Below are 53,966 nucleotides of genomic sequence, written 5' to 3' on the forward strand. Positions count from 1 at the left end.
GTGTGGACCGTGGACACGGACCAGGACGTGGCGTTGTGCCAGGGCCTTGGCATCCACGAGATCACCACCAACGTGCCCGCCCGCGTGTTGGGGCAGTTGCACATGCCCTCGCCGCAAGGAAGGTAGGAGGGCACGGTGCAGCCTGGCAGTGACCTTCCCCCACTGTTCCGTGACCTGGTGCCGGTGTTCGCGGACGCCGGGCTGGAGTTGGGAAAGGCGGACTGGTCCTGGTCCGGCCCGCGCCGGTGGTGGGGCGGCGCGCTGGACGTGGAAGGCCTGGCCCTGGCGTCCGTAGGAGCTGCCGCTGCAGCATTGAACCTCCTGGCAGGAACTCCGGGCCGGTTCGGCACTACGGCTGCCCTGACTGCGGCTGCGTTCGATTCGTACGGCTATCTGCGGATTGACGGGCGGGGCATCCAGGGCTTTGCCCCGCTGTCCGGTTTCCGGCGCACCCGCGACGGCTGGATCCGGCTCCACGCCAATTACCCGCACCATGAACAGCGGCTGATGCAGGCGCTGGACGTCAGCACGGCAGACGGGGTGGCGGCGGCACTTGCCGGCATGACCTCGCTCGAAGCAGAAGCGGCGATTCAAGCCAGGGGAGGAGTTGCCGCTGCCGTCCGAAGCCGCAATGAGTGGCTCAATTCCCGGATGGGCAGCGCGGACGGCAGTGGTCCCTGGATCGAAGTGAATTTTGCTTCCGGAGAACCTTTGACAGCCCGGAATCGCCGCCTGTCCGGCGACGACCCAGGCCGCCCCTTGGCTGGCGTGCGCGTCCTGGACCTGACCCGGGTTATTGCCGGGCCGGTTGCCACCCGCCTGCTGGGAGCGCTCGGCGCCGACGTCCTGCGGATTGATCCGCCAGGCCTTCCTGAAATCATGGACCAGTTCGTGGACACCGGGTTTGGCAAGCGGAGCGCGGAGGCGGACCTTGCAGCCCCTGGGAACCGGCACCAGTTGCAGGAGTTGCTGGCTTCTGCCGACGTGGTCATCAGTGGATACCGGCGGGGCTCGCTGGAGCGCTTTGGGCTGGAACCGGACGTTCTGCTGGCGGCCCGGCCCGGGTTGGCGGTGGTCACGCTGGACGCCTGGGGCAGCACCGGCCCGTGGAGCGGGCTGCGCGGCTTCGACAGCATTGTCCAGGCGGCCACCGGAATCGCGTCCCTTTACGGGACGGAACATCACGACGACGGGTGGCGGCCTGGTGCGCTCCCTGTCCAGGCCCTGGACCACGCCACTGGCTACGGCGTGGCGGCGGCTGCCATCGCCCTGCTCGCCCGGCGCCAGGAGTTGGGGCTGGGCGGATCGGCCCGGTTGTCCCTTGTCCGCACCGCCGAGGAGCTGTTCAGCCTCCAGCCCACGCGGCCGGATCTTCCATTACGGCAGTTGCCCGCACCCGGATTGCGGAACATGGCCAGCAGCTTCGGGGACCTGCGCTACGTCGGCCCGCCCCTCGTGGTGGATGGGCAACCGCTCGACTATCCCGGCCCGCCGGCGCCCTATGGAAGTTCTGCGCTCGCCTGGGCATAACGGGTCCAGTGGACCGGGCTGGTTTTCGGGCCCTGCCGCGCTTGTGATTGAGTGGAGGCATGCCTTTTCCCCGGTCCGGCCGGGCCCTCCAAAGCCTTTCCGCTGCAGCCATGAGCGCCCTCCTTCTGGCCAGCGCCATGAAGCACTTCCGCGACCCCCTGTTCTTCCGCCAAGTGGTTCCCGACTACCTCTGCCTGGAGGGCAGGGACGACGGCAGCGAGCCGGACCGCCGTCGGCCGTTTGCGGTGATGACCAGGGAGGAATGGATCGCGCTGAGCGGCCTGCTGGAGCTGGCGGCCGCCGCTGGCATCCTTGTTCCGCCGGCGCGCAAGGCCACCGCAACTGCCCTCGCCGCCATGTTCACCGTCTTCCTGGCCGGGCACGTCGACGCCCTGCGCCGCGCCTACACCCCGGTTGGAACTCCTGGCCAGCGCACAGTGCATACGCTGCGGCTCCCGCTTCAAGCGCCTCTCATCCTGTGGGCCTGGAGCCTCCGGAAGCCTGCATCGTCGCCTGTCGGGCGTGAGCCGGGAGCCTGGGCGTGAAGCTCTTGTCATCCCCTGCCGTTCGGGTGGGACTGTCCATCAGTGTTGCCACGGGCTTGTACGGAGTGTCCTTCGGCGCTTTGTCCGTCACGTCGGGGCTGGACTTCTGGCAAACCATGGCGCTGAGCCTGCTGCTGTTCAGCGGCGGCTCGCAATTCGCCTTCATCGGTGTTGTGGGCGGGGGAGGATCGGGCATCGCAGCCATGAGCGCCGCCACACTGCTGGGCATGCGCAACGGAATCTACGGCATGCAGCTCAACGCGCTGCTGCACCCCACCGGCTGGCGGAAATACGTCGCGGCGCAGGTGACTATCGACGAATCCACCGCCACGAGCACAGGCCAGACCGATCCCGCAGAGCAGCGCCGGGGTTTCTGGGCAGCCGGCATCGGCATCTATGTGCTCTGGAACCTGTTCACAGCGGTGGGGGCACTCGCCGGCAGCGGGTTGGGCGACCCGAAGCAGTGGGGACTCGACGGGGCGGCGGTGGCTGCTTTCCTGGCTCTGCTCTGGCCCCGGTTGAAGGGCCGCGAACCGATCGCCATCGCAGTGGCCTGCGCTGTTGCCACGGTGGCGGCGGTGCCGTTCGTTCCGGCGGGGGTGCCGATCCTCGTCGCGGCCGTCGTGGCGGCCGTGATCGGCTGGTACAGCCATGGCCGGAGCGACGAGGGCCTGGAACCGGATGTCGAGCCCTACCGCGGGCATCACCACCGGGGCGCCGAACACCGCGGCGGTGAGGGCCGGCAGCACGGCAAGGGCGTTTCCGGGGCAGACGCATGAGTCTGTGGATCTGGCTGCTCATCGCTTGTGCCCTGGCCTACGCGTGGAAGCTCATGGGTTACTTTGTCCCGGCCAGGCTCCTCAAGGACCCCCGGATGTCGAGGGTGGCGGGAACCATGACCATCGGTCTGCTGGCGTCACTCACTGTTGTGAACACCGTGGCTTCCGGACAGTCACTGGCCGCGGACGCACGCCTGGGCGCGCTCGCGGCCGCGGCGATCGCACTCGCGCTGCGGGCGCCCTTCCTGGTGGTGGTGGTGTTGGGCGCCGGAACTGCGGCCGTGTTGAGGATGCTGGGCTGGAACTGAGCAACGACCCGGCGGCGTGACGCCAATCACTGCCGCGGGGAGCGGCGGGTTGTAGTATGAAAACGGCTATGCAGTTGGCCACGAACGGTTCGTATGAACGGCGACGATGGAAAATCAACTGCACGCGACCGGGGACAAGGCCGGACGCCCCCTCTTCCACAAGAATTCACGACGCCAGGCGGGGCTCCCGGCCAAACGCTTCTTCAGGCGATTCGCCGGCTTGTCCGATATCCCCGACGAAGACTTGGAAGCCCTGTCAGAGAGCCTGGCAAGTGGGATGGATTGTCATCCGGCGTCCCAGGTCCTGGCGCTGCAGGCCATGGTGGGCGAGGAACTCCGGGCGAGGGCAGCGGCGAACGGCGGCTAGATTGGCAGAACAGGCGGTGGGCCGGCAGGCGGCCATCCCGGACAAAGCCCCCGAATAAAGCCGGCCGGACAACCGCCGCGGGCAGCAGCCAGTTATGCCACTCCGTGCGTGGCGCTTTCGCTTGCAGCAGCGCTTTCCCTTGCACGTGAACCGGCCGACGTGGACCGTCGCAAGCTTTCTTCGACTGCCATCTCATACCAGGCCTGCGCGCCGAACTCGGGTTCGGGAGTGTCAAGGTTTTGGAAAAGGGCATCCAACAGTTTCGCGAGTTCCTCACCCGACAAGGTGGGCAGAACTTCCTCTGGACCCCGCGGATCGTTGATGTAGTGCAGAAGCCTGGAGGTGTTCATCACGATGCGGCCGTGGGCTGGAAGTGCAGGAACAGGGGCATGGAGGGCTCCATCCGGAAAGTTCAGAGAGGCTGGCTGCGTAACCCACTTGAAGTGTATTGCACCTGCTGAACGCCCACAATGGGGAGGCCCGCCGGGCCGTTCCCCCGCGTCCGGGGCCATATCCGGGCTGCTTTGCAGAAGGCAGCGTCCCGTTTTTGGCCTGTCAGGGGAGAGGCGTCAGGGGTGCGGCCGGCACCGGCACATGGACAGGAAGCGGGCGGCTGGGCCGCACTGTCCTGATGGCGTCCTCCACCAGGGCCAGGGGCCTGCGCCACGCATCTGATCCCGGTTCCATGGTGTCCACCACCCCAATGAGCATGGCCAGCAGCCGGAACATGTCCGTCATGGAGATGTCCTCGCGCAGGCTTCCCTGGCCCTGCCCGCGGACCAGCAGGATGCTGATCGATTCCATCAATGAGCCCGTGATGCCGGTGAGCAGTTCCCGGCGGCCGGCAACCGCCCCGAGAAGGTTGGCGTCGTCGCTGGCGGCGGCCATCAGGGCCTCCATGACCCGCAGCAGTCCCGCAGCGGCATCGATATCGGCCAGGGCGCCGTCCACCACCGGATCAACGGTGAGCCGGAGCTGCCGGTTAAGCGCTGCAAGGACCAGTTCCTCTTTGTCCGAGAAGTTCCGGAACAAGGTAGCCGGCCCCACGCCCGCCGTCGCTGCAATGGTCTGCAGCGGAACTTCCGGGCCGAATTCGCGGAAGCATTGGCGCGCCGCCGTAATGATCTTGTCCACATTCCGCGCTGCGTCGGCGCGGAGTGGCTTGCGGGCGACTGCGAGGCTCATGCCAAAAGGTTAGCAATGGTGGTCCTGCCGATCACCGTTACCGGGGGGTAGGGGGTTTTGTGACGGCCGCAGCGGCGTGCTCCGCCTGCGCCCTGCCTCCTCACCATGGCACACTGGCCCTATGCTGCTTGCCTTTTCTGTTGCCCCCTCCGGTACCCCCGCTGAAGGCTCCCGGCCCGCGGACGCCTCCGTTCACGACGCCGTCGCCGCCGCTGTGAAAATCGTCAGGGAGTCAGGGCTGCCCAATACAACGGATTCAATGTTCACCACCATCGAGGGTGAATGGGACGAAGTCTTTGATGTCGTAAAGCGTGCAACGGAGGCCGTGGGCCGCTACGGCAGCCGCGTTTCCCTGGTCATCAAGGCGGACATCAGGCCGGGATACTCCGGCGAGTTGACGGCCAAGGTGGACCGGCTCGAAGCAGCATTGGCTGACGGCCCCTCCTGAGGCGGCGGACCCCTAAGCGCCGGGTGCCGGCCCGGCCAGCCGGGTTCGGGAAGCGCAAATTGTCTGGACCCGCGCCGGAGCCCGTGCCAGACTGTGCCCATGTTTGAGCACAAGCCGCGCCCGGAGTGGACCGCCACCGAAAAGTTCCTGTCCGACGTGGTGGTACATCCCGATCCCGCCCTGCTCCGGGCAGTGCAATCCGCAGCTGATGCCGGTATGCCGCCCATCGAGGTGGCGCCCAACGCAGGCAAGCTGCTCAAGCTTTTGGTCCAGCTGTCCGGCGCCCGGCGGGTCCTGGAGATCGGCACGCTGGCGGGCTTCAGTACGATTTGGATGGGGCAGGGCCTGCCCGACGACGGGACGCTGGTCACGTGCGAATTCCTCCCCAAGCATGCGGAAGTCGCGTGGGCGAATATTGACTTCGCCGGACTGGGACAGAAGGTGGAGATCCGGCTGGGACCGGCACTGGATACGCTCGCGGCCTTGGCGGAGGAGGACCGCGAACCCTTCGACTTCATCTTTATCGACGCCGACAAGGAGAACAACAGCCGCTACCTGGACTGGGCGGTCCGGCTGGGCCGTCCCGGGACAACTGTGGTCCTGGACAACACCATTTGGGAAGGTGCCGTTCTGGACCCGGACATGGATCCTGTTAACGCGCCGGGAATCGTTGACGCACTGAAGCTGCTGGGCGAGCATCCCCGGCTTGATGCCACCGTCATTCAAACGGTGGGCTCCAAAGGCTGGGACGGATTCGCACTGGCCCGGATCAAGTAGCGCTGGCCTGCGCCCCGGTGTCCCTGCCTGCATCAAACTGGTAAGTATGCTTATAGTAATTGTCCGGTTGATCCCAGCCGGATACGCAGCCGCAGCGGAGGTAAATGATGAAAGCGTCGCCCACCCTTGCCAGTAACCTGCAGATGGTGCTCACTGACCTCATTGAGTTGCACCTGCAGGGAAAACAGGCCCACTGGAACCTGGTGGGCACCAATTTCCGGGACCTGCACCTGCAGCTGGACGAGATCATTGCCGCAGCCAGGCTCTTCGCCGACCAGGCAGCGGAGAGGATGCGGGCACTGCACGCCCTGCCTGACGGCCGCAGCAGCACCGTCTCCTCCGGCAGCCGCCTGGAGGAGTTTCCACAAGGGCTGGTCAGCACCAAGGACACCGTCAAACTTGTGACCGCCCGGCTTGAACGGACCGTGCAGACCATGAGGGACGTCCACGACGAGGTGGATGAGGAAGATCCCACCAGCGCTGATCTGCTCCATGCCGTCATCGAGCGCCTGGAGCAGCTGGCCTGGATGGTCAATGCCGAAACCATGGCGGCCACGGCACCCGTCACCGAACCTGCCTAGCCGGGTTCCCGGGAAGCTGGCCGGGAACCCGAAGCCGGAGGAACGAAAAAGGGCTGCTGCGGAATCGCAGCAGCCCTTTCAGCCGGTTATGGTGTCCCGGACCTAATCCTTCTTGAAAGCATCCTTGATTTTTTCGCCGGCCTGCTTCAGGTCGGCCTTGGACTGGTCCATCTTGCCTTCGGCGCGGAGGCTTTCGTCGTCCGTGGCCGCGCCTGCACCCTCTTTGGCTTTGCCGCCCATCTTTTCCGCGGCATTGTCAATCTTGTCATCCAAACCCATGGTGATTCTCCCTTCGGCTGGTGGCCGGCAGACGGTAATTCACCGGCCATGATCTCCATGCTAACCAGCCAAGAGCAGCTTCAACAGGCCTTGGACAAGAACTCAGACCAAGTCCGGGGCGCTGGCCACGATGTAGTCTGCGGCGGCGGGGCCTGTCATGGAGAGGTTGTTGCTGTCCGGGTTAATTCCGTGGACCTGCAGCGCTTCCCACAGGGCCTCCGGTGCCTGAAGCTGCTCTTTCTGGAGCAGGCACCAGCTGGTGTAGAGCCCGTACAGTTCATCGCGGCGAAGGCCCAGTCCGGGCTCCCTGTCCGCGACAACTGCTTCAGCAATAAATTGTTCAAAATGGGTGGCAGGCATGTTCGCTCATTCGGGGTCGACCGTGATGCCGCCGTATCTGCTTCAGCGGCCCTGCACGGCTCCAGTGAGTCCGCCCAGGGTAAACATGAAACTATTCCAGGGCGGTTCACTTTGTCCAGTCGCGCCGTCGCGTGCCGGGATCGAGGGGGCCGACGGCGACTGGGGGGACTGGCCTCGGTCTCAGAAGAGGCCATCTCACCGCCGGCCCCGCCTTGTCCCGGGCCACCTTGCTGACCCGGGAAACCTGAACAGGACCTTCACAACAATTTTCCCCCAACTTTCAGGTCCTGCCTAGCCCCCGGAGGCGGCGCTGGCCGTGCCTGCCTTTTCCGCCGCCCCGGGGCCTCGCAGCCCGCTAATCCCTGCCGGTACCACGCTCACGAAGCTTGTCCCGGACCCTGTCCCTGTGGCGTTCCGCGGACTCGCCGGAACGTTGGCTTCCGTTACCGTTACGGCCTGGATTCCCGTTGGAATCCCCATCTTCTCCATTTGCGGCACTGTACTTCTCGCGAAGCTCCCGTCCGAGGCGGATATCCTCGTCCGCCTGCTTCTGCAGCTTCTCGCTCTTCTTGGTGTCCCGCGGCGGAAGCTGGATGGTTTCCTCGGCTTCGATGCCTGCCTGGAGCTGGCGGCCACGTTCCACCTCTGCATCAAACTCAGCACCGAAAAGCAGGGACATATTGAGTATCCAGAGCCACAGCAGCATCACGATCACGCCGCCCAGGGCGCCGTAGGTCTTGTTGTAGTTGCCGAAGTTGCCCACGTAGAACCCAAAGCCGAGTGACGCGAGCAGGAATACGAACAGGGCAATTCCTGAACCCATGCTCATCCACTTGAACCTGGGCTGCTTGACGTTGGGCGTGGCGTAGTAGAGGACGGCGATAATCCCGATAATGAGCACCACCATGACTGGCCATTTGGCAATGTTCCAGATGGCGAGGAAAACACCGCTTAGCCCGATCAGCCCGCCCACGGCCTCAGCCACCGGGCCGCTCAGCACCAACATGCCGGCCAGGACAGCGACGATGACAATGGCCAGGAGTGTGACCGCCAGCATGGTGCCGCGCAGCTTGACGAACGGACGCCCTTCGTCCACTTCGTACACCCGGTTCATGGCCCGGCCAAAGGCCCCGACGTAGCCCGAGGCGGACCAGAGGGCGGTGGCGAGGCCGATCACCAGGGTGAACCCTGCTGCCGGCGCGTTGGCGAGATCCGAGACAACGCCCCCGACGGTATTGGCTGTCTCGGCCGGGACAAATCCCCGCACGATCTGGAGCAGGGCGTCTGTCGTTTTCTGTGGGTCCCCAAAAAGCCCGATCAGTGAAACCAGTGCCAGTATGGCGGGGAACAGGGACAACACTCCGTAGTAGGTCAGGGCGGCGGCCAGGTCCGGGCAATCGTCCTTGGTGAACTCACGCAGGGTCTTCTTGAAAATGTATTTCCAGGACGGTTTGTCCAACTCCCGGATGCCATCCGGCTTTCTGCTGTCGTTCGGGTCCGGAGCCTGGCCTGCTTTGGCTGTGCTGGTTTCGGAAGAATCCTGAGTGGCCATGGGGTTGTCCTCTCGCTCGGGGCGCAAAAGCCGAGAGGCCGGCACACCGCGGGAGTGCGGGGCCGGCCTGTCAGGTGATGCTCATGCCTTGGGTGCCGCGTTGGTGCTTAGGTGTTTTGGACGTTGGTTTTGGCGTCGGTGGCGCGGTCTTTGACGTCGGTGACGGCGCCTTGGCCTTCGGCTTTGACGTTCTGGACGCCCTCGGTGGCGGTGGTTTTGACGTTTTCCATCGCTTCCTGGGCTGGTTCCTTGAGGTCCTGGACCATGTCCTTGGCGGCGTCGGTGACCTGGGTGGCCAGGGGTTCGGCGGCGGTTTTGAGTTGCTGGGCCGCTTCGCGTTCTTTCTGGCTGGGCGGGATCAGGGACGAGACCAGCATCCCGGCGCCGAACGCGATCAGGCCCGCGGCCAGGGGGTTGCCCTGGGTTTTGGTTTTGACCTGGTCCGGTGCGTGCGAGATCGCGGTGCCGGCGTCGCTGAGTTTGGCCGCGGCGGTGTCCTTGGCCCCGTGCAGGGTGTCCCCGGTGCTGTGCAGGGCATCGGTGGTGTGCCCGGTGCCGCTGTGGACCCGGTCCTGGACCGATGATGTTGCTGAGTCTGCTGCTCCCATGATTCGCTCCTTGACTCCGGTGACGGCGTCTTTGACCTTGTCGGTCTGGCGGTGGACGATGTTGGACGGGGTGACTTTGTCTGCGACCGCGTCCACGTTGGTGCCGAGGCGGGCGCGGGTGGCTTCTATGTCTGAACGGATTGCGTCCGGGTTATCGCTCATCGGTTTACCTCACCTGGTTTTAGGGTTGGGGGAATTTCGGAGAGTGTTTCGCCTGTCTGGGGCAGGCCCTTGATCTGCTTGAGTTCCTTGCGCCCGATCGAGGCCAGGACCGCGGCGATGATGGCCCAGATCACGGCGACGATCACGGCGGCCCAGCCCAGCGGCATCAGGGCGCCCAGGGCGAACATCAGGGCCAGGGACAGGAAGATCAGGACGAAGTGTCCGGCCACGCCGGCCCCGCCGAGCATCCCGGCGCCCTTCCCGGCCTTCGTGGCGGACTGCTTGGCCTCGGCCTTGGCCAGTTCCACTTCCTGCCGCATCAGCGTGGACAGGTCCCTGGTCACCTCACCGAGCAACTCACCCAACGACGCGTTATCCGCTTTCTGATGCGCCTCACTCGGCGGCATCTCCGGAATCTGGCTACTCATCACAGTCCACCAGACTGGCCGTCCCTGGAGCGGTCCCGGGTCAGGGGGTCGCCGGCCATGGGGTCATCGGCAAGGGTACGGTCGCCCAACGGGTCCTCGGCCGTCCGGTTGCCGGACCAGGGTTCTTCTTCCACCAGGTCAGGGCTGCCCAGAGGGCTGGCGGTGGACGCAGCTGTTGGATACATGGTGCCGGCAGCGACGTCGTCGTAACCTGCAGTCGTGGTGGCCGGGCCCGGCTGCTGGACCGGGGGAGGCGGTACTGTTCCGCCGGTCGGGACGTAACCCTCGCTGTACTGGTCGCTGTAAGTGCTGCTGTACTGGTCGCCGTAAGGGCTGGAGTACTGGCCCGAAAGTCCCCTGCTGCTGGTGCCGCTCTGGCTTCCGGTGGCACCGGCGGTGAGGCCGCGGGTGAGCCGGCCTGCCAGGACACCGGCGCCTGCTGCCAGCAGGAGGAAGGTGCCGGGGCGGTTGCGGGCGAATTTCTGGACTTCGCCGAGCAGGTCGCCCGGCTGCCTGTTCTCAAGCCAGGACGCCACCGATTCACTGCGCTGGGCAGCCTGCCGGATCAAATCACTGGCCATGCCCTGCTGATCGGGAGCGCTTGCCATGCTGTGCAACTGGCTGGAAATGGTCCGGATACCTTCTGCCGCCTTCTGCTGCTGCGTCCCGGCCTGGCTGGTCAGTCCGGACTTTGCCTGTGACAGCAGGTCCTGTGCGCTGTACTTCACCTCGGCGGCGACGTTGGCAGCTTCATCTTTGGCAGTGTGGGCGACATTTTGTGCTGAGCCCTTCGCCGTGCGGGCTACATCTGCCGCTTCTTCTTTCGCCGCTTCCTTGCGGGACGTCCCAGCGGTGTCACCCGAGGGTACCTCGCCATATTGGGGCGTGGCGGCGGGCGGGAAAGTGGTGGCGCTTCGCTCGCCCGGGATTCCTGTGGAGGCCGGCGGAGCCGTGTAAGCGGGATCCTCGGGCCATTGGTTCTCTGTCATCTTCGCTCTCTCTTTCCAAGAAGGCCGGTTGTTGATCAAGAACCAGCGATACTGGCCCTAAAATAATAAGCATGATTACTAATAAAAGGTAAGTACGCTTGCTAAGCGAGTTATAAACGGTTCCAAAAAAATCAACCGGAATGGCCTCCGCCGGCCCGGTCACATCTAGGTGGAAGTGGTGGGTATTTTGGACATAGCTCCGTGGGTTTGGGTAGTAATTGCCATAGTTGTGGTGGTGCTGATTGTGCTGCTGCTGCTCGCAACAGGACGACGCCGGAAGGCGATCCAGCAAAAGCGGGACGACGCGCACCGCGAGAAGGCTGCGGAAATCCGACGCGAGGCCCAGGACAGGGAACTGGATGCCCGTGAGCGCGAGGCCAAGGCAACACGTGCCAGGGCGGATGCAGAACAGGCGCAGGTCGAAGCCGCACGCTTGCGCCAACAGGCGGACCAACAGGCCACCGAGGCCAGGACGCTCCGTGACGACGTGGGCGAAAGGACCCGGAAAGCGGATGAGATTGACCCCGATGTCAAGGGAGACCGGGACCGTGATGGCGCCAACCGCGGTGCCGGCAACCGCACTCACGTGGCCCGCGACGCCGCTGATACTGCCCGTGAAGCGGGAGCCGGGAATGGGGCACGCGATGACCGCCGGCAAGGTGATGCCGGTCCGGGCCAGGGCGGCTCGCATGTAGACCGCGAAAATCCGCGTTCAGGCATTTAGGCCGCAAACGGGGCGGAATCCCATCCGGGTGCGGGACGCTGCCTGGCTCCTCGGTGGGACGCCTTGATTGAGTCAGATGCCATGACGGGGTGAGATGCCTTGACGAGGCGTCAGGACGGGGGAGGGAGCCACTCCTTCCCCCGTCCCGATGCCCTCCAGTACGTCCAGCACGGCCTCTATTGACGATTTTTTCGCTTCCCACCCCAGGGTCCGGCGGGCACGGCTTGTGTCCATAACGGGGGCGCCTGCCGCCATCTCAACCCATCCGGAGTCCGTAGGCACGAGGTGGAGCCGCCAGGCGAGGCCCACGAGTTTATGGAGCAGTCCCATGGGAATGGGAAGAATTCTCCGCGCCTGGACGATCCGGGCAAGTTCCTCCGGCGTGAGCACTGGCTCCGCTGCGATGTTGAAAGCTCCAGATGCCCGCTGGTCGATAACCCGCCAGTAGGCCTCGGCGACGTCGTCTGCGTGGACAGCCTGGAAAATGAGGTCGTCCGGGGCGGGCAGCAGGGGAATCCAGGGCCTCCCCGGCAGGAACCGGGGGATGATCGGCCCCAGGAAGTACCTGCCGATCTCGCTCCCTGCGCCACGCTGGAAAATCAGTGCCGGCCTGAGCCTTGCCACGGCGATGCCCGGCTCCGCTGCCGCAAACCTGTCGAGGAGCTCTTCCTGGGCAGCCTTGTGCCGGCTGTAGTGCGAACCCGCCATGCCGGTCGCAGGCCACGATTCATCGGACCGGCGGTCCTTTGGCGCCTTGCTGTACGCGCCCACCGAGGACGCGCAGACCACCTGCTTGACTCCGCCCTTCCGCGCGGCTTCCAGGACGTTTGCCGTTCCGGTGACATTGGTCCGGTACAGCTGGTCCAGGTCCCTGTTCGGCTGGATTTGCCACGCCAGATGCACCACGCAATCAATGCCCGTCAGCGCGGATTCCAACCGGGCCCGGTCGCTTTCCAGGCCAATATCGAGCGTGTGCCAGGCAACCGCAGCGTACGGGGCGCGGGATGTGTCCGGCAGGCGCCTGCTGATGCCTGTCAGCTCCAGGCTTCCCGGCCTGCCGGCGAGTTTCCCGTGCAGGTTGCGCAGCAGCGCGGTTCCTGCATTTCCGCTGGCTCCGGTGATGGCGATGCGCATGGCAAGGCTCCTTGGCAGAAGTGGGCAGTTTTGTCTTACATGCCGAGCCTAATGCTGCGAAGGATTGTTTTATAAGCAGCCTTATGATTTCCTACTGCTAAGTCTTGCCGCAGGCTTTCGGAACCAGACCGAGGGAACCAACGACAATGCCCGAATCTTTCGCCGCGCTTGCCGTGGATAATACGCCCGTCCAGGAGCCGTGCCTGGAACCACCAAGGGAAATCCGGCCCGCCACCAATCAGGGGCGGCTGCGGGAGACCTTCGAAAATGACCTGGTCCTGAGCTATCTGGACCTTGCCGAGGCCTTGGCCGCCCGTTTTGAAGCCCGGGGCCGGGAACGCGCCGACCTGAACCAGGTGGCCTACCTTGGACTGGTAAAGGCCGCTCGCGGCTTCGACCAGTCCAAGGGGGAAAGCTTCCCCGCCTATGCGGCACCCACTATCGCGGGGGAGTTGAAGAGATACCTGCGTGACCGTACGTGGGTGGTCCGGCCTCCGAGGCACATCCAGGACCTCCGCACCAGGATGTTCCGCGTGGAACCGGAGCTGGTCCAGGCGCTGGGCAGGAATCCCAGTGTGGAGGAGCTGGCAGCGGAGCTGGGGGCTGACGCCACCGAAGTCCGGGAAGCCATCTCGGCGTCGAGCAGCATGCACCCGGACTCACTGGACGCAGCCAACCCGCACAGCGACGCCCCGTCCATCGGCGACTTGCTCGCCTGCCCGGAAACGCCATTGGAACGGCTCGAAGACCTGGCCTGCCTTCGCGAGGCGATGCAGGACCTGGATGCCGCGGACCGGGAACTGCTGTACCGCCGCTATTTCTGTGAGGAAACCCAGGTCCAGTTGGGGAAGCGGCTGGGGATGTCGCAGATGCAGGTTTCCCGCCGGCTGGCCCGGGTGCTCGTGGAGCTCCAGCGCCGCCTGTTAAATAGCGGTCACGTGGCCGGCGTCCGGACGGAACCGAGTCGCTCCACTGGCTCTGCCGGCTCCTTCCGGTCCTCGGAGGGAACGACGGGCTCCGCAGCTCCAAGCTCGGTTTCCGGCAAAATTCCATCCCGCCGGACTGCCTCCAGGGCATCATTCGGGGCTGGAAGCTGTTAGTTCCCAAGGCGCGCCGAAGGCGGCCCCGGCACCGGGGGAGCCCGGCGGTGTCCTATCTTGCCTGCTCAAAGGCGAGAAAAGCAGCAGCCCCTGTTTAGGAGCAGCAGCAGTGGGGAACGGAGTGTGTATGGGAAGCTCCGTAACCTCGAAGTTCCGTGCTGTCCTGTTCGACCGGGACGGGACCCTGGTAGTTGATGTGCCCTACAACGGGGATCCCGGCAGGGTGACGCCGATGCCGGGCGCGAAGGCCGTCCTGGACGCCCTTCGGGCCGACGGGGTCGCGATCGGGGTCGTCAGTAACCAGTCTGGAATCGCGCGCGGCCTGATTACCGCCGCCGACGTGGCTGGCGTCAATGCCAGGGTGGAGGAGCTGCTGGGGCCCTTTGATGTGTGGGAAATCTGCCCCCATGCGCAGCAGGACCTCTGCTCCTGCCGCAAGCCCGCACCGGGAATGGTGCACAGTGCCTGCCGCAAGCTTGGCATCCAGGAATCGGAGGCCGCGCTCATCGGCGATATCGGTGCCGACGTGCGCGCCGCCGAAGCCGCCGGAGCAACGGGCGTACTCGTGCCCACCCCCGTGACCCGGCTCGAGGAGGTGGCCGAGGCCCAGCTGGTGGCCCGGAACCTGGCCGAGGCCGTCTCACTGCTCGTAGGGCAGCCCTGATGGGCCGCGTCCTGGTGGCACGCCTGGACAGCATGGGTGATGTCCTGCTGGCCGGGCCCGCTGTACGGGCAGTCGCCAACGGCCGGTTCCGGGACGGCAGCCGCCCGAACCAGGTGGTGATGCTGTGCGGACGGCAGGGCGAGGCGGCGGCGGCAATGCTGCCGGGCGTGGCCGAGGTCTACAGCTGGGACAGCCCGTGGATCATGAATCCCGCTCCCCGGATGACCGGCCCGCACGCAGACAGGCTTATCGAGTATGTCCGTAACTCCCGGATTACCGAGGCCGTCATCCTCACCTCCTTCCACCAGTCACCCCTGCCGCTGGCCCTGCTGCTTCGGCTGGCAGGCGTGGAACGGATCACCGGGGCGTCCACCGATTACGCCGGCTCCCTGCTGGATGTACGGCTCAAGCCCGGCGAGGACTTTCCCGAAGACCAGCCCGAGGCCGAGCGCGCGCTGGGCATCGCCGAAGCGGGCGGGTTCAGGCTGCCTGCCGGGGACGATGGCAAACTCCGCCTCGCATCGGTACCCGGCGTCCGGGACCTCGTGGGTGACGAACCCTACATCGTGGTGCATCCCGGAGCCGCCGTCCCTGCCAGGGCGTGGCCGCCGCTGCACCATGCTGCCGCCGTCGAACTCCTGCAGGGCGCCGGGCACCGGGTGGTGGTGACCGGCGGCCCTGGAGAAACCTCGCTGACGGCGACAGTCGCCGGACCGTCGGCCCTCGACCTTGGCGGCCGCACGGACCTGCACACCCTGGCCGGGGTGATGTCCGGGGCCGACGCCGTGGTCACCGGCAACACCGGTCCGGCACACCTCGCCGCAGCCGTTGGCACTCCGGTGGCCTGCCTCTTTTCGCCGGTGGTACCGGCCATCCGGTGGGCGCCGTATGGAGTCCCGCTGGAGCTGCTCGGGGACCAGAACGCCGCCTGCCGGATGTCCCGCGCCCGGGTCTGCCCCGTGCCGGGCCACCCGTGCCTTGACTCGGTTTCGCCGGAGGAAGTGGTGGCGGCCGTGGAGCGCCTGATCGGCGGGGTGAGCTCCTTCAGTACCCACGTCAGTACCCGTAGAAAGGCCCGCAACAGATGAGAATCCTGCTCTGGCATGTCCACGGTTCATGGACGGACGCGTTTGTGCGTGGCCGTCACGAGTACCTGCTTCCTGTCCTGCCGGGGGGTGGTGCCTGGGGACTGGGCCGTGCCGGCAGGGACTGGCCGGCGTCGGTGCGGGAGGTGGATCCTGCCGCACTGGACGCGGACGCCGTTGACGCCGTCGTCCTGCAGCGCCCTGAGGAAATCGCAGAAGTTGCACGGCTGCTCGGCCGCAGGCCTGGAGTTGACCTGCCGGCCGTGTACGTGGAGCACAACACCCCCAAGGGCGATTTTCCGTTTACCCGGCATCCGCTTGCGGACCAGGACGCCATCCCCCTGGTGCACGTCACGCACTTCAACAAGCTGGCGTGGGATAACGGATCAGCGCGCAGCCTGGTCATCGAACACGGGATTCCAGACCCGGGGCAGCTCTACACCGGCGAGCTGCCGGAGCTGGGCGTGGTGGTGAATGAACCCATCCGCCGCGGCAGGGTCACCGGCACGGACCTCCTGCCCGCATTCGCCTCCGTTGCCCCGCTCCAGGTGTTCGGCATGAAGACCGATGGCCTGGCCGCTGCCGCCGGAATCGACGCCTCCCGGCTGACGGTCCGCGGCGACCTCCAGACCCGCGAGCTGCACCGCGAGCTGGCCCGCTGCCGTGTCTATGTACACCCCATGCGCTGGACCTCCCTGGGATTGTCCCTGCTGGAAGCCATGCACCTGGGCATGCCGGTGGTTGCGCTGGCCACCACCGAAGCCCCGCGGGCCGTGCCGCCGGAGGCCGGCATCGTGTCCGCCGATATCGACGAGCTGCTCCGCTGCGCGCAGCGGCTCGTCGCCAACCCGGATGAAGCCCGACGGCGGGGCGTCGCCGCCCGTGAGGCGGCACTGGAACGCTACAGCCTGGGCAGGTTCCAGGACCGCTGGGATGAGCTCCTCGCGGACCTGGGCGGGGGGACCCTGCACCCGCTTACCGCCAGCAACGACGGCCTGGACGAGAAGATCCTTGTCCCGGCGCGAGAGAGGAAGACCCCATGAAGATCTCAATGATTTCCGAGCACGCCAGTCCGCTGGCGGCGCTGGGCGGGGTGGACGCCGGCGGGCAGAACGTGCACGTTGCCGCGTTGTCCGAAGCACTTGCCAAGCGCGGCCACCACGTTACTGTGTACACCCGCCGGGACGCAACGGAGCTTCCGGAAAGGGTCCGTGTGGGGCGCCGGTTCGAAGTGGTCCACGTGGACGCCGGACCTGCCCGGCACGTCCCCAAGGACGAGCTGCTGCCCTACATGGGCGAGCTTGCCGACGGCGTGGCGCGGGATTGGAGCCAGCGTCCTCCTGATGTGGTGCACGGCCACTTCTGGATGTCCGGCCTGGCAGCCCTGGACGCCGCCCGCCGGCCGGAGCAGGGTTACCGGGTTCCCGTCATCCAGACCTTCCACGCCCTGGGCACGGTCAAGCGGCGGCACCAGGGCGCGGAGGACACCAGCCCGGCCGAACGCCGCTGGCTCGAACCCGGAGTTGGACGGTCCGTGGACCGGATCGTTGCCACCTGCTCCGACGAAGTTTTTGAACTCAAAGCCATGGGCATCAACACGGCAAAGATTTCGATTGCCCCCTGCGGGGTGGACCTCGGCTTCTTTTCCGCAGACGGCCCGGCGGCCGCCAGGCAGCGCAAGCACCGCATCCTCTCCGTGGGCCGCCTGGTGCCGCGCAAGGGCGTGGACCTGGTGATCCGTGCGCTGCCGTACCTCAAGGACGCGGGTTTTGACGACGTCGAACTCCTGATTGTGGGCGGCGGCGCAGAATCAGGCGTGCTGCACGCCGATCCCGAAGTCCGCCGGCTGCTGGAACTTGCCGGGGAACTCGGCGTTGCGGACCACGTAAACCTGCAGGGCCAGGTGTCACGCGGCGAGATGCCCGGCATCTTCCGCAGTGCCGATGCCGTGGTGTGCGCGCCCTGGTACGAGCCTTTCGGCATTGTCCCGCTCGAGGCCATGGCCTGCGGCGTCCCTGTAGTTGCTGCTGCTGTGGGCGGACTCAGGGACACAGTGGTTGACCACGGGACCGGGCTGCACGTGCCGCCGCGGGACCCGGAGGCCATCGCGTCAGCGCTGGCGCTGTTGCTGGAGAACCCCGCCCTGCGGACGGAGCTTGGGGATGCAGGAAAGCGGCGCGCACGCGCCAGGTACTCCTGGGACCGCGTGGCAGCCGAAACCGAAAAGGCCTATCAGCTGGCGGTGGCCGGGGCTGCCCCCGGCGTCGTCCCGATGGAAGGAGCGGCACTGTGACTGCGGAATGGTCCCTTCGTGAAGCCGACCTGCCGGTCCTGGGTCGGCCGGCCCCGCTGCCCGCGGTGCTGCCCGGCGCCACTTTTGTGGATCCGGACAGCGCGGAGGCGGTGCGCGCGCACCTGGACAACGTGGTGCCGGCCCTCGATTCGCTGCGGAGCCAATCCGGCCGCCTGGCCGCCTGGGGAGTGGAGCTGGCCCAGCGGCTGCTGCGCGGCCAGCGGCTCCTCGCCGCCGGCAACGGCGGATCGGCTGCTGAGGCCCAGCACCTCACGGCGGAGCTGGTGGGAAGGTTCGACGGCGAGCGGGTGCCGTTCTCTGCCATCTCGCTGCACGCGGAATCCTCGGCAATGACGGCCATCGCCAATGATTATGGGTACGACGACGTTTTCGCCCGCCAGGTGCGGGCCCACGGCAGGTCCGGCGACGTCCTGATGCTGCTGTCAACCAGCGGCAAGAGCCCCAACCTGCTGCGGGCTGCCGAAGCAGCGTCGCGCCTGAACATCACCACCTGGGCGCTCACGGGGAAGGGCCCCAATCCACTCTCTGACGCCTGCGACGAGGCAGTCATGATTGATGCGCTCAACGCCAACGCCCAGGAGGGCCATCTGATCGCCCTGCATGCCGTCTGCCGCGCCTTTGACCTCGAGGTGGGCCGGCGCGGGTCCGCTGATCCGCTGGCTTTGACAAACCTTGGTGTGCAAAACCAGGGGCTGCAGAAGCGCGGTGGTGTGGCATGAGGATCGTGGTGGTGGGCGATGTGATGCTGGACGTGGACCTGTCCGGTGAAGCCACGCGGCTAAGCCCCGATGCACCCGTGCCCGTGGTGGACGTGTCCGGAGTCAAGCGCCGCGCCGGGGGAGCAGGCCTGGTGGCCCGGATGCTTGCGCAGGACAACTGGCCTGTCACGCTGGTGACGGTTTTGGGCGATGACGACGCCGGCAGGCAGCTTCAAGGGCAGCTCGCCGGAGTGCGGCTCGTGTCCGGTCCCAGCGGTTATGCCTCGCCGGTCAAAACCCGTGTCCGGGCAGGATCGCACCCAGTGGTCCGCTTTGACCAGGGGTGTGGAAAGACTCCCGTCCCGGAGGTCAGCGCGGCCATGCTCCGTGCGGTGGAGAAGGCCGGTGTAATCATCGTGGCCGATTACGGCCGTGGCCTTGCCGCCAACCTTCAATTAAGGGAGCTCCTGGCCCGGATGGCGGATGAGGTTCCCATCGTCTGGGACCCGCACCCCGCCGGGCCGGACCCGGTGCCCGGCGTCGCCGTCGTCACGCCAAACCTGGCTGAAGCCCAGAAGGCCGCGCAGTCGCGCGGCCGGAAGGAAGCCCGGCAGGAAACACCGCAGGAGCCGGCAGCTGTCCGGCTGTCTGCTGCACCGGATCCCGGTAGCGATCCTGCCGCGGAGGCAGGCACTGTCCTGTTGGAAGAATGGGGCAGCCAGGCGGTCCTCGTGACCAAGGGAGAGCACGGCGCTGTCCTGTGCCGGCCCGGCCGCAGCCCGGAACCCGTTCCCGCCCCGAGGGTGGAAGCCGGTGATCCCTGCGGGGCCGGCGACCGGCTTGCCGCCAGCCTTGCCGTGCACCTCCTGGCCGGCCGCGGGCTGGATGAAGCCGCGGTGCTCGCAGTCCACGATGCTGCCGACTTCCTGGCCAACGGCGGGGTATCCGCCCTTCCGGATGCCGGGGAGCCCGCGCCGGTCCAGCCCCGCATCAGCGACCCGCTGCTGCTGGCCCGCGCCGTGCGGGAAAGCGGCGGCAAGGTGGTGGCCACCGGCGGGTGCTTCGACCTGCTGCATGCCGGACATGTCCGGTCCCTGGCGGCTGCCCGCGAACTCGGGGACTGCCTGATCGTGTGCCTGAACTCGGACGATTCCGTGCGGCGGCTGAAGGGGCCGGAGCGGCCCATCATCGGCCAGCACGACCGCGCCGAGCTGCTCCTCGCGATGGAATGCGTGGACGCCGTGATGGTCTTCGACGAAGACACTCCTGAGGCCGCCCTGGAACGCCTCCGCCCGGACATCTGGGTCAAAGGCGGCGACTACAAGGGCGCCAGCCTGCCCGAGGCCCCCTTGGTGGAGAGCTGGGGCGGACGCTGCCTGACGGTCCCCTACCACCCTGCACGGTCCACCACCGGCCTGGCCGATGCCCTCGCCAAAGTGAGCTGACCGCTAAAAGTCAGCTGATTGCACCAAAGAGTTTTGAATTCCCAATCGAAAGGAACACCATGACTGCCGATGTGAAATCACCCGGACGTGTACTTGTGACCGGAGGCGCCTCCGGACTGGGAGCCGCCGTCGTCGACGCTGTCCTGAAGGCAGGCGGCACCCCCGTGGTGCTGGACCGCGACATCAGCAACGTGTCCGCCGTCAAGGCATTCGAAGTGGACGTCGCGGACCGCCTGGCAGTGGAGGCCGCCGTCAAGGAAGCCGCCGAAACACTGGGCGGGCTCGAAGCCGTGGTGACGGCCGCCGGCATCGACCGGTGCGGCAAGCTGGCCGACGTTGAGGCCACGGAATGGGAAAAAGTGATCGGGGTCAACCTGATGGGTACCGTCTCCGTGGTGCGGGCGGCCCTGCCCTACCTCAAGTCCTCCCACGGCCGGGTGGTGACTGTCGCCTCCACGCTGGGCAAGCGTGCCGTGGCCGATGCCACCGCCTATTGCGCGTCCAAGTTCGGCGTGGTGGGCTTCAGCCATGCGCTCGCAGCGGAGACCGGCGGTGAGATCGGCGTGACCACCATGATTCCCGGCGGCATGAAGACGCGCTTCTTCGACGACCGTACCGAGCAGTACAAGCCGCAGGACGATTCACGGCTCAACGACCCCAACAACGTGGCGCAGGCGATCCTCTTTGCGTTGTCCCAGCCCGCTGGCTGCGAGGTCCGCGAAATGCTGATCTGCCATGAAGAAGAGGGCTCCTGGCCCTAAACGCCAAGAGGACCCACGCCGGAACCGACGGGAGGAACATCATGCCCAGCATCGCCACAGACACCACTGCACAAGATTCCACCGCACAGGACGCCACCGCTCAGGACTCCACTGTGCAGGACAAAACTGCACAACCGGAAGCAACTGACAGCAACGGCATCACCGTCCTGAACCCCAGGACCGGTGACGTCCTGTGGACCGTGCCGGAAGCGGAACCGGCCGCAGTGACCCATGCCGTGGAAGTGGCACGGAGGGCTTCAGCTGAGTGGGCCTCCACTGCTCCGGGGGAACGCGGCGCCGCCCTCCGGAAGGCGGCGAAAGCACTTGAAGCAGCCGCGCAGGAACTGGCCGAACTCAACTTCAGCGAAACGGGCCGGCCGGTGGACGAGTCGCTCGCCGGCATCGGCGCGGGGGTTTCCACCCTGGAGCAGTACGCGGAACTGGGCCCTGTCCACCGCGGCCACAGCCTGCGCGGCAACCGGCTCGCTGCCGACTACACGGTGGCCGAGCCGCGCGGCGTGGCTGCCCTCCTGACACCGTGGAATGACCCGGTGGCGGTGGCATGCGGCCTGATCGGGGCTGCGCTGGTGACCGGCAACACCGCTGTGCACAAGCCGAGCGAGCGCTGCCCGCGGCTGGGTGAGGCACTGGGCGAAGTCCTGGCTCCTGCCTTTCCGCCCGGCGTGTTCCAGACGGTGTCCGGCGGTGCGGACGTCGGGGCACTTCTGACGCAGTCCGAGGTGGACGTGATCGCGCATGTCGGCTCCAGCGCGGCGGGTGCGCGGATCGCCAGGGCGGGCGTGCTGACCGGCGCCCATGTGATCCGGGAGAACGGCGGCAACGATCCGTTGCTGGTGGACCGCGACGTGGACCCCGTGTGGGCAGCCGGGCAGGCCGCAATCGGTGCGTTCAGCAACAGCGGGCAGATCTGCGTGGCCGTGGAACGGATCTACGTTCACCAGGAGATCGCAGCGGAGTTCTGCGCTGCCCTGGAAACGGAAGCGGCCCTGCGCAACAACAACGGGACGGTTGCCCCGCTGGTGGATCTCCGAATGCGGGACGAGGTCCACGCCCAGGTGGCCGACGCGCTGCGGCAGGGCGCACGGGCGGTGGAGGGCGGCACCCTTCCCGACGGACCGGGCTCCTTCTACCCGGCCACCGTCCTGCTGGACTGCACCGACAAGATGCAGATCATGACTGAGGAAACCTTCGGGCCCATCGCGCCGGTGCAGGTAGTGGAATCGTTCGACGACGGGCTGCGCCTCGCGTGCAGCGGCAAGTACGGCCTTGCCGCCACAGTCCTGAGCGGCAACATCGCCCACATCCAGCAGGCAGTGGCCGCGCTCCCGGTAGGCACGGTAAAGATCAACGAAGTGTTCGGCGGCGCCCCGGGCGGTGCGGCCCAGCCGCGCGGCGAAAGCGGCGCCGGCTTTGGCTACGGCCCGGAGCTCCTGGACGAATTCAGCCGGGTGAAAGTGGTGCACATAGCCGCGCCGCCGGAATCAACAAAGGACAATTCGGGCGCTGCTCCTGATGGCCCCGGCCCCGAATCTGCAGCCGATGAACAGGACAACTCATGAGCCTGCACCCCGAGAACCTGCCGGTGGACCCTGCCGTGGCGGACCTGTCCACGCAGCGGGCGCTGTCCGAGTGGCTGCCCGGCCGGCTGGCAGCGGAGCAGCCGGCCGTCCTGGTGATCGGCGACCTGATGCTGGATGGCTGGTGGAGCGGCAGCATCGAGCGGCTGTGCCGTGAGGCCCCCGCCCCGGTGGTGGACCTCCAGGTCCGGGAGTCCGTCCCCGGCGGGGCAGCAAATACGGCCATGAACCTGGCTGCCCTCGGAGCCAGGGTTTCGGTGGCAGGCATCGTCGGAACCGATGATGCCGGCGAGGACCTGCGCAGCCAGCTCGTCGCGGCCGGCATCGACGTGACCCACCTCCACAGCCACCCGGACATGGTGACCACCACCAAGATCCGGATCAGCAGCGGCGGCCAGGTGATGCTCCGCCTCGACGACTCCGCCAAGGCGGTGCCGGCGGAGGCGCTGGAGGCGCTGGCAGCTTCGGTGCGTGCCGCCGTCGAACGCCAGGACGCGGTGCTGGTGTGCGACTACGGCAAGGGTGTGCTTGCCGGGCCCGTCCACAAAGGTTTGATCGATGCGTTGGGGGAGAGGCCCGTTCCACTGGGGGAACGCCCGCTGCTGGTGGTGGACTCCCATGATCCCCGCCCATGGGCACCACTGCGCCCGGACCTGGTGACGCCCAACGCGCAGGAAGCCGCCCGGATGCTGGACCTGCGGCTTCCGGACGGCCAGGACCGGGTGGAAGCTGTCAGCGCGCACTCGGAGGAGTTGCTGGCAGCCACCGGTGCGGCCGCCGTGGTGGTCACCCTGGACCGGGACGGCACCGTGCTGTTAAGGCCCGACGGCGTCACGCACCGTACGTGGGCGCGGCCGGCCGCCGAGAAGCAGGCGTCCGGTGCCGGCGACACGTTCGTTGCGGCGCTGACGCTTGCGCGCGCGGCCGGGTTGCCGCTGACGGCCAGCCTGGACCTTGCCCAGTCGGCCGCGGACGTGGTGGTGCACCAGCCGGGAACCTCCGTCTGCAGTACGGGCCAACTCAGCCGGTACCTGAAGGCGTTTGCTGACACTGCCCTTGGTGCCGACGAGCTGGAACGGCAGCTGGAACTTCACCGGTCGCAGGGCCAGCGGATTGTGCTTACCAATGGCTGCTTCGACGTGCTTCACAGCGGCCACACCCGATACCTCAACCAGGCCAAGCAGCTGGGCGACGTCCTGGTGGTGGCGCTGAACAGCGACGATTCCGTACGGAAACTCAAGGGTGCCGGCCGCCCCATCAACTCCATGGCGGACCGTGCGGCGGTGGTGGCGGCCTTGAGCTGCGTGGACTACGTGACAGTGTTCGACACCCCCACGGCGGCACCGCTCATCCGGCAGCTCCGGCCCGAGGTGTACGCGAAGGGCGGGGACTACAGTCCGGAAATGCTGGCCGAGACGCCCGCCGTGGAGGAATACGGCGGCAGGGTGGCCATCCTTGACTACGTGGCTGAGCGGTCCACCACTGCCGTGGTGAAACGGATCCGGGAGGGCGAGGGGGCCGTGCCCGGCAACTAAGGTGCCAGCTGTATCAAGCGGCAACTAAGGTTGAACCATGACTGAAGCGCGGCACGGGTAATGGCTAAACGCGGAAGGTCAGGGGGCCGGAACGGCATGCGTGCGGTAGCCGGAGTGGTTGACGTGCCCGCGGGTTCCCGCCAGAGCGGACCTGTTGAAGGTGTGTATTACATCGACACCGGGGACTGCGAGCTGATCGCGGACCAGGACAACTCCACCGGCTGGCTCCTGAAGATCAACGGCGTCATGAGCTCCCACATCGACCTGGCGGACCCGCTGTTCCTGGACTTCGAGTACATGCGTTGGATGTCCGCGCTGATCGAGTCGCGCTGGCCGCCGTCGGGCGTTTCCGGCACGCAGCAGAAGCTGCGCGGCCTGCACCTGGGCGGCGGGGCCTGCTCGCTGGCCCGCTACTTCCATGCCGTGTACCCGGACGCCCGGCAGGTGGTGGTGGAGCTGGATGGCAAGCTCGCGGAGTACGTGCGTGACTGGTTCGACCTGCCCAAGGCGCCGCTGCTACGGCTGCGGGTGGGGGAGGCCCGCGAGGTCACCGAAACCCTGACCGCCGATACCCGGGACTTCATCATCCGGGACGTTTTTGCCGGCGCCTTCACCCCGCGGGCGCTGACCACGGCCGAGTTCACCGACCATGCCAAACGGGTGCTGGCGCCGGGCGGACTCTACATGGTGAACTCCGGCGATGCGCCGGACCTTAAGAACGCCCGCGAGGACGCCGCCACCATCGCGGCCGCCTTCAAATACACGGTGATCATCGCGGACCCCGCCATGCTCAAGGGCCGCCGCTACGGAAACATGGTGATGGCCGGCAGTGACGTCCCGTTTGGCGACGACCCCAAGCTGCACCGCCGGCTCCTGGGCGGAGCCGTCCCGGCCCACCTCTGGGACGACGACCAGGTCCGGGCGTTCGCGGCGGGCTCCCCAGTCCGCCACGACCCGGTTGCCGGTGATTGAGCCGTCAACCGGCGAATGAGCTATCACCCGGTGATTGAGCTTGTCGAAATCCAGGTTTCGCTCCCCACCAGCACCCTAAGCTCGCAAGCTCGCTGAGGGAACCCTGCTGGCGGGGCCCCGCCTCAACCAGCGGAGTTTCCCCGGCCCAGCAGCCAGTCCCGGTGCTCCGCCATCTGCTCGCGGAGCGCCTGGACTACGGCGGCCACGGCCGGGCGGCGCAGTGAGTCCGGCCGCAGCACCATCCAGTACGGCAATAGTTCGGCGATTTCGGCGGGCAGCAGGCGCACCAGGTCCCCGTGAAGATCGCCCATAAAGCAGGGCAGGAAACCGATCCCTGCTCCGGCGCGGGTTGCCTCCACGTGGACAAAGACGTTGGTGGAGGTCAGGCCGTCGCGCATGGCGGGCACCAGCCGGCGGGGTGCATCGAGGTCGTCCACCTGGAGCATGGAGTCCACAAAGTAGACCAGCGGGTGCTCGTTGAGTTCGGCCACTGTGGCCGGGGTTCCGTGTTCGGCCAGGTAGGCGCGGGAGGCGTACATTCCCAGCATGTAGTCGCCCAGCCGCACGGCCTCGGCCCGGTGCACCTGGGGTTCGCCCACCACCACTTCGATGTCCAGGCCTGAGCGCTGCTGCAGCGCCCGCCGGGTCATGGTCACCACCTCCACGCTGAGGCCAGGGTGGCCACGCCGGAGCCGGGCTACAGCCGGGGCGGCAATGTAGGCACTGAACCCGTCCGTGGCGGTCATACGCACGACGCCGGTAATCGGGTCGGGTGCCTGGCCTTCTGCTCCCAGCGTGCCCATCACAGCCTCTACCTGTTCGGCCACCTGGACCGCCTGGGCGCCGAGGTCCGTCAGCTCCCAGCCGCCGGTGGCCCGTGCAAGGACGCGGCCGCCGAGCGCCTTCTCCAACGCGGCTATCCTGCGTGAGACGGTGGTGTGGTTGAGGCCCAGGGCCTGCGCCGCCGTCGTAAATTTTGCGGAACGGGACACCGCCAAAAGGACCAGCAAGTCATCAGGGTTGGCTTTCATATCTGCAATTCTGCACATACTTGGTGCCGGTTTGGCTATTGAAGCTGATTGTCTGTGCAGCAATACTCAGGGGAGCCATTCAGGTGCTGGAGATCACAGCACGTGTCACCGTGGACACTTAGGAGAAACCCCATGAGCGTTGAACAACGCCCGGCGGACAATACTGCCGGACCTGCATCCAAAGGATCCGGACTAAAGAAAATCGTGGCCGCCTCAATGGTGGGCACGGTAGTGGAGTGGTACGAGTTCTTCCTCTACGCCACCGCCGCCACCCTGGTGTTCGGCAAGTACTTCTTCCCGGCCACCGGGAACGAACTGGACGGCATTATCCAGGCCTTCCTTACCTACGCCGTCGGCTTCGTGGCGCGGCCCCTGGGCGGGATTGTGTTCGGCCAGATTGGCGACAAACTGGGCCGCAAGCCCACGCTGCAGCTCACCATCGTGATTGTGGGTGTGGCAACGTTCCTGATGGGCTGCCTGCCCGGCTTCGCCGATATCGGCTACCTCGCACCGGCCCTGCTCGTGGCACTGCGCTTCATCCAGGGCTTTGCGCTGGGCGGCGAATGGGGCGGAGCGGTGCTGCTGGTTGCCGAGCACAGCCCCAACAAGTCACGCGCCTTCTGGTCCAGCTGGCCACAGGCCGCCGTGCCGGTGGGCAATCTTCTGGCTACCCTGGTGCTGTTCATCATGTCCACAACCCTCAGCAGCGAGGCGTTCCTTGGCTGGGGCTGGCGCGTGGCGTTCTGGCTCTCCGCCGTGATCGTGTTCGTTGGCTACTACATCCGCACCCACGTCACCGAAGCCCCCATCTTCCTGGAGGCCAAGGCCCTGGTGGAGAAAGAGCAGGCGGTCAGCTACGGCGTTTTCGAAGTGGTCCGTAAGTACCCCAAGGGCATCTTCCAGGCCATGGGCCTGCGCTTCGCCGAAAACATCATGTACTACCTGGTGGTCAGCTTCGCGATCGTCTACCTCAAGACCGTCCACAAGTACGACACCTCCTCGCTCCTGCTGGCCCTCCTGATCGCCCACGTCATCCACTTCCTGGTGATCCCGCAGGTGGGGCGCCTGGCGGACAAATTCGGACGCAAGCCGGTGTACTTGTTCGGCGCGGTGTCCGGCGCGGCCTGGCCCTTCTTCGCCTTCCCGATGTTTGATACCCGCAGCCCGGTTGTGATCGTGGCGGCCGTGACCATCGGGCTCTGCCTCCACGCCTTTATGTACGCCGGCCAGCCGGCCATCATGGCTGAACTGTTCCCCACCCGCATGCGCTACTCCGGCGTCTCGCTCGGCTCCCAGGTGACCTCCATCTTCGCCGGCTCGCTCGCGCCCCTGCTTGCCACCCAGTGGCTGAAGGACACCGGGTCCTGGGTGCCCACCGCCATCTACCTGGTGGTGGCCTGCGCCATCACCGCGGCGGCAGTGCTGAGCCTGCGGGAAACCAAGGGCATCGCCCTGGAGGAAGTGGACAAGGCCGACGCCGCCCGCGAAGGCCTGCTCCCCGCCAGGACCCGCTAAGCTGCCTGGGCAGCTGGAGACTTCCGATGGACAATCGCAAGGGAACTGCAATGGACAACAACATGTTGAATGGCCGCAAGGCCCTGGTCACCGGGGGAGCCAGCGGAATCGGCGCCGCGTGCGTCCGCGAGCTTGCCGCACGCGGGGCGAAAGTGATGGTGGCCGACGTCGATGCCGCCGGAGCCGCCGCGCTCGCCGACGAGGTGGGCGGCACCTCCTGGACTGTTGACCTGCTGGACGTGGACTCGCTCGCCACCCTGAGCCTGGACTGCGACATCCTGGTGAACAACGCCGGGATCCAGCGCATCAGCCCCATTGAGGAGTTTGATCCCGTGCAGTTCCGCCGGATCATCACCCTGATGCTGGAGGCTCCGTTCCTGCTGATTCGAGCGGCCCTGCCGCACATGTACAGCAACGGCTTCGGGCGGATCATCAACCTGTCCTCGGTGCACGGGATCCGGGCCTCTCCTTTCAAGAGCGCATACGTTGCCGCCAAGCACGGCCTGGAAGGGTTGAGCAAGGTGACGGCGCTCGAAGGCGGCGAACACGGAGTCACGTCCAACTGCATCAACCCCGGCTACGTCCGGACGGCGCTGGTGGAGAAGCAGATTGCGGACCAGGCCCAGGTACACGGCATCCCCGAATCCGAGGTGCTGGCCAAAGTGATGCTCACCGAGTCTGCCATCAAGCGCCTGGTGGAGCCCGAGGAGGTTGCGTCCCTGGTCGCCTGGCTTGCTTCCGGCCACGCCGGCATGGTTACCGGCGCCAGTTACACGATGGACGGCGGCTGGTCGGCCCGGTAGCATCTGCCGGCGGGCAACACCCGCCGGCAGCAACACCTCAGCGGCAGCTCAGTCCAGCTGCCGCACTTGGCGGTGATCGTAGAACACCACTCCGTGGGCGGTTTTCACGCCCACGGAGTTGCGTTGCCGGAGCACCACGATTCCCTCGCGCCGGCCGCTAAAGGGATCATCCCCCACCACTGCATCGCCGATCTTGAACGGGGACCGCGGGGTGAGGGCGGTCCTTGCCCGGTCCCACGCTTTTACCGCGGCCGTGGCAAGACTGATGGGCTGGCCCATGCCGGCCGGGTCGGGGACATAAGTTTTCACCATACGTACCAACTCCTCGCGGGCGGCAGCGAAGCCACCCACTGGCGGTGCAGGTTAACCGGAACGCTCCCAGCAGAGGGCGGCCCTCCCATTCCGGTTGGCACCTTACGCCAAAGCTATGCGCTATTCACACCAGTCACACCAGTAACATGTACCCGCTTTTTCCATGCGGGACTACTTGCTTGGGTTCTCCCGCCGGGCACCAGCGGATCGTGCCCGGTCAGCGGGGGCCGTTGACTATTTCTTCCGCGTTCTCGAATGCCCACGCCACCAGCGGAACCAGCAGCGCGCTCAGTTCGTAGCCGCGCTCGGTCAGGCTGTAATCCACCCGCGGCGGAATGACGGGCTGGGCTTTCCGGCTGACCAGGCCGTCACGCTCGAGCGTCTTGAGGGTCTGTGCCAGCATCTTCTCGCTGATGCCCTCGGCCCGCCGCCGCAGCTCACTCCACCGCTGCTCACCCTCGGACAACGCCAGCAGGATCAGTACGCCCCATTTGCTGGTGATATGGTCCAGGACCGTCCGGCTGGGGCACCCGGCCGGGAACACGCCGTCGGCAAGCGCGACGGGAAGGGGTGCGGAAAGGGCAGTAGCGGAGGTACTTACTTCCATACCAGTACCTTACCTGAAAGTGCGTACTCTCTTTCGGGAAGTATCGGGAAGGTGTCGTGGTTGTGCTCCATGAACAACCCCAACGGAAGGAAATTTCATGAGCATCGTCGTCACCGGCGCAACCGGCAAACTGGGCCGCCACGTAGTCGAGGCACTGCTGGAGCGCAATGTTCCCGCGCAGGAGATCGTGGCCACCGGGCGCTCCCTTGAAAAGCTCGCAGACTTCGCGGAGCGCGGTGTCCAGGTAAAGGGCATTGATTACGCTGATCCCGCCTCCGTGGCCCAGGCCCTGAAGGGTGCCTCCAAGGTCCTCCTCATTTCCGGCAGCGAGGTAGGCCAGCGGGTGGAGCAACACCGCACTGTGATTGAAGCCGCAAAGGCCGAAGGTGTTGAACTGCTTGCCTACACCAGCATCGCCAACGCGGACACCACGTCAATGAAGCTGGCCGGCGAGCACCAGGCCACGGAAGCCATCCTGCGGGAATCCGGTGTTCCTTTTGTCCTCCTGCGTAACGGCTGGTACCTGGAGAACTACACCGAGCAGCTGCCCGGCACGCTTGCCCAGGGTGCCGTCGCCGGAAGTGCAGGCGAAGGCCGCGTCAGTGCAGCGTCGCGCGCGGACTATGCCCACGCGGCTGCCGCCGTCCTGGTTGCCGATGACCAGGCAGGCAAGATCTACGAACTCGGTGGCGACGAGCCGTTCACCATGGCTGAGCTGGCCGCCGAGATCACCGCTGCCGCAGGAAAGCATGTCGCCTACCAGGACCTCCCGGCCCAGGAATATGCCGGAATGCTGGCCGGTTTCGGCGTGCCGGAGGCATTCGCGGATATCCTCGCCGATTCCGATCTCGGGATTGCCCGGGGCGACCTCCTGGTCAGCAGCGGGGACCTGCGCACGCTGATCGGCCGCCCGACGACGTCACTGGGCGAAGCTGTGCGGGCCGCCGCTGCGACTGCCTAGGTTTCAGCTTCGCTGATTGCCATTTTCCTGATTTGCCCGGCCTTCCGGGCCGGCCAAATCAGGAAATCAGGACTTGGTACCCGTCAGTGCGAGGGTGCCGCCAAGGCCAATCATCAGCGCCCCGCCGGTTGCCTCCATGGCGGAAATCCGGCGGGGCGAACGGGCAAACCAATGCCGGGCGGAGCCCGCGGCAATGGCCCAGAGGCTGTCTGATACCAGCGCTATCAGTACAAACAGCACCCCGAGCAGCGCCAGCTGGAATGCAATGGCCCCGGACGAGTAATCCACAAACTGCGGCAGGACAGCTACGAAGAACACCACGGATTTGGGGTTGGTGGCGCCTACGGCCAGGCCTTCGGCCACCAGGCGCAGCGGCCGCGGGTCCACGGGCCGGCTCTCGGCGGAGGGGTGCTCCCGCCTGTGCCGGATGGCCTTAATGCCCAGGTAGACCAGGTAGGCAGCTCCAGCCAGTTTCACCACACTGAACAGGATCACCGACTGCGCCACCACAATTCCCACGCCCAACGCCACCGCTGCCACTTGCACCAGCTGCCCGGTGGCATTGCCCAGCACGGTGAGGACGCCGCCCTTCCAGCCGAGGGCAAGGGAACGGCCGATCACGAACAGGACGCTGGGCCCCGGCACGGCGATGAGGATCACGGCGGCAAGGGCAAAGGCAAGCAGGTTGGACAGTGGAACCATGCCTGAGTTTAGCCCCGGCAGGGTGCGCCAGGCATCGCCTGGCGCTGCCTGGTCCTGCGTGCTCAGCCGCGGCCGCGGTCGGGGGCGACTTCGGCTGAAGCAACCCCCGGCAGCGGTGACGTTTCGTCCACAAGCTCGGCCCGCCGTCGTCCGTCACCCTTGATCCACAAACGGTACGCGAGGATGAGGAGCACCAGCCAGGCTCCGCCAACATACAAGGCGATCCGAGTGTCCTCGAAGGCGCCGAGGACGGCGATCACCAGCGCCATAAAGGCAATGGTGAGGATCGACGCGGCAGGCCACCACGGCGAAGGGAATTCCGACGCCGGAAGGCCGCTTCGCGCGATTTCCCGCTTCATGGCCACATGGGAAGCCAGGATCATCACCCAGACCCAGACGGTGGCGAACGTCGCGATGGATGCGATGAGGATAAAGACGTCCTCGGGGATGACGGCGTTCAGGACCACACCCACCAGGAGGATCGCGGCCATCATCACCACCGTCATCCAGGGCACCCCGTGCCGGGACACCTTGCCGAAGGCGGCCGGGGCGTGGCCTTGGCGGGAGAGGCCGAAGAGGATGCGGCCGGCGCCAAAGATGTCGCTGTTAATGGCTGAGAGTGCTGCCGTGATCACCACGGCGTTCAGGATGTGCGGGGCCGCGGGGATGCCCAGGCCGCTGAAGATCTGGACGAAGGGGCTGCCGTTGCTGCCGATCTCGTTCCACGGAAAGAGGCTCATGAGCACGCCCAGGGTGAGGACGTAGAACAGCAGGACGCGCACGGGGACCGTGTTGACCGCCTTGGGGATGACCTTTTTCGGGTCGGCCGCCTCGCCGGCGGTGATGCCGAGGGTCTCGATCCCGCCGAAGGCGAACATCACCACGGCGAAGGAGGCGAGGAGCCCTTCGAAGCCGAACGGGAAGAACCCGCCATGCTCCACGAGGTTGCCCAGGCCGGGAGCGACAGTGGAGCCGTCGGCCTGGAAGCCGAACACGATGATGGCTGCGCCGCCGGCGATCATGGCGATGATGGCCGCCACCTTGATGAGCGAGAACCAGAACTCCAGTTCGCCGAAGACCTTGACGCTGAGCAGGTTCAGGGCGGCCAGGAAGAAGATGATGGCAAGGATCCAGATCCAGCGCTCCACTTGCGGAAACCAGAAGCCCATGTAGATGCTGAAGGCCGTGACGTCCGCGATGGCCACGATGGCCATCTCGAAGACGTAGGTCCAGCCGGTCACAAAGCCGGCCAGCGGGCCCAGGTAGCGGCTGGCGTACTGGCCGAATGAGCCGGAAACCGGGTGCCGGACGGCCATTTCGCCGAGGGCGCGCATCACCATGAACACGGCTGCGCCGCCGATGATGTAGGCCAGCAGGACGGCGGGGCCGGCCTTTTGGATTGCGGAGGCCGACCCGTAGAAGAGGCCCGTGCCGATTGCCGAACCCAGGGCCATGAACCGGATATGGCGCACATTCAGCCCGCGGTTCAGGACGCTTCCGACGGCGGCTGTTGCGGTTTGTTGTGTGGCCGGATTTTCGTTCCGGGTTGGGCTTGGTGCTTGTTGCATACAAATACCTTCTCGTCCTTGGGAGGTGGGCCGGTAACCAGCAGACCACTTCCGCGGGCGACGTGATGAGCCTCACGGGGGCTTGGTGTCTTTCATTTCAGATTGGACGATGGATCCCTGCATTTTCGGTTCAGAGGCGGGACCCTTGACGCGACCGGCGGCTTTTCCTTACCTTGAGGGGCCGCCGGTATCCGGGCGGATGAGGTTGTTGTGCCCCCGTACCACCAGCCCGAAGGAGTTCGATGATGAAAGCAATCGTGCAGGACGTTTATGGATCTGCGGACGTGCTCGAACTGCGGGACATCGCCAAGCCCGGGCCCGGCAACGGCCAGGTGTTGATCCGGGTGCGGGCGGCCGGCGTCGACCAGGGCGTCTGGCACCTGATGACCGGGCTGCCGTATCTGGTCCGGCTCTTTGGCTATGGGCTGAAGAATCCGAAGGTTCCGGTCCGGGGCCGGGAAGTGGCCGGCGTGGTGGAGGCGGTAGGGCCCGGAACGACACGTTTTGCCGTGGGGGACGAGGTGTTTGGAACCTGCGACGGGTCCTTTGCCGAATACGTCTGCGCGAAGGAGGACAAGCTGGCCCGAAAACCCGCAAGCCTCTCTTTCGAAGAAGCCGCGGCTTCGCCGATCTCAGGCGTCACGGCCCTGCAGGCTGTCCGCGACGCCGGCCAGGTCACTGTCGGCCAGAAGGTGCTGATCCTTGGCGCGGGCGGGGGAGTGGGGTCCTTCGCGGTGCAGCTGGCCAAAGCCTTCGGAGCGGAGGTGACAGGGGTATGCAGCACCGGCAAGGTTGACCTGGTCCGTTCCCTTGGGGCTGATGCCGTCATTGACTACAGGACGACCAAAATTGCGGGCGCCGGGACGCTGTACGACGTCATCCTGGACACGGCCGGCAACCGGCCGCTGTCACTCCTGCGTCGGCTGCTCGTACCCAAGGGCACGCTGGTGATCATCGGCGGCGAAGGCGGCGGCAAGCTGACCGGCGGATTTCAGCGGTCCCTGGTTGCGCCGCTGGTCGCCATGTTTTCCGGCCGGAAGCTCAAGGGGCTTGTCGCCAAGGAAACACACCTGGATCTCGAGGCCCTTGCGTCGATGATCCAGGCCGGAAGCGTCAAACCTGTGGTGGACAAGGTCTTTCCCCTTGACGAAGCGCCGGCCGCCATCCAGTACCTCCGCGAGGGGCGGGCGCGCGGCAAGGTTGTCGTCAGTGTCTGAGCAGGTCAGCTTATCCACATAGGCGCGAAGGCAGGATGATCCCGGCGGGCCCGTCCGGGACGCTGGAGGCATGGAAAGCAAAGCAGACTGGGACGCCGCAAACAGACAAGCTCTTCAGGCAATCCACTGGGCGCTCTATGGTGTTTTGGTCCGCGGGGCCGCCATGGAAAATAGCCCGCCGTCGCCCTACGGCCGTACCGTGGATGCAGTTGCCAGAATGGGCTTTTATCTGGGCCAGATCGCAGAGTTCGATAGGATCGAAGCCAGGCTCGACGCATTCAAGGTCAGGCTGTCCGGGGGGTATCCAGGGGTGCTATCTGCCAGTCAGAACACTGACGCACGTAGGCAGGACCTAATCTCAGGGAGTGAAGGCGAGCCCCCGTTCGGCGGCGGCTGCCTCGAGGATCCGGACGGCCTTCGGGCCGATGCCGTGCATGGCCAGCAGTTCCCGGCGGCCCAGTGAGGCCACCTCGGCCAGAGAAGTGATGCCGGCCTGGAGCAGGGCGCTGTTGGCGGGCCGGCCAATCGGTGGCAGATCCCCAACCTGTGCAGGGACGTCGCGGGTGCTCATGCCTGCCTCGCCGCAGCTTCTATGGCGGCACGGTGGGCAGCCCATTCTTCAGGGCTTCGCCTGGTGAGGTTCGGATCGCCGGGGCGCTGCCCCGCACTGCCGTCGATGAGTTCGCGCAGGATGTCTGCGTGGCCCAGGTGATGGGAGCGTTCGGCAACCATATGGACCAGGATCTGGTGCAGGGTGACGTTGCGCCGCTCTTCCGGCCACCACGGGACCACACCAGGGGCGTCAGCGGGCAATGCCTCGATGGTCGCGTCGCTGTGCGCAGCGGCGAAGTGGTGCAGCTCCACGATGTCCGCACGGGACTCGGACGCGGTCGCCCACATGTCCGCGTCCGGGACTGCGCCGTCGTCCAGCCAGGGAAGGTGCCGCCCGCTGGGGCGTCCAAACACCACCCCGAAATAGTCCACCTCCACGCTGGCCACATGTTTGACCAGGCCCAGCAGGTTGGTTCCGGTAGGTGTAAGCGGCCGGCGGACGTCGTACTCGCTGAGGCCGTCCAGTTTGCCGAGCAGGTCGTCCCGCCTGGCCCGAAGATAACGGTGAAGCGTCTCTTTTTCGTCCATAGCGGGACTCTACCGAACCGCGAGCCAGCCTTGGCCGGCGCAGAAGCGGGGCAGTATGCTCACGCCTGTCTCGTATCGCAGACAGCAGGCGTGTTTTCATGAGGCTTGCATGCCGGAGGAGGGCGCAAGCTTAAGTACGGGATCCCGGATAGCCCCGGGATGTACCGCCAACAAAAAAGGAGGTTCCGGTGTTAGCCACCGAAGCGAGGCCGGAGGCCGGCAACGAATCAAAAGCGGCCTCAAAAGCGGCCTCCAAACTGGCGTCGAAGGTCCCCGCTGCCGAGAACACGCTCCGCATCCTCAAACTGTTGGCCTCCCGGCGCGGCCCGATGGCGGCGTCGCAAATTGCCTCAACCCTGGGCCTGCCCAGGTCCAGCGTCTACCACCTGCTCGGTGTGATGGAGGCCAATGGCTTCGTGCTTCATCTGCACGAGGAGCAGCGGTATGGGCTCGGAATCAGTGCTTTTGAGCTCAGTTCCGCCTACTCCCGCCAGGAACCGTTGTCCCGGCTGGGCCGGCCGCTGCTCGCCAGCCTGGTGGATGCGCTCGGCGAGAGCGCCCACCTGGCGGTCCTGCATGGACGCGACGTCCTCTACATTGTCGAGGAACGGGCCAAGAACCGGCCGTCCCTGGTGACAGACGTCGGCGTCCGGCTCCCCAGCCATCTCACCGCCAGCGGGCGCGCGATCCTTGCCGCGCTGCCCAAGTCCCAGGTACGCGCCCTGTACCCGAATGCCGCCGCCTTCTCGGCCCGGCACGAGGTGGAGGGCGCCATCATGAAGTACTCGGCGCTGTCCTCCCACCTGGACCAGGTCCGGCAGCGCGGCTACGCCACGGAACACGGAGAGGTAACTCCAGGTTTCGGCTCCATCGCGGCCGCCGTAACGGATCACCTGGGATGGCCGACGGCGGCAGTCGCCGTGACGTTCCTCGAGGACAAGTTGCCGGTGGAGGAATGGCCGGTCCTGGCCGGCCGGGTGCAAAAAGTTGCCGACGAACTCTCGCTCCGGCTCCACGGCCGCCCCGTCAAGTAGCCGCCCCGGCATTTGCGCCATCACTTTTTGTCCCCAACCGGGGCTTTTGGCAACCAAAAGTGATGGCGCAACGGGAGGGGCGGGAGCGTCTGGAATGCCGGACAGCACCCTCCCAAAACCACTGTAAAGCCCAGTCACCAAGGGCTTTAGTTGATACAGAACTTCTTTCACATCACAGACACCAACGAAAAGGAGCCATCATGGCACCCGCCGATTTCACCACCGGTGCCCGCCCGGTCAAAGCTGCCCGCGGCACTGAGCTCACCGCCAAGTCCTGGCAGACCGAAGCCCCGCTGCGGATGCTGATGAACAACCTCGACCCGGAGGTGGCCGAACGCCCGGACGACCTGGTGGTTTACGGCGGCACCGGCCGGGCCGTCCGGTCCTGGGCCGCCTTCGACGCCATCACCCGCACCCTGGAAACCATGGAAAAGGACGAGACGCTCCTGGTCCAGTCCGGCAAGCCAGTGGGTGTGTTCCGCACCAACGAGTGGGCCCCGCGCGTGCTGCTGGCCAACTCCAACCTCGTGGGCGACTGGGCCACCTGGCCCGAGTTCCGCCGGCTTGAGGCCGAAGGCCTGATGATGTACGGACAGATGACTGCCGGGTCCTGGATCTATATCGGCACCCAGGGCATCCTGCAGGGCACCTTCGAAACCTTCGCCGCGATCGCCCGCAAGCTCACCGGCGACGAAAACGGCACCCTCGCCGGCACCCTTACCCTCACCGGCGGCTGCGGCGGCATGGGCGGCGCCCAGCCGCTGGCCGTCACCTTGAATGAGGGCGCCTGCCTGATTGTCGATGTCGACGAGACCCGTCTGCGCCGCCGCGCGGGCAAGCGCTACCTCGATGAAGTGGAAACCGACCTCGACGCCGCCATTGCCAAGGTCCTGAAGGCCAAGGAAGAGCGCCGCGGCTGGTCCGTGGGCTACGTCGGCAACGCCGCCGAGGTCTTCCCCGAAATCCTGCGCCGCCACAGGGCCGGCGAACTCACCGTGGACATCGTCACCGACCAGACCTCCGCCCACGATCCGCTGTCCTACCTGCCCGAGGGCATCACGGTGGCCGAGTGGCACCGCGAGGCCGAGGCCGATCCCGAGGGCTTCACCAAGAAGGCCCAGGCCTCGATGGCACGCCACGTCCAGGCCATGGTGGAATTCCAGGACGCCGGCGCCGAGGTCTTCGACTACGGCAACTCCATCCGCGACGAAGCACGCAAGGGCGGCTACACCCGGGCGTTCGAGTTCCCCGGCTTCGTTCCCGCCTACATCCGGCCCCTGTTCTGCGAGGGCCTGGGCCCGTTCCGCTGGGTGGCCCTGTCCGGGGACCCGGAAGACATCCGCGTCACCGATGAGGCCATCAAGGAACTGTTCCCCGAGAACAAGCACCTGCACCGCTGGATCGACGCCGCCCAGGAACGCGTCGAGTTCGAGGGCCTGCCGGCACGCATCTGCTGGCTCGGCTACGGGGAACGCGCCAAGGCAGGCCTGCTGTTCAACCAGCTCGTCAAGGAAGGCAAGGTCAAGGCCCCCATCGTGATCGGCCGCGACCACCTGGACTCCGGTTCCGTCGCCTCCCCGTACCGCGAAACCGAGGCCATGGCGGACGGTTCGGACGCCATTGCTGACTGGCCCATGCTCAACGCCCTGCTCAACACCGCCTCCGGCGCTACCTGGGTCTCCCTGCACCACGGCGGTGGCGTGGGCATCGGCCGGTCCATCCACGCCGGCCAGGTCTCCGTCGCTGACGGCAGCGACCTTGCGGCGCAGAAGCTCGAACGCCTCCTCACCAATGACCCCGGCATGGGCGTCATCCGCCACGCCGACGCCGGCTACGACCGCGCCCTCGACGTCGCCAAAGAACGTGGCGTCCGCATCCCGATGAACGAGAAGTAGGAACCACAAGTGACTCTCACAACCCACGAACCGCTCACCGTCACCCTCGGCTCCAGCGGCGTCACGCCCGAGGACGTTGTCGCCGTCGCACGCCACAACGCCAAGGTCACCATTTCCCCGGATGCCCTGGAAACGGTCGCCAAGGTCCGCGCCCACATCGATGACCTCGCCTCCAGCGACGTCCCGGCCTACGGCATCTCCACCGGCTTCGGCGCCCTCGCCAACCGCCACATCCCCAACGAACTGCGCACCCAGCTCCAGAAAAGCCTGATCCGCAGCCACGCCGCCGGAATGGGCCCGGCCGTGGAACGTGAAGTGGTGCGCGGCATCATGTTCCTGCGCGCCAAGACCCTCGCCTCCGGCCGCACGGGCATCCGCCCGGTGGTCCTGCAGACCATGGTGGACGTCCTCAACGCAGGCATCACTCCCGTGGTCCGCGAGTTCGGATCACTCGGCTGCTCGGGCGACCTCGCCCCGCTGTCCCACTGCGCCCTGGTCCTGATGGGCGAAGGCGAGGCGGAAGGGCCCGACGGCGTGACGTACGGCGCCGCCGGCCAGCGCACCGTTGCTGAGCTGCTCGCCGAACACGGCATCGAACCCGTCACCCTCGCCGAAAAGGAAGGCCTGGCCCTGGTGAACGGCACGGAGGGCATGCTGGGTATGCTCCTGATGGCCATCGCCGACCTTCGCCAGCTGCTGACGACGGCGGACATCACCGCCGCACTCAGCGTCGAAGCGCTGCTGGGCACGGACCAGGTGTTCCTGCCCGAGCTCCATGCCGCCCTCCGTCCCCACCCGGGACAGGCGGCCAGCGCGGACAACATGCTGCGCGTGCTGTCGGATTCGCCGATCGTGGCCTCCCACAAGGTAGGGGACTCGCGGGTGCAGGACGCCTACTCGCTCCGCTGCGCCCCGCAGGTGGCCGGCGCCGTCCGCGACACCGTGGACCACGCGGCACTGGTGGCATCACGCGAACTGGCGGCGGCCATCGACAACCCGGTGGTCCTGCCGGACGGCCGCGTGAGCTCGAACGGCAACTTCCATGGTGCCCCCGTGGCGTATGTCCTGGATTTCCTGGCCATCGCCGTCGCCGACCTGAGCTCGATCGCTGAGCGGCGGACGGACCGGATGCTGGATCCGGCCCGCTCCCACGGCCTTCCCGCCTTCCTTGCTGCTGACCCGGGAGTGGATTCGGGCCTGATGATTGCCCAGTACACCCAGGCAGGGCTGGTGTCCGACAACAAGCGGCTGGCAGTCCCGGCGTCCGTGGATTCCATCCCGAGTTCGGCCATGCAGGAAGACCACGTTTCCATGGGCTGGCACGCGGCACGCAAGCTGCGCAAGGCAGTGGAGAACCTCCGCCGGGTCCTGGCCATTGAGCTGGTGACCTCTGCCCGGGCCTTGGATATCCGCACGCAGCTTTCGGGCGGCGTACTGACTCCGGGGCCGGCGGGCGCCGCCGTCGTCGCGGCGCTGCGCGAAAAGGTGGACGGGCCGGGGACCGACCGGTTCCTTTCGCCCGAACTGGAGACGGCTGACCAGCTCGTCGCCGCAGGTGAGGTGCGCAGGGCGGCCGAATCCGCCGTCGGCGTCCTCGCCTAGGAGAGAAGAATCTTCGGATAGAAGCGCAATCCGTCCGCCTGGTGAAATTTCCGCCGACACGGTCATCGGGCGGACGGGGAGTGTAGTAGAACTGAAGGTGTAGCAAAAGTCACACCAACGAAGCTGTGGCGCACGAACATATACAAAGGGGTAGAAGTTCACATGAAAGCACGTGGGGCAGTCCTATCGAGGCGCAATGCCCATTCCGCCGCTGTTTCCGACTGGAGGAGCCTCCGGGCCGGGGAACGCGTCGAAATCATCAAGCAGGCGCATGTGGTAGCCACCGGGGAGGTGGAAGAAGTGTCGCAGAGCGGAAACGTTCTGTGGCTCGTGCCGGCTGGTCCGACTGAGAAGCAGCTCTTTTTGAAGTCCGACGGCGTGCAGGTACGCCGCGGCTGACGTATTTCCAGGACAAACAAGAGTCCCCGCGCTGCCTGATGCAGTGCGGGGACTCTTGTTTGGTCGCCGGCTAGGCCCGCCGGACAATTCAGGCGGCGATGGCCTCGTAGGTTTCGCCGAACGGTACTGATTCATCCAGTGCCACGGTGTAGCGTCCCGGACGAAGCCGGGTGACGAGGATGCCGCAGGAGGCGTCCTTGGCGGCCACCTCGATCAGTTCTGCGACTGCCTCTTCCAGGCCTGCGTGCATTTCGCCTGCCGTGTAAAACTCCAGATCGATGGAGCGGTTCAGCGGCCCCTCCGTGGAAGCGGAAGCAGCCGGACGGTGTTCCATAGTGGCTGTAGACATGTACTGAACTTTCTGTTTCTTCGTCCCCCAGGGCCTGCCCATTCTACCGACGAGCGCTTCAAATGTCAGATGACTGCCCTATGTAACACCGTTCGTCCGGGCCGCAGCGCGTGGTCTTGCCGCTGCCGGCCCAGTCACAATCGGCGCAGTGGCGGAGGTCCTCCTGTGTCGGACACCATGGTGGTAAGCCATCATCAACCGGATTAGGCCGGATGCGAAGAGAAGGAAATCCTGTATGAAAATCATGCGCCTCGGTGACATCGGCAAGGAACAGCCCGCCGTTCTGGCACGGTCCGCCGCCGGAGATGAAGAGTACTTCAGCCTGCTGCCCCTGACTGGGGACGTTGACGGCGCCTTCCTCGCCGGGGGAGGGCTGGCTAAAGTACGCGAAGCCCTCGAAGCCGGCACGTTGCCGGTCCTTGAGGGCGCTGCAGGCCTCCGCATCGGTGCTCCGGTAGTCCGCCCGGGAGCAGTGGTTGGTATTGGCATGAACTACGCCGCGCACGCGGCCGAGTCCGGTTCGGCGCCGCCGGAGGTTCCCGTGGTGTTCCTCAAGCCGGCGAATACCGTGACCGGCCCCTATGACCCCGCCCCGGTTCCGCCGCACTCCCACAAATACGACTGGGAGGTGGAGCTGGGCATCGTGATCGGGGCGGAGGCCAGCTACCTGCCGTCCGTGGAGGCGGCCCAGGACTGCATCGCCGGCTACGTCACCGCCAACGACTTCTCCGAGCGTGAGTACCAGATTCCCGGTGCAGCCGGTCAATGGACCAAGGGCAAGTCCTTGCCCGGCTCCACGCCGCTCGGTCCATGGCTTGTTCCAGCCGGGGAGATCGACGGCGGCAACCTGCGCCTGCGCAGCTGGGTGAACGGCGAAGCCCGGCAGGACTCGTCCACTGCCGGGCTGATTTTCGACGCCGCCACCCTGGTGCACCACTGCAGCCAGTACATGCGGCTGGAGCCCGGTGATGTGATCATCACCGGGACTCCAGAAGGTGTTGCACTGAGCGGCCGCTTCCCATACCTGCGGCCGGGCGACGTGGTGGAGGTTGAAGTTGAGGGCCTGGGGCGCCAGCGCCAGGAACTTTACCGCGCACGTCCGGTAAGCGCGGCGCCCGCGAAGCCGGCGCCGCTGGGACAGCTTCAGTCCAGCTAGGCCTTCACTGCCAGGACTGGGCAGTCGGCTTCGAGCAGGATCCGCTGGGACACGCTGCCCATGATCAACTTGCCCACCGGTGTCCGGCGCCGCAGCCCGATCACAATCAATTCGGCATTGTTCTCCTCCGCGGCATCCAGGACCTCGGCGGCTGCATCGTGGCCACGGACCGGCTGCTTGATCACGTGGTCGATGCCCTGGGTGGCGAGCCGGTCCTCAATGCTCTGGATCTCCGGCTCCTGGGCGTAGCGGTTGTCCACCAGGGCATCGCCCTTGGAGGAGTTGATAACCAGCAGCTGTGTGTTGTTCTTGCGGGCTTCGGTAATGGCCTGCGTCAGGGCTGCTTCACCCTCGGGCGTCGGGACGTATCCCACCACGATGGTCATGGCTGGTTCTCTTTTCTGTAGGTCTTGTTGCGTACGGGGCATGGTCCGGAGAGGGTGTCCGGGATCGGTCAGCCAACGTCCGTCGGTTCGGGAGCGCCGGAATTGGCAGGAAGCAGCGGCTTGCGCGCCGGACCGTTCCGCTTGACCAGCTTGAAGACCAGCGGCCACAGCAGGATGAGTCCCACGAGGATGTAGACAACGACGGCGATCGGCTCGCTGAAGAGGCCGGCGGGGTCGCCGGCGCTGAGCTGCAGCGTCTTCCGGAGCTGGCCCTCAATGCGCGGGCCAAGGATCACGCCGAGGATGAGCGGCAGCACGGGCAGGCCGAAGCGCCGCATCATGAACCCGAGGACGCCGAGCACCAGCAGGATCACCAGGTCGAACGCCTGCAGGTTCACCGAATAGGCGCCCAGCGTGGCGAAGAAGAGGATGCCCGCGTACAGGTACGGCCGGGGGAGCTGCAGGAGTTTCGCCCACATCGGTGCCAGCGGCAGGTTGATCAGCAGGAGCAGCAGGTTGCCGATGAACAGGCTCGCGATCAGGGCCCATACGAGGGGACCCTGGCTGCTGAAGAGCTGCGGGCCCGGCTGGATGCCGTAGGACGTGAAAGCGGCGAGCATCACCGCGGCGGTGGCGTTGGTGGGAAGGCCCAGCGCCAGCATGGGGGTCAGGGTGCCGGCGGCGGCAGCGTTGTTGGCAGCCTCGGGGCCGGCGACACCTTCAATGGCACCCTTGCCGAACTCTTCGGGGTGTTTGCTGAGGCGCTTTTCCGTGACATAGGACAGGAACGTGGGGATCTCGGCGCCACCGGCCGGCAGCGCGCCGAAGGGGAAGCCGAAGGCGGTGCCGCGCAGCCACGGCTTCCAGGAGCGCTTCCAGTCGGACTTGCCCATCCAGGGCTGCCCCACCGGAATGGCATGCAGCGGCGTGCGGCGCAGGTGGGCGGCAACCCAGAGGGCTTCGCCCACCGCGAAGATGGCCACTGCTACTACCACGATGTCCAGCCCGTCCGCGAGCAGCGGCTGGCCGAAGGTCAGACGGCGCTGGCCGGTGACGGAGTCGATGCCCACCAGGCCGATGGCGAGGCCGAGTGCCAGCGAGGCGAAGCCGCGGAGCCGGGACGAGCCCAGGACGGCGGTGACGGCCAGCAGGGCCAGGATCATGATGGCGAAGTAGCTGGGGGCTCCGAGGCTGACGGCGAACTGGACCACGATCGGTGCGCAGACGGCCAGGAGGGCGGTGCCGATGGTGCCGGCGACGAACGAGCCAATGGCCGCCGTCGCAAGCGCCTGGGCGGCCCGGCCGGCCTTGGCCATTTTGTTGCCTTCGATCGCCGTCACCACCGAGGACGATTCACCTGGTGTGTTCAGCAGGATGGAGGTGGTGGAGCCGCCGTACATGCCGCCGTAGTAGATGCCGGCGAACATGATGAAGGCGCTGGTGGGTTCCAGGGCGTAGGTGACCGGAAGCAGCAGGGCCACGGTCATGGCCGGGCCGAGGCCCGGAAGGACGCCGACGGCGGTGCCCAGGAGGACGCCGATCACGGCGTACAGGAGATTCATGGGGGTCAGGGCGGTGGCGAAGCCGTCCATCAGGGAGGACCAGACGTCCATTAAAGGATTCCTTCCAGGAGGCCGGCCGGAAGGGCGATGCCGAGGCCGAGGTAGAAACCGTAGAAGGTCAGCAGGGACATGGCCACGGAGATGAGCCCGTCACGGATGTAGTGGCGGCTGCCGAGTGCCAGCACGCAGCCCCAGAAAAGGACAGTGCCGGAGATGACCCAGCCCGCCCAGTCGATGAGCAGGATGTTCAGGATGAAAGCGCCGGCCAGGGGCAGGACGGTCTTCCAGTCGGCGGGGTGGGTGAGGTCCACATCTTCGCCGCCTTCAGCTTCGCCCTGGCCGCCGCGGAAGACGTTGATGGCCAGCAGGACAGCGCAGACCACCAGCAGGCCGGCCACGATGTAGGGAACGGTTTTGGGACCGACCGGATCGGATTGGGAGTACGGGGTTACCAGGCGGTTGGCGTCCACGAAAACCACGACGCCGGCCGCGCCGAGCAGGAGTGCAACTCCCAGCTCGGCGCGTCCTTTGAGGCCTGTTGTCAGGGAGCTCACGCCAACCCAAGCTTGGTGAGCACGTCCGCCACCCGCTTGTCCTGGTCGGAGAGGAAGGACTTGAACTCATCGCCGGTGATGAAGGCATCGGTCCAGCCGCGGGTCTTCAGCGTTTCCTTCCAGCCCGCGGTGCCGTGCATCTTCTCCAGGGCGGCAATCAGCTTGGTCTTGTCCGCATCGCTGATGCCCGGAGGGGCCACCATGCCGCGCCAGTTGGTGAACACCAGGTCGATGTTGGATTCCTTCAGCGTGGGTGCATCCACACCCTCGAGCCGCTTCTCGCCGCTCGTGGCCAGGACGCGCACCTCACCGGACTTGATCTGCTGCAGGAACTCGCCTGCACCGGAAGCGGCGAAGCCGAGCTTGTTGCCAAGGATCGCCGGGAGCAGGTCACCGCCGCCGTCGTAGGCCACGTAGTTGACCTTGGTGGCGTCGATGCCAACGGCACCGGCCAGCTGCATGGGCAGGAGGTGGTCCGGGCCGCCCGGGGAGGAGCCGCCACCCACGGCGATGGAACCGGGATCGGCCTTCCAGGCCTTCACGAGGTCGTCAATACTCTTGTACGGGGAATCCTTGCCGACCATGATGGCGCCGGGTTCCTCGATGAGCCGGGCAAGGGGGGTGGTTTCGGTCAGCTTCGATTCTGACTTGTTGGTGTAGCTCGCGCCCACCACGCCCAGGCCCATCAGCATGGCAAGGTCCCCGTTGCCCTTTTCGTTCACCACGCGGGCAAGGCCCACGGTGCCGCCGGCGCCGGCGAGGTTGAAGACTTCGGTGTTGGTGGAGATCTTCTCGTCGTCGAGGACCTTCGCTGCTGCGCGGGCGGTGGTGTCATAGCCGCCGCCCGGGGTGTTGGGAACCATGATCTGGAGCCCGGTAATGGGTCCGGCGGCGGCGCCGGAGCTTTCCGAACCTGTGGAGCTCTTTCCGGTGGCACCGCAGCCGGTGGCCATCAGGGCGATGCCGGCGGCGACGGCGGCAATACGCAATGCGCGGATCTGGCGCATGGTGTTCCTCTTCTCATGAAAAATGATCAGCAAGACTGACTTGGTGATTCGATGCTAGGTTCCGCGGTGACGCCGGTCACTCTTATGTACGCAGAGAAAGTTAAGTTCATTGCGTTCACGTTTCGCCGAAGCCAACCGCGGCTGCCGCGTCTGGGCTTGAAAAGGCCGCAAACCCTGCCACCGGCGCTGCCTGCGGTATAGTTCCCGTACCTCCGCAGGGGCCGAAAACGCCGGAACCTGGCCGGAGATACCCGCTGAACCATCCAAAGGACCAACCACAGTGACTCGACGAAGAGGGATGTCCCTCGCGGGGCAATACCTCGTGCTGCAGTTGCTGATCGTGTTGGCGGTCCTGGTGGCGGTGGTGGCCATCTCCCTGGCACAGTCTGCCGCCACGTTTGAACGGGTGGAGGGCCGGCGCGCGCTTTCTGCCGCCGAGGCCCTGGGCAACAACCCGGCGGTCCGTGAACTGCTTCCAACGGCCGAGCCCCGCAACGGAGCGGCACTCCCTGCCGTGGCTGAGGCCGTGCGGACGCTGTCCGGATCGTCCCAGGTGGCGTTGGCGAAACAGGACCGTACCGTGGTGGCCTCCTCGGACCCCAGTTTGCTGGGCGAGAAGCTGGACATTGGGCCGAGCCGGGTCATGGAGGGCCGGGCGTGGACCGGTGTGGTGGCCGAAAGCAGTGCTGCCATGCTGTCTGCGCATGTGCCGGTCCTGGACGACGGCGGGAAGATGATCGGCATCGCCGCCATCAGCCGGAACTACCCCACCACCCTCGAGCGGCTGGGAGATGCAGTTCCCAATTTGCTCACCTACCTCGGGGTGGCCAGCATCCTGGGAGTGGCCGGTTCGCTGCTGCTGTCCCGGCGGGTCAAACGCCAGACCCTGGGCATGGAACCGAGTGAGATTACCGGCCTGGTGGAAAACCGGGAAGCCATGCTGCACGGGCTCAAGGAAGGCGTGGTGGCGCTCGATCCGAATGAACGGATCACGGTGGCCAACGACAGCGCCCGCGAACTGCTGGGCCTGCCGGCAGACTGCGTGGGCAAGAAGGTTTCATCGCTTCCCGTGGATTCGGCTTTGAAGACGGTCCTCACGCGCAACCAGCCGGACCCCGACCAGCTGGTGCTCGTGGGGGAGCGGCTGGTGGTCCTGAACCGCGTTCCCATCCGGTCCCGCGGCCGCGAAATAGGCTCTGTGACCACGTTGCGCGACCGCACCGAGATGTCCTCGCTTGAGCGTGAGCTGGGCGCAACCCGCACCGCCACGGATACGCTCCGCGCGCAGGCCCACGAGTTCGCCAACCAGCTCCACGTGATCTCGGGCCTGATCCAGATCGGTGAATATGATTCGGTGGTGCAGTTCGTTAATGGCGCCACAGTGGACCGGACCCGGCTCAACGATGAAGTCACCAGCCGCATCCACGATCCCGCCCTCGCCGCTCTGCTCATTGCCAAATCCAGCCTCGCCACCGAGCGTGGGGTGGCCCTGCAGCTGGATCCCGAATCTGCCCTGCGTCCGGTCAGCGACGAGTTGTCGCGCGACCTCACCACGGTGGTGGGGAACCTCGTGGACAATGCGTTCGACGCCGTGACAGGACGTCCGGACGCCGCTGTCCGGGTGCTGGTGGAGGAGGGCCGGGACCCCTTCACCACAGCCGGGCACGTGACCGTCACTGTGCGGGACAACGGTCCGGGTGTCCCGGACCAGGCGGTGGAGGAGATTTTCCGCCAGGGGTTTACCACCAAAGATGCCGGGCCCGCGGACGGGCGCGGCTTCGGCCTGGCCCTGTCCCGCGTGGTTTGCCGGAGGTCCGGGGGTGATCTCACTGTGGCCAATCACAATGGAGCGGTGTTCACCGCCCGGTTCATCAGAGGTACAACCCAGCCCAAGGGAGGTGCAACGAAGCCATGATCAAGGTGCTGATCGTTGACGACGACTTTATGGTGGCCAAGGTGCACGCCGGCTTCATCCAGCGGACACCCGGGTTCGCGGTGGTGGGCGTGGCGCATACTGGCGCGCAGGCCGTGGTGGAAACCGGCCGGTTGCAGCCGGACCTTGTGCTGCTGGACATCCACCTTCCGGACATCAACGGCCTGGACCTTATGCATCAGCTGCGCGATGTTGCCCCGGAACTGGACGTGCTGGTCATCAGTGCCGCCCGTGAGGTCGAAACAGTACGCAAGGCGCTGCGGGGCGGGATTGTGCACTACCTGATCAAGCCGTTCTCCCAGTCGGACCTGCAGGAACGTCTTGAGCATTACCGCAGCGCGTACCAGGGCCTGGACTCCGCCAAGGATGTGGCCGAGCAGTCGGACGTCAACCGGGTGTTTGGCCTTGACCGGACGGAGCGGCCGCTGCCCAAGGGCTGCAGCATCGAGACGCTGAAGCTGGTGGAGGCCGCCCTCAACGCGGCGGCAGGTGACCTGTCCGCGGCCGAGGTGGCCGAGCAGGTGGGGACGTCCCGGGTCAGTGCCCGCCGCTACCTCGAATACCTGTATGACGAAGGAACGCTGGACGTCCGGCTCAAATACGGGGTGGGGCGCCCGGAGCGGCGCTACGTCCTCAAAGGCCAGTAGCCGCCGGTCAGCGCAGCAGGGTGTCGATCAGCCGCGCGGCAACTTTCGCGGTCCGGCCGTCGATATCGAATTCCGGGTTCAGCTCCGCGACGTCAAGATGCAGCAGCTTCCGTGACCGCGCCACCTGGCGGCACACAGCAGTGATCACCGGAAGCGGCACCCCGTAAGCGGCGGGGGCACTGACACCGGGCGCCACCGCTGCGGGCAGCACGTCAAGGTCGATAGTCAGGTAGAGGACGTCGATGTCCGCGAGGAACCCTGCCACGAATTCCTGCACCCGGTCCGCTCCGCAGTCCTCATCCAGCAGGTACCGCACGCCCAGCTTCCGTGCCGTCTCGAAGAGGGTGCGGGTGTTGTTGGGTTCGGAGATTCCCACGACGGCGTAGCGGAAGTCCCGCCCGGCGGCTGCTTCCGCGCGGGCCATCTGGAGGAACGGCGTGCCGGAACTGGGGACGGGCTCGTCACGCAGGTCGAAGTGGGCGTCCAGGTTCAGCACGCCCAGCCTCAGGCCGCCCTGGACGGCGGCGGATGCGGCAACACCCGAATAGCTCGCATAGGCGGTTTCGTGGCCGCCGCCCAGCACCACGGTGAGCTGCCCGGCGTCGAGCATGTCCCTCACGGCGCGGCCGGCGCGGCCCTGTCCTGCCTCCAGTTCCGAGCCGGAGACCACCACATCACCGGCGTCGGCTACGGGTCGCTCCAGGTGGTAGGCCAAGGGGCCCAGCGCGGCGCGAAGGGCAGCCGGGGCGTTGGCCGCGCCAACGCGGCCCTTGTTCCGGCGCACCCCTTCGTCGCTGCAAAAGCCGAGCAGCGCTGCAGGCTTTGCTCCGGGGCCGGCCGACGGTCCGGCGTCGTACGCTTTTACCGCCTGCCACCAGCGGAGGTGCCCGGCACCCTCGCCATCAAACCTGCCGGTCCAGGGCTGGGGCGGGACGTCGACGGCAGGGGTTGAGGAAGGCATGGTTCAAGCTCACCGCATGCCGGGGACGAAAACCAGCAACGGGGCCGTGATGGTGTCTGGAATTCAAGAAGCTGCCAGCGGAAACCGGAGAGGCTAAGGTGGAGCAATCCCTTCCGGGACCATGCCATCTTGCCGCGCCATGAGGGCGCCATCGACCCAGGCCGGAGAACATCACCGTGTTTGAAGCCCCCAACATCCTGTTTGCCGCTGCCGGACTTGCCGTGTTCACCGCCGCTGTGCTCCCCAAACTGCTGCGCGACATGCCCTTCTCCATGCCGATGGTTTTCCTCGGGGCGGGCATGGGCGCGTTTGCCCTGATTCCCACCCTTCCGGACCCGGACCCGGTAGCGCACGGCGACTTTGTCCTTCACCTTTCGGAAATTTGCGTGATCATTTCGCTGATGGGCGCCGGGCTGGCGCTGGACCGGCCCGTGGGGCGGCGGCGGTGGTCAACTACCTGGCGTCTGCTGGGGATCGCCATGCCGTTGTGCATCATCGGCCTGACCCTGCTGGGGATGTGGTTGCTGGGGTTGGGCCTCGGCGCCGCCCTGCTGGTGGCGTCCAGCCTGGCGCCCACGGACCCCGTCCTTGCCTCCGAGGTGCAGGTGGGCGAGCCCGCGGACGACGACGGCGGCACCAACAAGGAGGACGAGGTCCGTTTTGGCCTCACCTCCGAAGCCGGCCTCAACGACGGCCTGGCCTTCCCCTTCGTCTACCTTGCCATCGCCATCAGCATCGCCGGCTCAGCTCCATCTGACTGGTTCGCGGAATGGTTCGGCGTGGATGTGCTGTGGCGGCTTGCCCTCGGCCTGCTGGTGGGCTTCCTGACCGGCAAGGTCCTGGCCAGGCTCTTCTTCTCCGCACGTGCCGACAGCCTGCGGCTGTCCAACCACTCCGAGGGTTTCGTGGCGCTCGCCGCCACTTTCCTGGCCTACGGCGTCACCGAGATGGTGGAGGGCTACGGGTTCATTGCCGTGTTTGTCTGTGCCGTGACCATCCGCGCCGCAGAACGCACACATGGGTACCACCGGGTGCTGCACTCCTATGTGGAACAGCTCGAACGGCTCCTCACCGTGGTGATCCTGGTCCTGTTGGGCGGCGCAATCGCCCGGGGGCTGCTGGCGGGAATCGGCTGGGCCGAGGTGCTGGTGGCGCTTGCATTCCTGCTGGTGGTGCGGCCCCTGGCAGGCTGGCTCGGGCTGCTGGGAGGCAAGACCGGCCCGCGGGAACGGATTGCCCTCTCGTTCTTCGGAATCCGCGGAATCGGCTCCCTGTACTACCTCTCCTATGCCCTGGGCAAGGGCCGCTTTGCAGACCAGGCGGAGTGGCTGTGGGCTTTTGTGGGCCTGGTGGTGGCACTCTCAATCGTGATCCATGGCGCCACCACCTCACCGCTGATGAACCGGCTGGACAGGCTCCGCGTGGTAAGGGCCAGGGCGGTCTCCGGAGATGAGGGGCTGGCCCCCAACACCCCTGTGTAGGCGGTTGCTACATTCCGACGGCGGCCTCGATGGGACCAATCGCGAAGAACAGCAGGAACGCCCCGGCCACCGCCCACATCAGGGGGTGGATGTCCTTGACCCGGCCCTGGACGGTGCGGATCAGGACGTAGGCGATGAAGCCGGCACCGAGGCCGTTGGCGATCGAGTAGGTGAACGGCATCAGCGAGAAGGTGAGGAAGGCAGGGATGGCGATGCCCCAGTCCTGCCAGTCGATCTTGCCCACCTGGGAGACCATCATGAAGCCCACTACCACCAGGGCCGGAGCCACGGCTTCGAAGGGCACCAGGTTGATGAGCGGGGTGAAGAACATGGCCACGAGGAACAACAGGCCCGTGACGATCGAGGCGATGCCCGTGCGGGCGCCTTCACCGATTCCGGCGCCCGCCTCGACGTAGATCTGGTTGGAGGACACGGACGCGCCGCCGCCGGCGATGGCGCCGAGGGCGTCCACCTGCAGGACGCGGTCGACGTCGGGAATGTTGCCGTGCTCGTCCACCGTGCCGGCTTCATTGGCCAGGCCCACCATGGTGCCCATGGCGTCGAAGAAGATGCTGAGCAGAATCACAAATGCCAGCAGGGTGGCAGCCACAAAGCCGAGGTGCTGGAAGGCGCCAAACGGGTTGGCCTTGCCGATCAGGGACAGGTCCGGGGCGGCCCATTCGCTGAAGGCGGGGGCCACCAGGGACCAGCCCTGGGGGTTGAAGGGCTTGCCCGGCTGCACGCTGGGGCCGATGTGCAGCGTCATCTCCACGACCACGGCGATGACGGTGGAGCTGATGATGCCGATCAGGATGGCTCCCTTGACCTTCCGGACCACCAGCGCGATGGTCAGGACCAGGCCAAACACGAACACTGCGGTGGGCCAGCCAAGGAGCTTGCCCTCAAAGCCGAGGCCAACCGGAACCGTGGTCCCGGCCACGTCCGGGATGCGGCGGACGAAGCCGGCGTTGACCAGTCCGATCAGGGCAATGAACAATCCGATGCCCACCACGATCGCCGTCTTCAGGCCCTCCGGAACAGCTTTGAACACCGCGGTGCGGAACCCGGTGAGGACCAGGATCAGCATGGTGACGCCGGACATCACCACCAGGCCCATCATGTCCGGCCACGTCAGGCCAGGATTGGTGGCAACGGTGACTGCAACAAAGGCGTTGACACCCAGTCCGGTGGCCAGTGCGAAGGGGTGCTTGGCCCAGGCTCCCATGAGGATGGTGAGGATGCCGGCAACAAAAGCGGTGACGGCGGCAACGGCGGGAAATCCGAGAGTGGTGCCGCTTGAGTCCGGGCCGGAGAGGATCAGGGGGTTCAACACCACGATGTAGCTCATGGCGAAGAACGTGGCGAAGCCTCCGCGGATCTCGCGCGAGAGGTTGGAACCGCGCTCGGTGATCATGAAATACCGGTCCAGGGCAGAGCCTTGCTTAAGCATTAGTCCTCCGGGGAAGTCTGTGGGGATACCTGAATCCTATGGTGACTTTGGCGGAGAGCCCGCCAATTTCGCCTAGTCTGTTAGGAAGCCAACACCAAGGGAGCAGTCCAAGCATGGGTTCCATCCGCCGCCAGTTACTGGGCTTTGTGCTCGGGTCCTTCGTTTGCGCCGCCGCCTTCCTGGGCCTGGCCGGTCCGGCCGCCGCGCACGACGCCGCCGAATCCAGCAGCCCTGCCCAGGGTGCCTCGGTGGCGGTAGTGCCGGAGCAGGTGTCGGTGACCTTCAGTAACAACCCGCTCGGGATCGGCTCATCCTTCTCCGTCAAGGACGCCTCGGGCGTGGAGTGGGCCGACGGGGCCGTGGAAATTGTGGACAACGAAGCCCGCCAGAAACTCAAGGCCGGGGCTCCTGCCGGGCAGTACACGGTCGCCTGGCGCGTGGTCAGCTCTGATTCGCACCCTATCGAAGGGACGTTCAGCTTCACGGCCGCTGCGGCTGCCGGCGGGGCTGCTCCGGCAGCCAGTACGGCGGCGGCAACTGTTCCTGCCATCGGAACCGCCCAGCCGGGAAAGACAGCGGCGCCGGAGCCCACAGGCTCGGGCGAGCCGTTCCAATGGAGCATCGTGATTTTCGCCGCTGCCGCGGTGGGGTTGCTTGCCACCCTCGCCATCCTGGCCCGCCGCAGGCTCACGGCAGGCAGTGATGACGAGCGCTGAGCGCTAACAGGGCAGGATCGCCAGGCTGCCGGTGAATGCGGCGCCAACACCGTCCGGGTTGACCTTGGCGGAAATCGCGTGGCCCACCGTTTTGGCCTGGCGCAGCACCTCCTTGGGTGAAGGGGTGATCAGTTCGCCCACACCCACCAGGTAGATGCCGATGGCACGCATGGCAGCGACGACGTTGCGGCCCACAGTGATGCCGAAGTCGTTGATCATCCGCCGCAGCTGGCTGTGGGCGCAGCGCGTCAGCACGATGTGGTCAGCGATCAGGATGCCGGTGGGCGTATGCACCTCCCACTGCGGAACGGCTGTGCCCCCCGGAAGGCCCTCCACCATGGTCAATTGGACAGCTCTGGTGGTGTTCCGGACATCCACGTCGTGGCTGGCGGCATAGTTGCGAAGGTGGCGCAGGATTTCGTTCCGTTCACGGAGGGTGACGGGGTCCGCCGCGTCGCAGCGCTGAAGGGAGGCGGTGTTGGCCGGCTGCGCGGCACCCAGGAGGTCCAGCCCGTCCACCACGATGGAGTCAACCCCGCGGCGGCACAGTTCGGCTGCCACAGCCAGGCCGGACAGTCCGGTGCCAATGATCACAGTGGTGGTCTGCTCGGTCCCGGCATTCCCAGGCATGCTTGACACTACAGTTTCCCTCCTTCGAAGATTCGGCAGGTGCAGGCGTCGTCGCCCGCGCGCGTCCCGTTACCCCCAAAGTCCGGCCGCAGTGCATGGCCGGGCAGCGCTCACTTGCATGTGCAGCTGGCGTCCCGGACCAACAATGTCCTGAAGACTACAGAACAATTCCGGTGCTGGATAGCCCAATCCGGAAACATTCCCCTGCGGGTGAACACGCTTTCCGTCACACCCCCGAAAGGGCGGGGTTGGGCTGCCGAAATGGGCGGACCGGCCCCGTCGAAAACGTGCGGCCCCTGGCGCCGGAAGCCTGTGGATAACCTCCCCTATCCGGCCCTGAACAGGCTTGCTAAGGGACGGTGGACGGAGAATAGTGAGAACTGGAAGCAGGCCCTTCCTTCGCAGCGGCTGCCGCTGAACGGGTGCACGGGGAAGGGTGCGGTTTCTGGCAGAATAGCCGCAACATACGGCAGTATCGCGAGGAGGCGGCCCCATGGGCGCACAAGAGTTGCATCCGGACCCGGCGCGGGACAATGGTGGTGCTCCTGCCGCTCCCGACGGAATTGTTGTTGGCGTGGACGGCTCGGAACATGGCCAGTGCGCCCTGGTCTGGGCAGCCCGCGAAGCGCAGCGCCGCCGCCGCCCCCTGCATATCGTGACCGCGTATTCCGTGCCCATCTTCGCCGCCTCCGGCCTGGACGGCGGATACGCCACTGTGGATGATTCCGTGATCCGCGAAGGCGCGGAAGCCGTGGTCAAGCAGGCGGTGGAGAAGGTTTCCAGGTATGACATCGACGTGAGCGCCTCGGTGGAGAACGGGGATGCCTCGGGTGTGTTGCTGGAGATGTCCCGGACCGCGGAGCTCCTGGTCTTCGGAACCAGGGGCAGGGGCGGGTTTGTGGGCAGGCTCCTGGGTTCAGTCAGCAGCGCGCTGCCGGCCCACGCGAAATGCCCCACCGTTACGGTGCCCCTGGTGTGTTCTGACCGCCTGGGTGAAACGACCGAGGACAAACGGATCAGGGCCGAACAGGCCAAAGCCGGGCACCGGCGCGTGGACAACGTGGTGGTGGTCGGCGTGGACGGTTCGGAGCAGGCCCGGGTTGCGGTCCTTGAAGCCGCGGACCAGGCCGTGCGGCTGGGCGCGTCGCTCCGCGTGGTGTGCGCTGTTCCCCAGTACAGCGGTTCACTGGCCTGGGTTCCCGCCCCCATGGACCGGAAGGCGCTCTTCGCAGACATCCAGGTGACCCTGGACGCCGGCATGGCCTGGCTGAGGAGCCACTACCCCGGCCTTGCCGCGGAATGCGAACTGCTGGACGGTTCCCCCGTGGACGTGCTGGTTGACGCCAGCCGGCACGTGGAGTTGGTGGTGGTGGGCACGCGCGGCCGCGGCGGCTTCACGGGCATGCTGCTGGGGTCCACT

General features: G+C 66.3%; 58 protein-coding genes (2 of these 58 only partly in view). 35 read left to right on the forward strand and 23 right to left on the reverse strand.

The window, feature by feature from the left end:
• The 6 genes from FNL14_RS08045 to FNL14_RS08070 all read left to right on the forward strand — a co-directional run.
• Positions 1 to 126, forward strand: partial view of a glycerophosphodiester phosphodiesterase family protein gene (locus FNL14_RS08045; protein ID WP_142059111.1) — the end only. 774 nt of this gene lie to the left of the window's left edge; the window shows 126 of its 900 coding nt (coding positions 775-900); the start codon falls outside the window, past its left edge; its stop codon occupies positions 124 to 126.
• A gap of 9 nt (positions 127 to 135) precedes the next feature.
• The gene (locus tag FNL14_RS08050) at positions 136 to 1,530 is read left to right on the forward strand and encodes a CoA transferase (protein WP_370455817.1); all 1,395 of its coding nucleotides are present in this window, start codon (positions 136 to 138) and stop codon (positions 1,528 to 1,530) included.
• 59 nt (positions 1,531 to 1,589) lie between these two features.
• Complete coding sequence (locus tag FNL14_RS08055) at positions 1,590 to 2,075, forward strand: hypothetical protein (RefSeq protein ID WP_142059113.1); 486 nt, start codon at positions 1,590 to 1,592, stop codon at positions 2,073 to 2,075.
• Positions 2,072 to 2,854: an AzlC family ABC transporter permease gene (locus tag FNL14_RS08060; protein WP_255470740.1), complete on the forward strand. Its 783-nt coding sequence runs from the start codon at positions 2,072 to 2,074 to the stop codon at positions 2,852 to 2,854. The genes FNL14_RS08055 and FNL14_RS08060 overlap by 4 nt, the downstream gene beginning before the upstream one ends.
• Complete coding sequence (locus tag FNL14_RS08065; protein ID WP_142059115.1) at positions 2,851 to 3,162, forward strand: AzlD domain-containing protein; 312 nt, start codon at positions 2,851 to 2,853, stop codon at positions 3,160 to 3,162. The genes FNL14_RS08060 and FNL14_RS08065 overlap by 4 nt, the downstream gene beginning before the upstream one ends.
• Positions 3,163 to 3,268: 106 nt before the next feature.
• Positions 3,269 to 3,529 carry a hypothetical protein gene (locus FNL14_RS08070; protein WP_142059116.1) on the forward strand — a complete coding sequence of 87 codons (261 nt, stop codon included), beginning with the start codon at positions 3,269 to 3,271 and terminating at the stop codon, positions 3,527 to 3,529.
• A gap of 555 nt (positions 3,530 to 4,084) precedes the next feature.
• On the opposite strand, the gene FNL14_RS08080 is transcribed toward FNL14_RS08070, so the two are convergent.
• Positions 4,085 to 4,714, reverse strand: a complete 630-nt coding sequence (locus FNL14_RS08080) for a TetR/AcrR family transcriptional regulator (protein WP_142059118.1) — start codon at positions 4,712 to 4,714, stop codon at positions 4,085 to 4,087.
• Between the two features lie 121 nt (positions 4,715 to 4,835).
• Between FNL14_RS08080 and FNL14_RS08085 the strand changes: the two genes are divergently transcribed.
• The 3 genes from FNL14_RS08085 to FNL14_RS08095 all read left to right on the forward strand — a co-directional run bounded on the left by FNL14_RS08085 (position 4,836) and on the right by FNL14_RS08095 (position 6,520).
• Complete coding sequence (locus FNL14_RS08085) at positions 4,836 to 5,162, forward strand: thiamine-binding protein (protein WP_142059119.1); 327 nt, start codon at positions 4,836 to 4,838, stop codon at positions 5,160 to 5,162.
• Positions 5,163 to 5,261: 99 nt separating this feature from the next.
• On the forward strand, positions 5,262 to 5,939 hold the full coding sequence (locus tag FNL14_RS08090; protein ID WP_142059121.1) for an O-methyltransferase: 678 nt from the start codon (positions 5,262 to 5,264) through the stop codon (positions 5,937 to 5,939).
• Between the two features lie 107 nt (positions 5,940 to 6,046).
• Positions 6,047 to 6,520, forward strand: a complete 474-nt coding sequence (locus FNL14_RS08095; protein ID WP_142059203.1) for a Dps family protein — start codon at positions 6,047 to 6,049, stop codon at positions 6,518 to 6,520.
• A gap of 102 nt (positions 6,521 to 6,622) precedes the next feature.
• Here the strand turns inward: FNL14_RS08095 and FNL14_RS08100 are convergent, their stop codons facing one another.
• From FNL14_RS08100 to FNL14_RS08125, 6 genes are all read right to left on the reverse strand, one after another.
• The gene (locus FNL14_RS08100; protein ID WP_091423538.1) at positions 6,623 to 6,799 is read right to left on the reverse strand and encodes a CsbD family protein; all 177 of its coding nucleotides are present in this window, start codon (positions 6,797 to 6,799) and stop codon (positions 6,623 to 6,625) included.
• Between the two features lie 102 nt (positions 6,800 to 6,901).
• The gene (locus FNL14_RS08105) at positions 6,902 to 7,159 is read right to left on the reverse strand and encodes a hypothetical protein (protein WP_091423536.1); all 258 of its coding nucleotides are present in this window, start codon (positions 7,157 to 7,159) and stop codon (positions 6,902 to 6,904) included.
• Between the two features lie 355 nt (positions 7,160 to 7,514).
• Complete coding sequence (locus tag FNL14_RS08110) at positions 7,515 to 8,711, reverse strand: YihY/virulence factor BrkB family protein (RefSeq protein ID WP_142059123.1); 1,197 nt, start codon at positions 8,709 to 8,711, stop codon at positions 7,515 to 7,517.
• Positions 8,712 to 8,818: 107 nt separating this feature from the next.
• Positions 8,819 to 9,481: a DUF3618 domain-containing protein gene (locus FNL14_RS08115; protein ID WP_142059124.1), complete on the reverse strand. Its 663-nt coding sequence runs from the start codon at positions 9,479 to 9,481 to the stop codon at positions 8,819 to 8,821.
• Complete coding sequence (locus FNL14_RS08120; RefSeq protein WP_181762570.1) at positions 9,478 to 9,909, reverse strand: phage holin family protein; 432 nt, start codon at positions 9,907 to 9,909, stop codon at positions 9,478 to 9,480. Before FNL14_RS08120 ends, FNL14_RS08115 begins: the two co-directional genes overlap by 4 nt.
• Positions 9,909 to 10,898 (reverse strand): hypothetical protein, encoded by a 990-nt coding sequence (locus FNL14_RS08125; RefSeq protein ID WP_142059126.1) that lies wholly within the window; start codon positions 10,896 to 10,898, stop codon positions 9,909 to 9,911. The genes FNL14_RS08120 and FNL14_RS08125 overlap by 1 nt, the downstream gene beginning before the upstream one ends.
• Before the next feature lie 178 nt (positions 10,899 to 11,076).
• Between FNL14_RS08125 and FNL14_RS08130 the strand changes: the two genes are divergently transcribed.
• Positions 11,077 to 11,622 carry a hypothetical protein gene (locus FNL14_RS08130; protein WP_142059128.1) on the forward strand — a complete coding sequence of 182 codons (546 nt, stop codon included), beginning with the start codon at positions 11,077 to 11,079 and terminating at the stop codon, positions 11,620 to 11,622.
• Positions 11,623 to 11,694: 72 nt separating this feature from the next.
• Here the strand turns inward: FNL14_RS08130 and FNL14_RS08135 are convergent, their stop codons facing one another.
• On the reverse strand, positions 11,695 to 12,756 hold the full coding sequence (locus FNL14_RS08135) for an NAD-dependent epimerase/dehydratase family protein (protein ID WP_142059130.1): 1,062 nt from the start codon (positions 12,754 to 12,756) through the stop codon (positions 11,695 to 11,697).
• Positions 12,757 to 12,902: 146 nt separating this feature from the next.
• Between FNL14_RS08135 and FNL14_RS08140 the strand changes: the two genes are divergently transcribed.
• The 11 genes from FNL14_RS08140 (at position 12,903) to FNL14_RS08190 (ending at position 24,928) form a co-directional block, all read left to right on the forward strand.
• Complete coding sequence (locus FNL14_RS08140) at positions 12,903 to 13,856, forward strand: sigma-70 family RNA polymerase sigma factor (protein ID WP_142059132.1); 954 nt, start codon at positions 12,903 to 12,905, stop codon at positions 13,854 to 13,856.
• A 127-nt stretch (positions 13,857 to 13,983) separates the two neighbouring features.
• Positions 13,984 to 14,520, forward strand: a complete 537-nt coding sequence (locus tag FNL14_RS08145) for an HAD-IIIA family hydrolase (protein WP_142059134.1) — start codon at positions 13,984 to 13,986, stop codon at positions 14,518 to 14,520.
• Entirely contained in the window at positions 14,520 to 15,608 is a 1,089-nt protein-coding gene (locus FNL14_RS08150; protein WP_142059136.1) for a glycosyltransferase family 9 protein, read from the forward strand. The genes FNL14_RS08145 and FNL14_RS08150 overlap by 1 nt, the downstream gene beginning before the upstream one ends.
• Positions 15,605 to 16,648 (forward strand): glycosyltransferase, encoded by a 1,044-nt coding sequence (locus tag FNL14_RS08155; protein WP_142059138.1) that lies wholly within the window; start codon positions 15,605 to 15,607, stop codon positions 16,646 to 16,648. The genes FNL14_RS08150 and FNL14_RS08155 overlap by 4 nt, the downstream gene beginning before the upstream one ends.
• The gene (locus FNL14_RS08160) at positions 16,645 to 17,898 is read left to right on the forward strand and encodes a glycosyltransferase (RefSeq protein ID WP_142059142.1); all 1,254 of its coding nucleotides are present in this window, start codon (positions 16,645 to 16,647) and stop codon (positions 17,896 to 17,898) included. Before FNL14_RS08155 ends, FNL14_RS08160 begins: the two co-directional genes overlap by 4 nt.
• Positions 17,895 to 18,638: an SIS domain-containing protein gene (locus tag FNL14_RS08165; protein WP_255470742.1), complete on the forward strand. Its 744-nt coding sequence runs from the start codon at positions 17,895 to 17,897 to the stop codon at positions 18,636 to 18,638. Before FNL14_RS08160 ends, FNL14_RS08165 begins: the two co-directional genes overlap by 4 nt.
• A complete protein-coding gene (locus FNL14_RS08170) occupies positions 18,635 to 20,062 on the forward strand; it encodes a PfkB family carbohydrate kinase (protein ID WP_142059144.1) in 1,428 nt (475 codons plus the stop codon). The genes FNL14_RS08165 and FNL14_RS08170 overlap by 4 nt, the downstream gene beginning before the upstream one ends.
• A 59-nt stretch (positions 20,063 to 20,121) precedes the next feature.
• A complete protein-coding gene (locus FNL14_RS08175) occupies positions 20,122 to 20,823 on the forward strand; it encodes an SDR family oxidoreductase (protein ID WP_091420883.1) in 702 nt (233 codons plus the stop codon).
• Between the two features lie 41 nt (positions 20,824 to 20,864).
• Entirely contained in the window at positions 20,865 to 22,403 is a 1,539-nt protein-coding gene (locus FNL14_RS08180; protein WP_142059146.1) for an aldehyde dehydrogenase, read from the forward strand.
• Positions 22,400 to 23,956, forward strand: a complete 1,557-nt coding sequence (gene rfaE2, locus FNL14_RS08185; RefSeq protein ID WP_142059148.1) for a D-glycero-beta-D-manno-heptose 1-phosphate adenylyltransferase — start codon at positions 22,400 to 22,402, stop codon at positions 23,954 to 23,956. The genes FNL14_RS08180 and rfaE2 overlap by 4 nt, the downstream gene beginning before the upstream one ends.
• Before the next feature lie 60 nt (positions 23,957 to 24,016).
• Positions 24,017 to 24,928 carry a spermidine synthase gene (locus FNL14_RS08190; RefSeq protein ID WP_142059150.1) on the forward strand — a complete coding sequence of 304 codons (912 nt, stop codon included), beginning with the start codon at positions 24,017 to 24,019 and terminating at the stop codon, positions 24,926 to 24,928.
• A gap of 122 nt (positions 24,929 to 25,050) precedes the next feature.
• Here FNL14_RS08190 and FNL14_RS08195 read toward each other — a convergent pair whose 3' ends face one another.
• Positions 25,051 to 25,959, reverse strand: a complete 909-nt coding sequence (locus tag FNL14_RS08195; RefSeq protein WP_142059152.1) for a LysR family transcriptional regulator — start codon at positions 25,957 to 25,959, stop codon at positions 25,051 to 25,053.
• Positions 25,960 to 26,091: 132 nt separating this feature from the next.
• Here FNL14_RS08195 and FNL14_RS08200 point away from each other — a divergent pair, with 132 nt between their 5' ends.
• Both FNL14_RS08200 and FNL14_RS08205 read left to right on the forward strand, forming a co-directional pair.
• Positions 26,092 to 27,474, forward strand: coding sequence for an MFS transporter (locus FNL14_RS08200; RefSeq protein ID WP_142059154.1), 1,383 nt, complete (start codon positions 26,092 to 26,094; stop codon positions 27,472 to 27,474).
• Between the two features lie 50 nt (positions 27,475 to 27,524).
• Positions 27,525 to 28,277 carry a 3-hydroxybutyrate dehydrogenase gene (locus tag FNL14_RS08205; RefSeq protein WP_142059156.1) on the forward strand — a complete coding sequence of 251 codons (753 nt, stop codon included), beginning with the start codon at positions 27,525 to 27,527 and terminating at the stop codon, positions 28,275 to 28,277.
• A gap of 48 nt (positions 28,278 to 28,325) precedes the next feature.
• On the opposite strand, the gene FNL14_RS08210 is transcribed toward FNL14_RS08205, so the two are convergent.
• Both FNL14_RS08210 and FNL14_RS08215 read right to left on the reverse strand, forming a co-directional pair.
• On the reverse strand, positions 28,326 to 28,589 hold the full coding sequence (locus FNL14_RS08210; protein ID WP_091420898.1) for a hypothetical protein: 264 nt from the start codon (positions 28,587 to 28,589) through the stop codon (positions 28,326 to 28,328).
• 217 nt (positions 28,590 to 28,806) lie between these two features.
• Positions 28,807 to 29,196: a helix-turn-helix domain-containing protein gene (locus tag FNL14_RS08215; RefSeq protein ID WP_091420900.1), complete on the reverse strand. Its 390-nt coding sequence runs from the start codon at positions 29,194 to 29,196 to the stop codon at positions 28,807 to 28,809.
• 97 nt (positions 29,197 to 29,293) lie between these two features.
• Here FNL14_RS08215 and FNL14_RS08220 point away from each other — a divergent pair, with 97 nt between their 5' ends.
• Positions 29,294 to 30,157, forward strand: coding sequence for an SDR family oxidoreductase (locus FNL14_RS08220; protein ID WP_142059157.1), 864 nt, complete (start codon positions 29,294 to 29,296; stop codon positions 30,155 to 30,157).
• 66 nt (positions 30,158 to 30,223) lie between these two features.
• Here FNL14_RS08220 and FNL14_RS08225 read toward each other — a convergent pair whose 3' ends face one another.
• On the reverse strand, positions 30,224 to 30,859 hold the full coding sequence (locus FNL14_RS08225; protein ID WP_142059159.1) for a LysE family translocator: 636 nt from the start codon (positions 30,857 to 30,859) through the stop codon (positions 30,224 to 30,226).
• 62 nt (positions 30,860 to 30,921) lie between these two features.
• Positions 30,922 to 32,427 (reverse strand): amino acid permease, encoded by a 1,506-nt coding sequence (locus tag FNL14_RS08230; RefSeq protein ID WP_181762571.1) that lies wholly within the window; start codon positions 32,425 to 32,427, stop codon positions 30,922 to 30,924.
• Between the two features lie 242 nt (positions 32,428 to 32,669).
• On the opposite strand from FNL14_RS08230, the gene FNL14_RS08235 reads away from it, so the two are divergent.
• On the forward strand, positions 32,670 to 33,644 hold the full coding sequence (locus FNL14_RS08235) for an NAD(P)-dependent alcohol dehydrogenase (RefSeq protein ID WP_370455821.1): 975 nt from the start codon (positions 32,670 to 32,672) through the stop codon (positions 33,642 to 33,644).
• Positions 33,645 to 34,002: 358 nt separating this feature from the next.
• On the opposite strand, the gene FNL14_RS08240 is transcribed toward FNL14_RS08235, so the two are convergent.
• Positions 34,003 to 34,215, reverse strand: coding sequence for a hypothetical protein (locus FNL14_RS08240; RefSeq protein WP_142059161.1), 213 nt, complete (start codon positions 34,213 to 34,215; stop codon positions 34,003 to 34,005).
• The gene (locus tag FNL14_RS08245) at positions 34,212 to 34,784 is read right to left on the reverse strand and encodes a DinB family protein (protein ID WP_142059163.1); all 573 of its coding nucleotides are present in this window, start codon (positions 34,782 to 34,784) and stop codon (positions 34,212 to 34,214) included. Before FNL14_RS08245 ends, FNL14_RS08240 begins: the two co-directional genes overlap by 4 nt.
• A 257-nt stretch (positions 34,785 to 35,041) precedes the next feature.
• Between FNL14_RS08245 and FNL14_RS08250 the strand changes: the two genes are divergently transcribed.
• From FNL14_RS08250 to FNL14_RS08265, 4 genes are all read left to right on the forward strand, one after another.
• Positions 35,042 to 35,818: an IclR family transcriptional regulator gene (locus FNL14_RS08250; RefSeq protein WP_091421192.1), complete on the forward strand. Its 777-nt coding sequence runs from the start codon at positions 35,042 to 35,044 to the stop codon at positions 35,816 to 35,818.
• Positions 35,819 to 36,018: 200 nt separating this feature from the next.
• Entirely contained in the window at positions 36,019 to 37,713 is a 1,695-nt protein-coding gene (hutU, locus tag FNL14_RS08255; RefSeq protein WP_142059165.1) for a urocanate hydratase, read from the forward strand.
• A gap of 9 nt (positions 37,714 to 37,722) precedes the next feature.
• Positions 37,723 to 39,315, forward strand: coding sequence for a histidine ammonia-lyase (hutH, locus tag FNL14_RS08260; protein WP_142059167.1), 1,593 nt, complete (start codon positions 37,723 to 37,725; stop codon positions 39,313 to 39,315).
• A gap of 162 nt (positions 39,316 to 39,477) precedes the next feature.
• On the forward strand, positions 39,478 to 39,714 hold the full coding sequence (locus FNL14_RS08265; RefSeq protein WP_091420919.1) for a hypothetical protein: 237 nt from the start codon (positions 39,478 to 39,480) through the stop codon (positions 39,712 to 39,714).
• 88 nt (positions 39,715 to 39,802) lie between these two features.
• Here the strand turns inward: FNL14_RS08265 and FNL14_RS08270 are convergent, their stop codons facing one another.
• Positions 39,803 to 40,063: a hypothetical protein gene (locus FNL14_RS08270; RefSeq protein ID WP_142059169.1), complete on the reverse strand. Its 261-nt coding sequence runs from the start codon at positions 40,061 to 40,063 to the stop codon at positions 39,803 to 39,805.
• Between the two features lie 235 nt (positions 40,064 to 40,298).
• On the opposite strand from FNL14_RS08270, the gene FNL14_RS08275 reads away from it, so the two are divergent.
• Positions 40,299 to 41,219, forward strand: coding sequence for a fumarylacetoacetate hydrolase family protein (locus FNL14_RS08275; protein ID WP_142059171.1), 921 nt, complete (start codon positions 40,299 to 40,301; stop codon positions 41,217 to 41,219).
• Here FNL14_RS08275 and FNL14_RS08280 read toward each other — a convergent pair.
• The 4 genes from FNL14_RS08280 to FNL14_RS08295 all read right to left on the reverse strand — a co-directional run bounded on the left by FNL14_RS08280 (position 41,216) and on the right by FNL14_RS08295 (position 44,728).
• On the reverse strand, positions 41,216 to 41,605 hold the full coding sequence (locus FNL14_RS08280; protein WP_091420924.1) for a universal stress protein: 390 nt from the start codon (positions 41,603 to 41,605) through the stop codon (positions 41,216 to 41,218). The genes FNL14_RS08275 and FNL14_RS08280 overlap by 4 nt on opposite strands.
• A 68-nt stretch (positions 41,606 to 41,673) precedes the next feature.
• A complete protein-coding gene (locus FNL14_RS08285; protein ID WP_142059173.1) occupies positions 41,674 to 43,218 on the reverse strand; it encodes a tripartite tricarboxylate transporter permease in 1,545 nt (514 codons plus the stop codon).
• Positions 43,218 to 43,721: a tripartite tricarboxylate transporter TctB family protein gene (locus tag FNL14_RS08290; protein ID WP_142059175.1), complete on the reverse strand. Its 504-nt coding sequence runs from the start codon at positions 43,719 to 43,721 to the stop codon at positions 43,218 to 43,220. Before FNL14_RS08290 ends, FNL14_RS08285 begins: the two co-directional genes overlap by 1 nt.
• Positions 43,718 to 44,728, reverse strand: a complete 1,011-nt coding sequence (locus FNL14_RS08295) for a tripartite tricarboxylate transporter substrate binding protein (protein WP_142059177.1) — start codon at positions 44,726 to 44,728, stop codon at positions 43,718 to 43,720. Before FNL14_RS08295 ends, FNL14_RS08290 begins: the two co-directional genes overlap by 4 nt.
• A gap of 298 nt (positions 44,729 to 45,026) precedes the next feature.
• Between FNL14_RS08295 and FNL14_RS08300 the strand changes: the two genes are divergently transcribed.
• On the forward strand, positions 45,027 to 46,643 hold the full coding sequence (locus FNL14_RS08300) for a sensor histidine kinase (protein ID WP_142059211.1): 1,617 nt from the start codon (positions 45,027 to 45,029) through the stop codon (positions 46,641 to 46,643).
• The gene (locus FNL14_RS08305) at positions 46,640 to 47,308 is read left to right on the forward strand and encodes a response regulator (RefSeq protein WP_091420937.1); all 669 of its coding nucleotides are present in this window, start codon (positions 46,640 to 46,642) and stop codon (positions 47,306 to 47,308) included. Before FNL14_RS08300 ends, FNL14_RS08305 begins: the two co-directional genes overlap by 4 nt.
• Before the next feature lie 7 nt (positions 47,309 to 47,315).
• On the opposite strand, the gene hutG is transcribed toward FNL14_RS08305, so the two are convergent.
• Positions 47,316 to 48,269, reverse strand: coding sequence for a formimidoylglutamase (hutG, locus tag FNL14_RS08310; RefSeq protein WP_142059179.1), 954 nt, complete (start codon positions 48,267 to 48,269; stop codon positions 47,316 to 47,318).
• A 176-nt stretch (positions 48,270 to 48,445) separates the two neighbouring features.
• Here hutG and FNL14_RS08315 point away from each other — a divergent pair, with 176 nt between their 5' ends.
• Positions 48,446 to 49,750 carry a sodium:proton antiporter gene (locus FNL14_RS08315; RefSeq protein WP_142059181.1) on the forward strand — a complete coding sequence of 435 codons (1,305 nt, stop codon included), beginning with the start codon at positions 48,446 to 48,448 and terminating at the stop codon, positions 49,748 to 49,750.
• Positions 49,751 to 49,757: 7 nt separating this feature from the next.
• On the opposite strand, the gene FNL14_RS08320 is transcribed toward FNL14_RS08315, so the two are convergent.
• On the reverse strand, positions 49,758 to 51,200 hold the full coding sequence (locus FNL14_RS08320; RefSeq protein WP_091420945.1) for an NCS2 family permease: 1,443 nt from the start codon (positions 51,198 to 51,200) through the stop codon (positions 49,758 to 49,760).
• A gap of 113 nt (positions 51,201 to 51,313) precedes the next feature.
• On the opposite strand from FNL14_RS08320, the gene FNL14_RS08325 reads away from it, so the two are divergent.
• The gene (locus FNL14_RS08325; RefSeq protein ID WP_142059183.1) at positions 51,314 to 51,916 is read left to right on the forward strand and encodes a copper resistance CopC family protein; all 603 of its coding nucleotides are present in this window, start codon (positions 51,314 to 51,316) and stop codon (positions 51,914 to 51,916) included.
• 3 nt (positions 51,917 to 51,919) lie between these two features.
• On the opposite strand, the gene FNL14_RS08330 is transcribed toward FNL14_RS08325, so the two are convergent.
• Entirely contained in the window at positions 51,920 to 52,546 is a 627-nt protein-coding gene (locus tag FNL14_RS08330; protein ID WP_142059213.1) for an FAD-binding protein, read from the reverse strand.
• Between the two features lie 493 nt (positions 52,547 to 53,039).
• Between FNL14_RS08330 and FNL14_RS08335 the strand changes: the two genes are divergently transcribed.
• A protein-coding gene (locus FNL14_RS08335) for a universal stress protein (protein WP_142059185.1) crosses the window boundary here: on the forward strand, positions 53,040 to 53,966 show its 5' portion. It continues 111 nt past the right edge of the window; only the first 927 of its 1,038 coding nucleotides appear in the window; its start codon is at positions 53,040 to 53,042; the stop codon falls past the right edge of the window.

It is taken from the genome of Pseudarthrobacter sp. B4EP4b (genome assembly GCF_006680095.1).
Classification (GTDB): Bacteria; Actinomycetota; Actinomycetes; order Actinomycetales; family Micrococcaceae; genus Arthrobacter.

What these genes read in the sequence shown, in the direction of transcription:
- FNL14_RS08070 (WP_142059116.1), top strand. Translation starts at nt 3,269, where the DNA reads ATGGAAAATCAACTGCACGCGACCGGGGACAAGGCCGGACGCCCCCTC.
- FNL14_RS08325 (WP_142059183.1), top strand. Translation starts at nt 51,314, where the DNA reads ATGGGTTCCATCCGCCGCCAGTTACTGGGCTTTGTGCTCGGGTCCTTC.
- FNL14_RS08240 (WP_142059161.1), bottom strand. Translation starts at nt 34,215, where the DNA reads ATGAGCACCCGCGACGTCCCTGCACAGGTTGGGGATCTGCCACCGATT.
- FNL14_RS08055 (WP_142059113.1), top strand. Translation starts at nt 1,590, where the DNA reads ATGCCTTTTCCCCGGTCCGGCCGGGCCCTCCAAAGCCTTTCCGCTGCA.
- FNL14_RS08135 (WP_142059130.1), bottom strand. Translation starts at nt 12,756, where the DNA reads ATGCGCATCGCCATCACCGGAGCCAGCGGAAATGCAGGAACCGCGCTG.
- FNL14_RS08265 (WP_091420919.1), top strand. Translation starts at nt 39,478, where the DNA reads ATGAAAGCACGTGGGGCAGTCCTATCGAGGCGCAATGCCCATTCCGCC.
- FNL14_RS08090 (WP_142059121.1), top strand. Translation starts at nt 5,262, where the DNA reads ATGTTTGAGCACAAGCCGCGCCCGGAGTGGACCGCCACCGAAAAGTTC.
- FNL14_RS08220 (WP_142059157.1), top strand. Translation starts at nt 29,294, where the DNA reads ATGAGCATCGTCGTCACCGGCGCAACCGGCAAACTGGGCCGCCACGTA.
- FNL14_RS08320 (WP_091420945.1), bottom strand. Translation starts at nt 51,200, where the DNA reads ATGCTTAAGCAAGGCTCTGCCCTGGACCGGTATTTCATGATCACCGAG.
- FNL14_RS08215 (WP_091420900.1), bottom strand. Translation starts at nt 29,196, where the DNA reads ATGGAAGTAAGTACCTCCGCTACTGCCCTTTCCGCACCCCTTCCCGTC.
- FNL14_RS08115 (WP_142059124.1), bottom strand. Translation starts at nt 9,481, where the DNA reads ATGAGCGATAACCCGGACGCAATCCGTTCAGACATAGAAGCCACCCGC.
- FNL14_RS08305 (WP_091420937.1), top strand. Translation starts at nt 46,640, where the DNA reads ATGATCAAGGTGCTGATCGTTGACGACGACTTTATGGTGGCCAAGGTG.
- FNL14_RS08230 (WP_181762571.1), bottom strand. Translation starts at nt 32,427, where the DNA reads ATGCAACAAGCACCAAGCCCAACCCGGAACGAAAATCCGGCCACACAA.
- FNL14_RS08200 (WP_142059154.1), top strand. Translation starts at nt 26,092, where the DNA reads ATGAGCGTTGAACAACGCCCGGCGGACAATACTGCCGGACCTGCATCC.
- FNL14_RS08235 (WP_370455821.1), top strand. Translation starts at nt 32,670, where the DNA reads ATGATGAAAGCAATCGTGCAGGACGTTTATGGATCTGCGGACGTGCTC.
- hutU (WP_142059165.1), top strand. Translation starts at nt 36,019, where the DNA reads ATGGCACCCGCCGATTTCACCACCGGTGCCCGCCCGGTCAAAGCTGCC.
- FNL14_RS08100 (WP_091423538.1), bottom strand. Translation starts at nt 6,799, where the DNA reads ATGGGTTTGGATGACAAGATTGACAATGCCGCGGAAAAGATGGGCGGC.
- rfaE2 (WP_142059148.1), top strand. Translation starts at nt 22,400, where the DNA reads ATGAGCCTGCACCCCGAGAACCTGCCGGTGGACCCTGCCGTGGCGGAC.
- FNL14_RS08160 (WP_142059142.1), top strand. Translation starts at nt 16,645, where the DNA reads ATGAAGATCTCAATGATTTCCGAGCACGCCAGTCCGCTGGCGGCGCTG.
- FNL14_RS08300 (WP_142059211.1), top strand. Translation starts at nt 45,027, where the DNA reads ATGTCCCTCGCGGGGCAATACCTCGTGCTGCAGTTGCTGATCGTGTTG.
- FNL14_RS08280 (WP_091420924.1), bottom strand. Translation starts at nt 41,605, where the DNA reads ATGACCATCGTGGTGGGATACGTCCCGACGCCCGAGGGTGAAGCAGCC.
- FNL14_RS08065 (WP_142059115.1), top strand. Translation starts at nt 2,851, where the DNA reads ATGAGTCTGTGGATCTGGCTGCTCATCGCTTGTGCCCTGGCCTACGCG.
- FNL14_RS08275 (WP_142059171.1), top strand. Translation starts at nt 40,299, where the DNA reads ATGAAAATCATGCGCCTCGGTGACATCGGCAAGGAACAGCCCGCCGTT.
- FNL14_RS08120 (WP_181762570.1), bottom strand. Translation starts at nt 9,909, where the DNA reads ATGAGTAGCCAGATTCCGGAGATGCCGCCGAGTGAGGCGCATCAGAAA.
- FNL14_RS08190 (WP_142059150.1), top strand. Translation starts at nt 24,017, where the DNA reads ATGGCTAAACGCGGAAGGTCAGGGGGCCGGAACGGCATGCGTGCGGTA.
- FNL14_RS08295 (WP_142059177.1), bottom strand. Translation starts at nt 44,728, where the DNA reads ATGCGCCAGATCCGCGCATTGCGTATTGCCGCCGTCGCCGCCGGCATC.
- FNL14_RS08170 (WP_142059144.1), top strand. Translation starts at nt 18,635, where the DNA reads ATGAGGATCGTGGTGGTGGGCGATGTGATGCTGGACGTGGACCTGTCC.
- FNL14_RS08180 (WP_142059146.1), top strand. Translation starts at nt 20,865, where the DNA reads ATGCCCAGCATCGCCACAGACACCACTGCACAAGATTCCACCGCACAG.
- FNL14_RS08245 (WP_142059163.1), bottom strand. Translation starts at nt 34,784, where the DNA reads ATGGACGAAAAAGAGACGCTTCACCGTTATCTTCGGGCCAGGCGGGAC.
- FNL14_RS08195 (WP_142059152.1), bottom strand. Translation starts at nt 25,959, where the DNA reads ATGAAAGCCAACCCTGATGACTTGCTGGTCCTTTTGGCGGTGTCCCGT.
- hutG (WP_142059179.1), bottom strand. Translation starts at nt 48,269, where the DNA reads ATGCCTTCCTCAACCCCTGCCGTCGACGTCCCGCCCCAGCCCTGGACC.
- FNL14_RS08270 (WP_142059169.1), bottom strand. Translation starts at nt 40,063, where the DNA reads ATGTCTACAGCCACTATGGAACACCGTCCGGCTGCTTCCGCTTCCACG.
- FNL14_RS08080 (WP_142059118.1), bottom strand. Translation starts at nt 4,714, where the DNA reads ATGAGCCTCGCAGTCGCCCGCAAGCCACTCCGCGCCGACGCAGCGCGG.
- FNL14_RS08145 (WP_142059134.1), top strand. Translation starts at nt 13,984, where the DNA reads ATGGGAAGCTCCGTAACCTCGAAGTTCCGTGCTGTCCTGTTCGACCGG.
- FNL14_RS08105 (WP_091423536.1), bottom strand. Translation starts at nt 7,159, where the DNA reads ATGCCTGCCACCCATTTTGAACAATTTATTGCTGAAGCAGTTGTCGCG.
- FNL14_RS08140 (WP_142059132.1), top strand. Translation starts at nt 12,903, where the DNA reads ATGCCCGAATCTTTCGCCGCGCTTGCCGTGGATAATACGCCCGTCCAG.
- FNL14_RS08205 (WP_142059156.1), top strand. Translation starts at nt 27,525, where the DNA reads ATGGACAACAACATGTTGAATGGCCGCAAGGCCCTGGTCACCGGGGGA.
- FNL14_RS08210 (WP_091420898.1), bottom strand. Translation starts at nt 28,589, where the DNA reads ATGGTGAAAACTTATGTCCCCGACCCGGCCGGCATGGGCCAGCCCATC.
- FNL14_RS08110 (WP_142059123.1), bottom strand. Translation starts at nt 8,711, where the DNA reads ATGGCCACTCAGGATTCTTCCGAAACCAGCACAGCCAAAGCAGGCCAG.
- FNL14_RS08285 (WP_142059173.1), bottom strand. Translation starts at nt 43,218, where the DNA reads ATGGACGTCTGGTCCTCCCTGATGGACGGCTTCGCCACCGCCCTGACC.
- FNL14_RS08155 (WP_142059138.1), top strand. Translation starts at nt 15,605, where the DNA reads ATGAGAATCCTGCTCTGGCATGTCCACGGTTCATGGACGGACGCGTTT.
- FNL14_RS08150 (WP_142059136.1), top strand. Translation starts at nt 14,520, where the DNA reads ATGGGCCGCGTCCTGGTGGCACGCCTGGACAGCATGGGTGATGTCCTG.
- FNL14_RS08125 (WP_142059126.1), bottom strand. Translation starts at nt 10,898, where the DNA reads ATGACAGAGAACCAATGGCCCGAGGATCCCGCTTACACGGCTCCGCCG.
- FNL14_RS08330 (WP_142059213.1), bottom strand. Translation starts at nt 52,546, where the DNA reads ATGCCTGGGAATGCCGGGACCGAGCAGACCACCACTGTGATCATTGGC.
- FNL14_RS08225 (WP_142059159.1), bottom strand. Translation starts at nt 30,859, where the DNA reads ATGGTTCCACTGTCCAACCTGCTTGCCTTTGCCCTTGCCGCCGTGATC.
- FNL14_RS08175 (WP_091420883.1), top strand. Translation starts at nt 20,122, where the DNA reads ATGACTGCCGATGTGAAATCACCCGGACGTGTACTTGTGACCGGAGGC.
- FNL14_RS08095 (WP_142059203.1), top strand. Translation starts at nt 6,047, where the DNA reads ATGAAAGCGTCGCCCACCCTTGCCAGTAACCTGCAGATGGTGCTCACT.
- FNL14_RS08085 (WP_142059119.1), top strand. Translation starts at nt 4,836, where the DNA reads ATGCTGCTTGCCTTTTCTGTTGCCCCCTCCGGTACCCCCGCTGAAGGC.